The sequence below is a fragment of the Citrobacter sp. XT1-2-2 genome (assembly GCF_023516235.1).
Taxonomy (GTDB): domain Bacteria; phylum Pseudomonadota; class Gammaproteobacteria; order Enterobacterales; family Enterobacteriaceae; genus Citrobacter; species Citrobacter werkmanii.
In genome coordinates this window covers 457,538-515,208 of the sequence record NZ_CP097324.1, presented here as the reverse complement: position 1 = coordinate 515,208, position 57,671 = coordinate 457,538, and the positions used below count along the sequence as shown (strand labels likewise).

General features: G+C 51.7%; 51 protein-coding genes, 3 tRNA genes and 4 rRNA genes (2 of these 58 running past the window's edge). 31 read left to right on the top strand and 27 right to left on the bottom strand.

Translation table 11 applies throughout. The features are described 5' to 3' along the window. On the top strand, positions 1-1,029 hold the 3' portion of the coding sequence (gene degQ / locus M4I31_RS02515) for a serine endoprotease DegQ (RefSeq protein ID WP_038634331.1). Its footprint begins 339 nt before the window's first position; 1,029 of the gene's 1,368 nt are visible here — the last part of the coding sequence; the start codon falls outside the window, past its left edge; it ends in the stop codon at positions 1,027-1,029. An 89-nt stretch (positions 1,030-1,118) separates the two neighbouring features. Further along, positions 1,119-2,186 (top strand): outer membrane-stress sensor serine endopeptidase DegS, encoded by a 1,068-nt coding sequence (gene degS, locus M4I31_RS02510; RefSeq protein ID WP_038634334.1) that lies wholly within the window; start codon positions 1,119-1,121, stop codon positions 2,184-2,186. 146 nt (positions 2,187-2,332) lie between these two features. Here degS and mdh read toward each other — a convergent pair whose 3' ends face one another. Continuing rightward, positions 2,333-3,268 carry a malate dehydrogenase gene (gene mdh, locus M4I31_RS02505; protein ID WP_038634337.1) on the bottom strand — a complete coding sequence of 312 codons (936 nt, stop codon included), beginning with the start codon at positions 3,266-3,268 and terminating at the stop codon, positions 2,333-2,335. A 436-nt stretch (positions 3,269-3,704) separates the two neighbouring features. Here mdh and argR point away from each other — a divergent pair, with 436 nt between their 5' ends. Further along, positions 3,705-4,175 (top strand): transcriptional regulator ArgR, encoded by a 471-nt coding sequence (gene argR / locus M4I31_RS02500; protein ID WP_003025162.1) that lies wholly within the window; start codon positions 3,705-3,707, stop codon positions 4,173-4,175. Between the two features lie 375 nt (positions 4,176-4,550). Next, positions 4,551-4,817, top strand: a complete 267-nt coding sequence (yhcN, locus tag M4I31_RS02495) for a peroxide/acid stress response protein YhcN (protein ID WP_038634340.1) — start codon at positions 4,551-4,553, stop codon at positions 4,815-4,817. 56 nt (positions 4,818-4,873) lie between these two features. On the opposite strand, the gene M4I31_RS02490 is transcribed toward yhcN, so the two are convergent. The 4 genes from M4I31_RS02490 to aaeX all read right to left on the bottom strand — a co-directional run bounded on the left by M4I31_RS02490 (position 4,874) and on the right by aaeX (position 8,386). Continuing rightward, positions 4,874-5,152 carry a hypothetical protein gene (locus M4I31_RS02490; RefSeq protein ID WP_038634342.1) on the bottom strand — a complete coding sequence of 93 codons (279 nt, stop codon included), beginning with the start codon at positions 5,150-5,152 and terminating at the stop codon, positions 4,874-4,876. Positions 5,153-5,269: 117 nt separating this feature from the next. Next, positions 5,270-7,237, bottom strand: coding sequence for a p-hydroxybenzoic acid efflux pump subunit AaeB (gene aaeB / locus M4I31_RS02485; RefSeq protein WP_038634345.1), 1,968 nt, complete (start codon positions 7,235-7,237; stop codon positions 5,270-5,272). 5 nt (positions 7,238-7,242) lie between these two features. Beyond that, positions 7,243-8,175 carry a p-hydroxybenzoic acid efflux pump subunit AaeA gene (gene aaeA / locus M4I31_RS02480; protein WP_038634348.1) on the bottom strand — a complete coding sequence of 311 codons (933 nt, stop codon included), beginning with the start codon at positions 8,173-8,175 and terminating at the stop codon, positions 7,243-7,245. 7 nt (positions 8,176-8,182) lie between these two features. Then, a complete protein-coding gene (gene aaeX / locus M4I31_RS02475) occupies positions 8,183-8,386 on the bottom strand; it encodes a p-hydroxybenzoic acid efflux pump operon protein AaeX (protein WP_003025177.1) in 204 nt (67 codons plus the stop codon). A 184-nt stretch (positions 8,387-8,570) separates the two neighbouring features. Between aaeX and aaeR the strand changes: the two genes are divergently transcribed. Beyond that, positions 8,571-9,500: an HTH-type transcriptional activator AaeR gene (gene aaeR / locus M4I31_RS02470; RefSeq protein ID WP_038634351.1), complete on the top strand. Its 930-nt coding sequence runs from the start codon at positions 8,571-8,573 to the stop codon at positions 9,498-9,500. 85 nt (positions 9,501-9,585) lie between these two features. Here the strand turns inward: aaeR and tldD are convergent, their stop codons facing one another. The 7 genes from tldD to mreB form a co-directional block, all read right to left on the bottom strand. Further along, positions 9,586-11,031 (bottom strand): metalloprotease TldD, encoded by a 1,446-nt coding sequence (gene tldD / locus M4I31_RS02465; protein ID WP_038642897.1) that lies wholly within the window; start codon positions 11,029-11,031, stop codon positions 9,586-9,588. A gap of 146 nt (positions 11,032-11,177) precedes the next feature. Continuing rightward, on the bottom strand, positions 11,178-14,978 hold the full coding sequence (yhdP, locus tag M4I31_RS02460; RefSeq protein ID WP_085048630.1) for an AsmA2 domain-containing protein YhdP: 3,801 nt from the start codon (positions 14,976-14,978) through the stop codon (positions 11,178-11,180). A gap of 110 nt (positions 14,979-15,088) precedes the next feature. Beyond that, positions 15,089-16,558 carry a ribonuclease G gene (gene rng / locus M4I31_RS02455; RefSeq protein ID WP_038634356.1) on the bottom strand — a complete coding sequence of 490 codons (1,470 nt, stop codon included), beginning with the start codon at positions 16,556-16,558 and terminating at the stop codon, positions 15,089-15,091. After that, positions 16,548-17,141 carry a nucleoside triphosphate pyrophosphatase gene (locus M4I31_RS02450; protein ID WP_085048629.1) on the bottom strand — a complete coding sequence of 198 codons (594 nt, stop codon included), beginning with the start codon at positions 17,139-17,141 and terminating at the stop codon, positions 16,548-16,550. Before M4I31_RS02450 ends, rng begins: the two co-directional genes overlap by 11 nt. 8 nt (positions 17,142-17,149) lie before the next feature. Continuing rightward, a complete protein-coding gene (mreD, locus tag M4I31_RS02445) occupies positions 17,150-17,638 on the bottom strand; it encodes a rod shape-determining protein MreD (protein ID WP_085048628.1) in 489 nt (162 codons plus the stop codon). Beyond that, the gene (mreC, locus tag M4I31_RS02440) at positions 17,639-18,661 is read right to left on the bottom strand and encodes a rod shape-determining protein MreC (protein WP_042311343.1); all 1,023 of its coding nucleotides are present in this window, start codon (positions 18,659-18,661) and stop codon (positions 17,639-17,641) included. 64 nt (positions 18,662-18,725) lie between these two features. Beyond that, positions 18,726-19,769 (bottom strand): rod shape-determining protein MreB, encoded by a 1,044-nt coding sequence (mreB, locus tag M4I31_RS02435; RefSeq protein ID WP_000913396.1) that lies wholly within the window; start codon positions 19,767-19,769, stop codon positions 18,726-18,728. On the opposite strand from mreB, the gene M4I31_RS02430 reads away from it, so the two are divergent. Beyond that, entirely contained in the window at positions 19,747-20,067 is a 321-nt protein-coding gene (locus M4I31_RS02430) for a hypothetical protein (protein ID WP_154050627.1), read from the top strand. The genes mreB and M4I31_RS02430 overlap by 23 nt on opposite strands. Before the next feature lie 8 nt (positions 20,068-20,075). Here M4I31_RS02430 and csrD read toward each other — a convergent pair whose 3' ends face one another. Continuing rightward, positions 20,076-22,016 (bottom strand): RNase E specificity factor CsrD, encoded by a 1,941-nt coding sequence (gene csrD / locus M4I31_RS02425; RefSeq protein ID WP_085048627.1) that lies wholly within the window; start codon positions 22,014-22,016, stop codon positions 20,076-20,078. A 225-nt stretch (positions 22,017-22,241) separates the two neighbouring features. Between csrD and M4I31_RS02420 the strand changes: the two genes are divergently transcribed. From M4I31_RS02420 to M4I31_RS02360, 13 genes are all read left to right on the top strand, one after another. Further along, positions 22,242-23,216, top strand: coding sequence for an MDR family oxidoreductase (locus tag M4I31_RS02420; RefSeq protein ID WP_085048626.1), 975 nt, complete (start codon positions 22,242-22,244; stop codon positions 23,214-23,216). 119 nt (positions 23,217-23,335) lie between these two features. Next, entirely contained in the window at positions 23,336-24,340 is a 1,005-nt protein-coding gene (gene msrP / locus M4I31_RS02415; RefSeq protein ID WP_085048625.1) for a protein-methionine-sulfoxide reductase catalytic subunit MsrP, read from the top strand. After that, a complete protein-coding gene (msrQ, locus tag M4I31_RS02410; RefSeq protein ID WP_085048624.1) occupies positions 24,341-24,940 on the top strand; it encodes a protein-methionine-sulfoxide reductase heme-binding subunit MsrQ in 600 nt (199 codons plus the stop codon). A 392-nt stretch (positions 24,941-25,332) separates the two neighbouring features. Next, on the top strand, positions 25,333-25,803 hold the full coding sequence (gene accB, locus M4I31_RS02405) for an acetyl-CoA carboxylase biotin carboxyl carrier protein (RefSeq protein WP_003025210.1): 471 nt from the start codon (positions 25,333-25,335) through the stop codon (positions 25,801-25,803). Between the two features lie 10 nt (positions 25,804-25,813). Next, on the top strand, positions 25,814-27,163 hold the full coding sequence (gene accC, locus M4I31_RS02400; protein WP_003828838.1) for an acetyl-CoA carboxylase biotin carboxylase subunit: 1,350 nt from the start codon (positions 25,814-25,816) through the stop codon (positions 27,161-27,163). A 107-nt stretch (positions 27,164-27,270) separates the two neighbouring features. Further along, positions 27,271-27,513 (top strand): YhdT family protein, encoded by a 243-nt coding sequence (locus M4I31_RS02395; protein WP_085048623.1) that lies wholly within the window; start codon positions 27,271-27,273, stop codon positions 27,511-27,513. Then, complete coding sequence (panF, locus tag M4I31_RS02390; protein ID WP_038634386.1) at positions 27,503-28,954, top strand: sodium/pantothenate symporter; 1,452 nt, start codon at positions 27,503-27,505, stop codon at positions 28,952-28,954. The genes M4I31_RS02395 and panF overlap by 11 nt, the downstream gene beginning before the upstream one ends. Before the next feature lie 11 nt (positions 28,955-28,965). Then, positions 28,966-29,847 carry a 50S ribosomal protein L11 methyltransferase gene (gene prmA / locus M4I31_RS02385; RefSeq protein WP_085048622.1) on the top strand — a complete coding sequence of 294 codons (882 nt, stop codon included), beginning with the start codon at positions 28,966-28,968 and terminating at the stop codon, positions 29,845-29,847. 161 nt (positions 29,848-30,008) lie between these two features. Further along, entirely contained in the window at positions 30,009-30,740 is a 732-nt protein-coding gene (locus M4I31_RS02380) for a carbonic anhydrase (protein ID WP_233623706.1), read from the top strand. Between the two features lie 298 nt (positions 30,741-31,038). Beyond that, entirely contained in the window at positions 31,039-32,004 is a 966-nt protein-coding gene (gene dusB / locus M4I31_RS02375) for a tRNA dihydrouridine synthase DusB (RefSeq protein ID WP_085048620.1), read from the top strand. A gap of 25 nt (positions 32,005-32,029) precedes the next feature. After that, positions 32,030-32,326 (top strand): DNA-binding transcriptional regulator Fis, encoded by a 297-nt coding sequence (fis, locus tag M4I31_RS02370; protein WP_000462905.1) that lies wholly within the window; start codon positions 32,030-32,032, stop codon positions 32,324-32,326. A gap of 88 nt (positions 32,327-32,414) precedes the next feature. Next, complete coding sequence (gene yhdJ, locus M4I31_RS02365; protein ID WP_085048619.1) at positions 32,415-33,299, top strand: adenine-specific DNA-methyltransferase; 885 nt, start codon at positions 32,415-32,417, stop codon at positions 33,297-33,299. An 82-nt stretch (positions 33,300-33,381) separates the two neighbouring features. Beyond that, positions 33,382-33,546 (top strand): DUF2556 family protein, encoded by a 165-nt coding sequence (locus tag M4I31_RS02360; RefSeq protein ID WP_032940702.1) that lies wholly within the window; start codon positions 33,382-33,384, stop codon positions 33,544-33,546. Positions 33,547-33,580: 34 nt separating this feature from the next. Here the strand turns inward: M4I31_RS02360 and envR are convergent, their stop codons facing one another. Beyond that, positions 33,581-34,237: an acrEF/envCD operon transcriptional regulator gene (envR, locus tag M4I31_RS02355; RefSeq protein ID WP_038634405.1), complete on the bottom strand. Its 657-nt coding sequence runs from the start codon at positions 34,235-34,237 to the stop codon at positions 33,581-33,583. Between the two features lie 413 nt (positions 34,238-34,650). Between envR and M4I31_RS02350 the strand changes: the two genes are divergently transcribed. From M4I31_RS02350 to M4I31_RS02320, 7 genes are all read left to right on the top strand, one after another. Continuing rightward, on the top strand, positions 34,651-35,811 hold the full coding sequence (locus M4I31_RS02350; protein WP_085048618.1) for an efflux RND transporter periplasmic adaptor subunit: 1,161 nt from the start codon (positions 34,651-34,653) through the stop codon (positions 35,809-35,811). 11 nt (positions 35,812-35,822) lie between these two features. Continuing rightward, positions 35,823-38,936: an efflux RND transporter permease subunit gene (locus M4I31_RS02345; RefSeq protein ID WP_085048617.1), complete on the top strand. Its 3,114-nt coding sequence runs from the start codon at positions 35,823-35,825 to the stop codon at positions 38,934-38,936. Positions 38,937-39,207: 271 nt separating this feature from the next. Further along, complete coding sequence (locus M4I31_RS02340) at positions 39,208-39,429, top strand: lipoprotein (protein ID WP_003025292.1); 222 nt, start codon at positions 39,208-39,210, stop codon at positions 39,427-39,429. 467 nt (positions 39,430-39,896) lie between these two features. Further along, complete coding sequence (locus M4I31_RS02335) at positions 39,897-40,922, top strand: amino acid ABC transporter substrate-binding protein (protein WP_038634415.1); 1,026 nt, start codon at positions 39,897-39,899, stop codon at positions 40,920-40,922. A 69-nt stretch (positions 40,923-40,991) separates the two neighbouring features. After that, positions 40,992-42,173 (top strand): amino acid ABC transporter permease, encoded by a 1,182-nt coding sequence (locus M4I31_RS02330; protein ID WP_085048616.1) that lies wholly within the window; start codon positions 40,992-40,994, stop codon positions 42,171-42,173. Between the two features lie 9 nt (positions 42,174-42,182). Further along, positions 42,183-43,286, top strand: a complete 1,104-nt coding sequence (locus M4I31_RS02325; protein WP_038634420.1) for an amino acid ABC transporter permease — start codon at positions 42,183-42,185, stop codon at positions 43,284-43,286. Between the two features lie 7 nt (positions 43,287-43,293). Further along, entirely contained in the window at positions 43,294-44,052 is a 759-nt protein-coding gene (locus tag M4I31_RS02320) for an amino acid ABC transporter ATP-binding protein (protein ID WP_069325452.1), read from the top strand. A gap of 103 nt (positions 44,053-44,155) precedes the next feature. Here the strand turns inward: M4I31_RS02320 and rrf (M4I31_RS02315) are convergent. The 7 genes from rrf (M4I31_RS02315) to M4I31_RS02285 form a co-directional block, all read right to left on the bottom strand. Beyond that, a 5S ribosomal RNA gene (gene rrf, locus M4I31_RS02315) occupies positions 44,156-44,271 on the bottom strand. A gap of 38 nt (positions 44,272-44,309) precedes the next feature. Continuing rightward, positions 44,310-44,385: transfer RNA gene (locus M4I31_RS02310), tRNA-Thr, on the bottom strand. A 14-nt stretch (positions 44,386-44,399) separates the two neighbouring features. Continuing rightward, positions 44,400-44,515: ribosomal RNA gene (gene rrf / locus M4I31_RS02305) — 5S ribosomal RNA — on the bottom strand. Between the two features lie 97 nt (positions 44,516-44,612). Continuing rightward, a 23S ribosomal RNA gene (locus M4I31_RS02300) occupies positions 44,613-47,517 on the bottom strand. Between the two features lie 199 nt (positions 47,518-47,716). Then, positions 47,717-47,792 (bottom strand) — tRNA-Ala (locus tag M4I31_RS02295). 39 nt (positions 47,793-47,831) lie between these two features. Further along, a tRNA-Ile gene (locus M4I31_RS02290) sits at positions 47,832-47,908 on the bottom strand. A 71-nt stretch (positions 47,909-47,979) separates the two neighbouring features. After that, positions 47,980-49,519 (bottom strand): 16S ribosomal RNA (locus M4I31_RS02285). The 16S, 23S and 5S rRNA genes sit together here with 3 tRNA genes alongside, the layout of an rRNA operon. Before the next feature lie 469 nt (positions 49,520-49,988). On the opposite strand from M4I31_RS02285, the gene M4I31_RS02280 reads away from it, so the two are divergent. After that, positions 49,989-50,543 (top strand): gamma carbonic anhydrase family protein, encoded by a 555-nt coding sequence (locus tag M4I31_RS02280; protein WP_085049663.1) that lies wholly within the window; start codon positions 49,989-49,991, stop codon positions 50,541-50,543. Here the strand turns inward: M4I31_RS02280 and M4I31_RS02275 are convergent. The 6 genes from M4I31_RS02275 to dprA are packed head-to-tail and all read right to left on the bottom strand — an operon-like array spanning position 50,519 to position 54,311. Next, a complete protein-coding gene (locus M4I31_RS02275) occupies positions 50,519-50,776 on the bottom strand; it encodes a DUF1488 domain-containing protein (protein WP_038634625.1) in 258 nt (85 codons plus the stop codon). The two genes, M4I31_RS02280 and M4I31_RS02275, sit on opposite strands and share 25 nt — an antisense overlap. Continuing rightward, positions 50,773-51,594, bottom strand: coding sequence for a shikimate dehydrogenase (gene aroE, locus M4I31_RS02270; protein ID WP_085049664.1), 822 nt, complete (start codon positions 51,592-51,594; stop codon positions 50,773-50,775). Before aroE ends, M4I31_RS02275 begins: the two co-directional genes overlap by 4 nt. A gap of 1 nt (position 51,595) precedes the next feature. Next, entirely contained in the window at positions 51,596-52,168 is a 573-nt protein-coding gene (gene tsaC, locus M4I31_RS02265) for an L-threonylcarbamoyladenylate synthase type 1 TsaC (protein WP_085049665.1), read from the bottom strand. Positions 52,169-52,172: 4 nt separating this feature from the next. Then, on the bottom strand, positions 52,173-52,715 hold the full coding sequence (locus M4I31_RS02260; protein ID WP_069325294.1) for a type I DNA topoisomerase: 543 nt from the start codon (positions 52,713-52,715) through the stop codon (positions 52,173-52,175). A 26-nt stretch (positions 52,716-52,741) separates the two neighbouring features. Continuing rightward, positions 52,742-53,215 carry a DUF494 family protein Smg gene (smg, locus tag M4I31_RS02255; protein ID WP_038634635.1) on the bottom strand — a complete coding sequence of 158 codons (474 nt, stop codon included), beginning with the start codon at positions 53,213-53,215 and terminating at the stop codon, positions 52,742-52,744. Continuing rightward, positions 53,187-54,311 (bottom strand): DNA-protecting protein DprA, encoded by a 1,125-nt coding sequence (gene dprA / locus M4I31_RS02250; RefSeq protein ID WP_085049666.1) that lies wholly within the window; start codon positions 54,309-54,311, stop codon positions 53,187-53,189. Before dprA ends, smg begins: the two co-directional genes overlap by 29 nt. Positions 54,312-54,440: 129 nt before the next feature. Here dprA and def point away from each other — a divergent pair, with 129 nt between their 5' ends. The 4 genes in view from def to trkA are tightly spaced (at most 51 nt apart) and all read left to right on the top strand, a layout consistent with a single transcriptional unit that may run on beyond the window. Further along, on the top strand, positions 54,441-54,950 hold the full coding sequence (def, locus tag M4I31_RS02245) for a peptide deformylase (protein ID WP_038634641.1): 510 nt from the start codon (positions 54,441-54,443) through the stop codon (positions 54,948-54,950). Between the two features lie 14 nt (positions 54,951-54,964). Then, positions 54,965-55,912, top strand: coding sequence for a methionyl-tRNA formyltransferase (fmt, locus tag M4I31_RS02240; RefSeq protein WP_085049667.1), 948 nt, complete (start codon positions 54,965-54,967; stop codon positions 55,910-55,912). A gap of 51 nt (positions 55,913-55,963) precedes the next feature. Then, complete coding sequence (gene rsmB, locus M4I31_RS02235) at positions 55,964-57,253, top strand: 16S rRNA (cytosine(967)-C(5))-methyltransferase RsmB (protein ID WP_038634647.1); 1,290 nt, start codon at positions 55,964-55,966, stop codon at positions 57,251-57,253. Positions 57,254-57,274: 21 nt separating this feature from the next. Continuing rightward, on the top strand, positions 57,275-57,671 hold the 5' end (the start) of the coding sequence (trkA, locus tag M4I31_RS02230; RefSeq protein WP_006687350.1) for a Trk system potassium transporter TrkA. It continues 980 nt past the right edge of the window; only the first 397 of its 1,377 coding nucleotides appear in the window; the start codon lies at positions 57,275-57,277; its stop codon lies beyond the right edge, outside the window.

Sequence of the window (57,671 nt, the reverse complement as noted above, 5' to 3'; positions counted from 1 at the left end):
GCGCAAAAAATCAGCGTTCAGCTTAACGATGGCCGAGAGTTCGAGGCGAAGCTGATCGGCAGTGACGATCAGAGCGATATCGCCCTGCTGCAAATTCAACACCCCAGTAACCTGACGCAAATCGCCATTGCCGACTCCGACAAACTCCGCGTGGGTGATTTCGCGGTAGCCGTGGGTAACCCGTTCGGTCTCGGGCAAACCGCCACTTCCGGCATTGTATCGGCGTTGGGTCGCAGCGGTCTGAACCTGGAGGGTCTGGAAAACTTTATTCAGACCGACGCCTCTATCAACCGGGGAAACTCCGGCGGCGCGTTACTTAATCTCAACGGTGAGTTGATTGGCATTAACACCGCGATTCTGGCGCCCGGCGGCGGCAGCATCGGCATTGGTTTTGCGATTCCGAGCAACATGGCGCGCACGCTGGCGCAACAGTTGATGCAGTTTGGCGAAATCAAACGCGGTCTGTTAGGGATTAAAGGTACCGAAATGACCGCCGACATCGCCAAAGCGTTCAATCTGAATGTGCAACGCGGCGCGTTTGTCAGCGAGGTTCTGCCTAACTCAGGTTCTGCCAAGGCGGGGGTGAAATCCGGTGACGTCATTACCAGTCTCAACGATAAACCACTCAGCAGCTTTGCCGAACTGCGTTCACGCATTGCGACAACTGAACCAGGAACCAAGGTCAAACTGGGGCTACTGCGTAACGGTAAACCGCTGGAGGTTGAAGTCACCCTTGATACCAGCACGTCATCGTCCGCCAGCGCAGAAATGATCGCCCCTGCGTTGCAAGGCGCTACGCTCAGCGATGGTCAGTTAAAAGATGGCACCAAAGGCATCAAAATTGATAACGTTGAAAAAAGTAGCCCAGCCGCGCAGGCCGGTCTGCATAAAGATGACGTTATCATTGGCGTTAACCGCGATCGCGTAAACTCGATTGCCGAAATGCGTAAGGTGCTGGAAACGAAGCCGTCGATCATTGCTCTGCAAGTGGTTCGCGGTAACGAGAGTATTTACCTGCTCCTGCGTTAACGCATTAAACCGGACATCCCCTCCCCGTGTGATGTCCGGTAAACTCGTGATATGCTGCTGCCGTTCCCTTTTTTAATGACGCCGCCATCATGTTTGTGAAGCTTTTACGTTCGGTCGCGATTGGTTTAATCGTCGGCGCCATTCTGCTGGCGGCGATGCCCTCTCTGCGCAAAATTAATACTCTTACCACACCGCAGTTCGACAGTGCAGATGAAACGCCCGCCAGCTATAACCCAGCGGTTCGCCGTGCTGCACCTGCCGTCGTTAACGTTTATAACCGCAGTATGAACAGCACTGCGCATAACCAGCTTGAGATCCGTACGCTCGGCTCAGGCGTTATCATGGATCAGCGCGGCTATATCATTACCAATAAGCACGTCATTAATGATGCTGACCAAATCATCGTCGCATTACAGGATGGACGTGTATTTGAAGCGCTGCTCGTGGGCTCTGATACGTTAACCGACCTTGCGGTGCTGAAAATCAATGCGACTGGTGGACTGCCGACCATCCCCATTAATAACAAGCGTGTGCCGCACATTGGCGATGTGGTGCTCGCCATCGGTAACCCGTACAACCTTGGGCAAACCATTACCCAGGGGATCATTAGCGCCACCGGCCGTATTGGGCTGAACCCGACAGGACGCCAAAACTTCCTGCAAACGGATGCCTCCATCAACCACGGTAACTCCGGCGGTGCGCTGGTCAACTCATTGGGTGAACTGATGGGCATTAATACGCTGTCATTTGATAAGAGTAACGACGGCGAAACCCCGGAAGGTATTGGCTTTGCCATTCCGTTTCAGTTGGCAACCAAAATTATGGATAAGCTGATTCGTGACGGGCGCGTGATTCGCGGCTATATCGGCATCAGCGGTCGTGAAATTGCGCCACTGCACGCGCAAGGCAGCGGGATGGATCAAATTCAGGGGATAGTGGTTAACGAAGTGGCTCCGGACGGTCCGGCAGCCCAGGCAGGTATTCAGGTCAACGATCTGATCATTTCGGTCAATAATAAACCGGCAGTATCCGCTCTTGAGACCATGGATCAGGTGGCTGAAATTCGCCCAGGTTCGGTCATCTCCGTGGTCGTGATGCGCGATGACAAACAGCTGACGCTGCAGGTGACGATTCAGGAATACCCGGCCACCAACTAACGTCACGTCCTGGCTGCCTACTTACCATGAAAAACCGGAGCACATTGGCTCCGGTTTTTATTAGGCGATATCGTAGAGAGTTAGCACGTAATGCCTGATAGCGCGCAGCTTTCAGGCCTACAAATACACGCTGGCCTCTCTTCGCGTTACTTAACGAATTCTTCGCCCAGAGTAATATCTTTCTTCAGCGTGTCCAGCATGCCTTCCAGCGCGCTTTGCTCAAACGCGCTCAGCTTACCGATGGACTGACGCTCTTCTACGCCGTTTTTGCCCAGCAGCAACGGCTGAGAGAAGAAGCGAGCATACTGGCCGTCGCCTTCAACGTAAGCACATTCAACCACGCCTTTTTCGCCGCTCAGTGCGCGAACCAGTGACAGGCCGAAACGTGCTGCGGCCTGACCCATAGACAGGGTAGCAGATCCGCCACCGGCTTTAGCTTCCACAACTTCAGTACCCGCGTTCTGGATACGTTTGGTCAGGTCAGCCGCTTCTTGCTCGGTGAAGCTCACGCCAGGAATTTGTGACAGCAATGGCAGAATGGTCACGCCAGAGTGGCCGCCAATAACCGGGACTTCAACGTCGCCAGGCTGTTTGCCTTTCAGTTCCGCAACAAAGGTATTGGAGCGGATAATGTCCAGCGTGGTCACGCCAAACAGTTTGTTCTTATCGTATACGCCTGCTTTTTTCAGCACTTCTGCAGCGATAGCAACGGTCGTGTTTACCGGGTTGGTGATGATACCGATACATGCTTTCGGACAGGTTTTAGCAACCTGCTGCACCAGGTTCTTCACGATACCGGCGTTGACGTTGAACAGGTCGGAACGATCCATACCCGGTTTACGCGCGACGCCCGCAGAGATCAGTACCACATCAGCACCTTCCAGTGCAGGGGTAGCGTCTTCGCCGCTGAAGCCTTTGATTTTCACAGCAGTAGGGATATGGCTCAAATCAACGGCCACACCAGGCGTTACTGGAGCGATGTCATACAGGGAGAGTTCTGAACCTGAAGGCAGTTGGGTTTTTAACAGTAATGCTAGCGCCTGACCGATACCACCAGCAGCGCCGAGGACTGCAACTTTCATCCTAAACTCCTTATTATATTGATAAGCAAAGTGTCTATTGCTCCGCGGCGGCGACCTTAATTCACAAATCCAACGAATACAACAACCACGCGTCAAGAATGCGTAGTCACGCAAATTTGGCTTTTATGCATTTAACTTACGTAAAATAAAACCTAAGTTACGTAATTCAAAACCACCCGCCCAGTAGAGCAACTTTCCAACAGGTGCTGACAATATACCCTACCCACCTCTCAAAACAACATCAATTTGATAACAATTAATTTACTTTTAACCTTATTTGCGAGCCGTGACACAGGCATGTTTCTTGATAACGAAATTTGATAAAATTCCGCTCTTTCATAACATTATTTCAGCCTTTACCAGGGCAGACCGTTTGCATAAAAATTCATCTGTATGCACAATAATGTTGATTCTACCGCCATATTACGGGTGACTTATGCGAAGCTCGGCAAAACAAGAAGAATTAGTGAAGGCGTTTAAAGCGCTACTTAAAGAAGAAAAGTTCAGCTCTCAGGGCGAAATCGTCCTCGCCTTGCAGGATCAGGGCTTTGATAATATCAATCAGTCCAAGGTTTCACGCATGCTGACCAAGTTTGGCGCCGTGCGTACACGCAATGCGAAAATGGAAATGGTGTACTGCCTGCCGGCTGAGTTGGGGGTGCCGACAACCTCCAGCCCGCTGAAAAATTTGGTACTGGATATCGACTACAACGATGCGGTCGTGGTTATTCACACCAGCCCCGGCGCCGCTCAGTTGATTGCCCGTCTGTTGGATTCGTTGGGTAAAGCGGAAGGTATTTTGGGAACGATTGCCGGTGACGATACCATCTTCACCACGCCAGCTAAGGGTTTTACGGTAAAAGATCTGTACGAAGCCATTCTGGAGCTGTTCGAACAAGAACTGTAATACCTCCTTCCCCGTCGTCTCCCGGCGGGGAAAAACCTCTGCTTCCCCCTCTTGGTTCTATTTTCCACTGCCATTCGTTTAACAAATGGTGCGTTTAACCGCTAAAATTCGTTCACATAGTGAATATGAAGGCTGAAAAACGCACATTTTGCAAAATACAGTATCTCATTGATTTTAATTAATTTAATTCTATATGAATGTTAAAAACGCCAGTTTTAATTCCTTTAAGTTATAAAAAATAATCCCCTTAAAACCTAATAACCACAGAAACAATTAGCGTGGTATTAATTTATCGCGTTATTAGTGTATACTTGATTTTGTGATGAGGGTCACGAAACAAGACCCACAATAAAAGAATTCGACGAGGTAAATATCATGAAAATCAAAACTACTGTTGCAACTTTAAGTCTTCTTTCTGTTCTCTCTTTCGGTGCAAGCGCCGCGGTTACTCAGGTGAACTCACAAGAAGCACAGAACCTGCAATCCATGGGTAGCATCTCTGTATCTCAGATCGGTAGTTCACCAATGGATATGCGTCAGGCTATCGCCGCTAAAGCTGAAAAAGCGGGTGCCAGCAGCTATCGCGTCACTGAACTCCGTGAAGGTGCTCACTGGCACGCGACTGCAGAACTGTACAAATAAACCCTCGTCGTCTAAACCGACGACTTGCCCCCGCCTGCCGGGGGCTTTTTTATACCTTACATTGAGTGACGAACATTAAAACGCAACTGCCCTTCCAGCTCTTCTTCCGCTTCATCGAACAGTAATATTAATGCGCCATATCGCCTGCGTAGTTTGTCCGGCAAATGGACAAATTCAATCTCCACCGGCAGCGGCAAGACATCTCCGGTAACGACCTCCCACAGAGAATCTAAATCGACCACTTTTTCCCGGGTCAGACCAAATGCGCGCGTAAATTCGCGGTAGAAATCCCCCTGGTCTTCTATCTCGTCAAAATCAAACGTATAGATGTTCATCTATAGCCACCATCCCGACGCCAGTCACTCTACGGACCACCAATATGCAGGGCCTCCCGCATTTCAGGTAAGTATAGCCATAAAAAAACCGACGCTTCTGGCATCGGTTTTTTGTGCTTAATTGCTGGTCAGCGCGTGCTGGTATTTGTGTAGCATTCCACTGAGTCGTTTTACCGGCTCGGTCACCTGTGGAGGGGCTTGCCAGATGATTAACTTCTCCTGATAGATCTCAAGCTCTTCCAGCAACTGGCTAAAGTAGCGGCGGCGTTTATCGTCATTTCCTGCTGAAATCACATGATCGGCGGTGCGACGCAGCTGGCGATGGAAGGCAGATAAATCCTCATTTACCGGTACCGGCGCATCGCGCAAACGCTGATGCGCGATAATCATCGTCAGCGCCAGGCGAAACTTCGCCAGGTCGCCGGGGAATTTGTTCATCAGTAAAAACAACTGCTGATAAAGCGCCGGAAGGTGGTTTTCTTTACGACGAACCACGTTGGTAGTCATTGCAGAAACCGCCGCGGAGACAAACTGGTTGAGTAACACGCGACCAGTTCTGTCCCGCGAGTTATCGCGCACCAGCAGAATGACGATAAACGCCAGCACACAACCAACAATCTGCCCCAGCGCACTGTCAAGAAACTGGCTAAAGTGGAAGGTCATCGGGTTATCCAGCACGATGATATTAATGGTGCTGGCCAGCGCGCCCATCGATCCCAGCCGTCGTTTCTGCACCTCGATTCCCAGAAAGAAACCCAGCACGGCCAGGCTCAGACACAACAACAGCATACTTTGCTGCGTATTGGGGATAATCACCAGAAAATAGAGCGCCCCAAGTGGTAATGCCGCCAACGTACCGTAGATAAAATCTATCGCCACCATCCGAGGGTTAGGCAGGCGCATTGCCAGCGAGGTGACAACCGCAATCATAACCATCGCGCCGCTGCCGGATGTCCAGCCAGTCCACAGCCAGAATAAGGTGCCCAGCACACAGGAGAGCGTGGTACGCCAGAAGTTGACCATCGCATGGTGACGCTCGGCGGACTCCACTTTCACTACCGGCTCGCCTTGCAGGATCTCTTCTTCCGTCGCGCTAATTTTTGTATTACTCACCACACCGCGTTTCAGTAGCAAGTAGCGCGTCGCCGCACCTGCCCAGCTATAAATCGTTACCGGTGTTTCACGTTCGCCAGTCCAGACAATAACCCGACGCATCCGCTTCAACTGTTTATGGACATCCTGCACCGTTTCAACCGGCGTATCGAACAACTCGCGGAAGGTGTCGGTGATAAGTTCCGGGCGGGTATTTTGAATAAGGTAAGTTTCACAGGACTGAGTAATGAGCGTGAGCGACAGCGTGTTTAATGCTTTGAGTCTGCGATTAGCACGCACCCAACGTGAAGACTCCATATTGAGGTTGCTGCGCATGCCCTCCAGCGCCGCCGTTCGACGGACTAAATCGCCCCAGGCTTTGTCCACTTCTTCACTGTCGCCATGCTTTATACACAACTGCATAAGCTGATACTGCGCCACCAGCAGGCTGTCCAGTTCGACATCAATTTCCTGTTTCACCGAGCGGGGCGAAAAGAGCAGATCGGCAACAATGGCGCAGACAATCCCCATCACAATCTCGCTGCAACGCTCAAGTGCAAATTGCGGCGTCAACAACGGTTCAGCCTGGATAGTAATGACGATGATCAGCGCCGTATAACCCGAAAGTCCCCAGGCATAGGAATTCTCGATCTTCACCAGCGACGAGATCCAGGTACAAAAACCGGCCCAGATACAACACACCAGGATCATCAACAACGGAGCGCGGATCATGCTGATAATAATGATCAGGGCGGCAATACAGCCAATAAATGTGCCGACGATACGCAGCATCCCGCGGTAGCGGATGGCGCCTGAATAGGGTTCCCCACCGGCGGCAAAAGCCGGGCCTGCTGCCACAATTGCTGCGGTTAACACCGCCCAACGCGGAGTCTCAAGCTGAAAGTGAAAACCAACGAACAGCGCCAGGACAATTGCGCACGCCAGTTTTACCGCGAAGCGGATATGCTGGTTAGCAATGGAAAAAATACCCATCGCAATTAACCGAACTCGCGCAGGCGGTGCGCCATTTTACGGAAGAAGGATTCCTGACTGGCATCGCGATCCTGCTTACCGGTGATAACAACGGTAGCCGTCGTCCCGGCTGGCCACAGGGTTCCCTGCTGCTCATCAAGACGAATGCGCACCGGTACACGCTGTGCCAGACGGACCCATTCAAGATTGGAATCAATGGTCGCCATACCTTTTGCGTCTCGCGTGCTGCTGGCATTCGTTACGCCAGCCGCCACGCTATCAACGGTACCCTTCAACACATTATTGCTACCAAGCGGGGTAATTTCAGCGCGATATCCAGGGCGTACGCCTTCCAGCTTGGTTTCTTCCATATACGCCAGGACATAGAACGAGTGCTGTTTTACCAGCGCTACCGCCGTGGAGCCTCGGGTAATAAATTCGCCGCTGTAAACATTCAGGTTAGTCACCCAACCATCCGCTGGCGCACGAATAACGGTACGTTCAAGATCCAATTTTGCCAAATCGCGGGTCGCTTGCGCCTTCGCCAACTGGTGTAATACGGTTTGCAGTACGTTGTTAGACTGATCAATCTCTTCACGAGACATGGCCTGCACGCCCAGACGGTTACGACGACCGGCTTCCTGACGTTTTTCCTGCGCCAGAACCTGGTAATAAGAGACGTCGGCTTCAGCCTGTTCGAGGGCTTTTTTATAGCGCGGCTGGTCGATGGTAAACAGCACCTGATCCTTTTTCACCAGTTGGTTATCATGGACGTTAACGTTGGAAATAAGACCCGCAACGTCCGGCGCAATGGCGACGACATCAGCGCTGAAACGCGCATCACGCGTCCACGGCGACTCGGTGTAGAACACCCATGCGCGAAAAATAGCAATGAAGGCCAGAATGACCAGTACGAGAGTCATGGCCGTACGGGAGAGTTTTTTTGTTAGTGTTTTCACTTCAACCTCAAACGAACAGGCGCGTTATTAAATAGAACAGGCAGCAATACAGCGCGGTGTTAAACAGAGCCGGATGCCAGACAAAATCATAGATGCCAGTTGGAACCAGCACCCGGCGCACCAGCCAGAAAATCGCCAGTGACAAAAGCAATTCGAAAAAAATCGGTGGGAAGGACAGACCAAACACCACGATAACGGGAAACAGACTCATGTTGACCTTGGTAGCTTAAGAGAGTGCAGGTGATAGATTTTCTAGCGTATGTCACCGCAGAAAAGGGCAAGGAAGAGCCAGGCGAGAGCGACATAGCCGTTATTTGAATAATAATATATTAACGTAACTGTTATGCTGTTATCTATATTATGTGATCTAAATCACTTTTAAGCCAGAGTGAATAATGGAACGATTAAAACGTATGTCGGTGTTCGCCAAAGTTGTCGAACTGGGCTCCTTCACCGCCGCCGCAAGACAGCTGCAAATGAGCGTTTCATCGATAAGCCAGACGGTCTCTAAACTGGAAGATGAACTACAGGTCAAGCTGCTAAACCGCAGTACGCGCAGCATTGGGCTAACCGAAGCCGGTAAAATTTATTATCAGGGCTGCCGTCGAATGCTGCACGAAGCGCAGGATGTGCATGAGCAGCTGTATGCCTTTAATAACACTCCTATCGGCACATTGCGTATTGGCTGTTCTTCAACCATGGCACAAAATGTCCTCGCCGGGCTGACGGCGAAAATGCTGAAAGAGTACCCCGGCCTGACGGTAAATCTGGTCACCGGCATCCCGGCACCGGATTTAATTGCTGATGGCCTGGACGTGGTCATCCGCGTCGGCGCGTTACAAGACTCCAGCCTGTTTTCACGTCGTCTGGGAGCCATGCCGATGGTGGTCTGCGCCGCTAAAAGTTATCTCGCCCAGTTTGGCGTTCCGGAAAAACCTGCCGATCTCAGCAATCACTCATGGCTGGAATATAGCGTGCGCCCGGATAACGAATTCGAGCTTATCGCCCCGGAGGGGATCTCTACCCGCCTGATTCCAGAAGGGCGCTTCGTCACTAACGATCCGATGACGCTGGTGCGCTGGCTGGCCGCAGGCGCGGGTATTGCCTATGTACCATTGATGTGGGTGATCAATGAGATCAATCGCGGCGAAGTGGAGATCCTGCTTCCCCGCTACCAGTCGGATCCGCGTCCGGTCTATGCGCTGTACACCGAAAAAGACAAACTGCCGCTTAAGGTTCAGGTAGTGATTAACTATCTGACGGATTATTTTGTCGATGTGGCGCAGCTGTTTCAGGGAATGTATGGTCGAGGGAAAGAGAAATAAAAGAGTCCAGGCCGGATAAGGCGTTGACGCCGCATCCGGCAAGATGCCCGATGGCACTGACGCTTATCGGGCCTGGATCATGATGCTATGCGGTGCCGCCGACCGTCAAATTATCGACCTTCAGCGTCGGCTGGCCCACGCCCACCGGCAGGCTTTGCCCTTCTTTACCGCAAACGCCTACGCCGTTATCCAGTTTCAGATCATTACCCACCATCGAAATTTGCTGCATCGCTTCGATACCGGAGCCAATCAGCGTCGCGCCTTTCACGGGTTTGGTCACTTTACCGTTTTCAATCAGATACGCTTCGGACGTTGAGAACACAAATTTCCCGGAGGTGATATCCACCTGACCACCGCCGAAGTTCGGCGCATAAATGCCGTATTCGACGGATTCAATGATTTCCTGCGGCGTGGATTTGCCCGGCAGCATATAGGTGTTGGTCATCCGCGGCATCGGCAGGTGCGCGTAAGATTCACGGCGTCCGTTACCCGTTGGCGCCACACCCATCAGGCGCGCATTCAGTTTGTCCTGCATGTAGCCTTTCAGAATACCGTTTTCGATCAGCACGTTGTACTGGCCCGGTGTACCTTCGTCATCAATAGCCACGGATCCACGACGGTCCGCCATTGTGCCATCATCCACTACGGTACACAGTTCTGACGCGACCAGTTCACCCATATGACCGCTAAATACCGAGGTACCACGGCGGTTAAAGTCGCCTTCCAGACCATGACCGACCGCTTCGTGCAGCAGAACGCCAGGCCAGCCAGCGCCGAGTACCACCGGTAACGTACCTGCCGGCGCGGCTACTGCGGACAGATTGACCAGCGCCATGCGCACAGCCTCTTTCGCCCACGCGTCGGCACGAACGTCACCATCGAGATCGCCAAGGAAATAGTCATAGCCAAAGCGACCGCCGCCACCGCTCGCGCCGCGCTCACGTTTACCGTCTTCTTCGACCTGTACGCTGACGGACAAACGCACCAGTGGACGGACATCCGCGGCCAGCGTACCGTCGGTCGCCGCCACCAGAATCAGCTCATAAACACCGGTCAAGCTGGCGGTCACTTCCTGAACGCGCTTGTCAGCAGCACGCGCAACGCGGTCAACGCGACGCAGAATATCCAGTTTCTCTTCGCGGCTCATGCTTTGTAACGGATCGACCGAAGTGTAAAGCGCCTGATGCTCTACCGCACCCAGCGTTTTTACTTTGCCGTCACCACTGTCGCGCACAATAGTCCGGGCAGCATGCGCACTTTGCTCCAGCGCCAACAGGCTAATCTGGTCTGCATAAGCAAACCCCGTTTTTTCGCCGCTGATGGCGCGTACGCCAACACCCTGATCGATATTGTAAGAACCATCTTTAATGATGCGATCTTCTAAAACCCAGGATTCGTGATAGCTCGACTGAAAATAGAGATCGCCGTAATCGAGACGGCGTTCGGCCAGTTGGCCCAGAATGGCAAACAGATCCTGATGTTTCAGGCCATTCGCCGCTAGCAATTGTTCACTTACCAGGTTCAGACTCATCGTTTTGTTACTCATTTAATTCTGCCGGATGGCGGCAAAAACGCCTTATCCGGCCTACGTTGTTAGGCTACTGTAGGCCGGATAAGCGCTGCTCCATCCGGCAATACTATGTACTGAGATTGGGGCAATTACTTGCCCCCGTCAAATCATTGCTGGCTTTCTTTGCGCGGCTGACGCAGAACTTCGTTAATCTGCGGCTTATCAACCGGACCGGTGATACGGTAACGCAGAATCGAAACTTTACTCCACAGCGGCCCCAGAACCTTACTGGCGGCAAACACCGCCGCGCCGACAATCGGGTTGACGGCGAACGCGGCGGCAACCCCAACGGTGGCAGAAATTTCAGGCGCGACAACCGCTTCCATATCCAGTTCGCGGCGTACCAGATTCACCGAGCCTTTCATCGCGATGTCAGCTTCCAGACCGTCCACCAGCGTGTCGTCGGTATGCATCACACCATCCTTAATCCACGCCGTGCTGCGAATGGAGTCGAAATAGAAGCCTTCACTGAAGGTATCGCTAAAATCAAAGCGCAGTTTACGTAGCAACGCGTCAAAGCTTAACAGGCGTAACAGTTGCCCCGCATGTCCGGTACTAAGTTCGGTAAGCTCACCTTTGCCCAACCGGGTGCGCAAAATCCCATTCAGCGACGCTTCATCCGGATCCCACGGTGGATTACGCCAGTGCAGGTCGTACTCCACATTGAACGAAGAGTTACGAATCGGCGTCGATACGCCAAAGAAACCGGCGGCAGAGTCAATTTTTTTGCCGTTCAGTTTTCCCTTCAGTGACGTACGCTCTTTACCCGGCACATTCACCCATTCACCATCGGCAGTCAGTCTGGCAAAGCCGGTATCCAACAGACCGTTGCTCAACGAGAGCGTATCGCCTTTGATCGCCACATCGGCATCAATACGTCCATATTTCTGTCCCCACAGCCAACACTCTGCACAGCGGAGTTGAACATCCGGCCAGCCACGGAAGCTGACGTTATTGATGGTAGAGAAAGGCGACGCTGGCGCTGTGCCGGGAGAAGGCTTTGCGGCGCTCGGGTTGTAATAGAGGTATTTAATGTTCGCCAGCCACGGGGCGTTATTGCGCATAGCCAGCGTGGCGTTGATCTCACGCCCCTGCGCCTGCACGCTGGAACCGTTGCCCGAAGGCTCAGACACAATACTTAAATTGTTCCACTGCTGCCCCCCCAGGGATAACGATGGCGTACGTACCGTGATGCGTTGCGGGAAGTTGGCGTTCGAGCCAACGTTATCCGCAGCGCCTTTCTGGAACAAGGCCAGCCATTGCGCGCCGTCCATAGGGGGAAGATTGAGCTCAATGCCTTGCTGATCGGGTAACGCGGGCACGGTGCGGCTTTCCGACGTCCAGATAGCGCGGTCAAGGGTCAGCTTCTGATTCAGCAGCCAGTGGCTGTTGAAGTGATTCTTGCTCCCTGCGTTGCCGGTGAGATCAAAGCTGCGCAGATTGCCGTTGGCCTTCACGTTTACCGGCAGCGCCTCACCGGCCGCCTTATTCAGTGGAGCAGGTAAGTGACTACTTACATTCTTCAGGTCACTCTTTAACGCAATGTCGTAGGTCGCCCCGGCATGATACGGAAGATTGATATCCACCTTGCCATTCCACGCCATACTGCCGCTTAACGCATCGTTCACCTGCGTCGGCAAAATCCCCATACGGTTTGGCTGCCAGTCGCCTTGCAGATTCACCGCCACCTGATAGGCTTTGGCCCCTTCGGTAGTGGAAAAATCGACGTTCAGCGGCTGATTAAACCAGTTTGCCGTCATCGGCTCACTCTGCAGATCGCCGTTCACAAAGCTGAATTTACCGGTCAAATTCTTCAACGTGCTGTCGAGCGGTTTAATAAACAGACTGTTATTACGCAGATTGACATCACCTTTGGCCGTAACCAGCGAGCCATCCAACGGGATATCGAGATGTAAGCGAGCATTCACATCGCCATCAATCTGCAACTGCTCAAGCGTGGCGCCAAGAGAATCTTTTAGCGGCGTATCATCAAAATAAGGTCCAACCGCTTTGCCCGGCCCGTTGATGTCGGCATCAATCAGCAGTTTTTCTTTTGCATAGTCGGGAATATTGGCCGTCAGATTGCTGGCTTTTACGCCGCCTAAATTAACGCCATCCGTTTTCATCCACAGACCGTCGTTAATGAAGTTCAGTTCAATATTGAGGTCAGTCAACGCAGGCCAGTCGGGCTGAAAGGCGAATTTAGCATTGCGTAACGGCACCAGGACCTGAAACTGCCCTTCATTATGCAGATATGGGAACAAATGCGGGTTACCGCCATACACCAACGTGGCATTATCCGCTTCGCCGCCCTGAATCGCGCCGCTGAGGTAGTCAACCAGCTCTTTGCCCATCAGATTTTCCGGGAAGTAGCGCCAGGCCTGAGAGCCGTCATCAGTACTGATCCCCGCCAGAATGCCTAACCATGGCTCGTCACCGGTCGGTTGCAGATAGCGAAAACCACCGCGCGCATGTACCGCTTTCGCTTTGACATCAATGTTGCGCCCATCTAACTGAAAACCTTTATCATTCTTCAGCCAGCTTAGCGTCGCCACGCCGTTTTCTATTTCCAATGGTGCGCGGAAGACGCTCTCATACGGCATGCGGGCTTGCTTGATGGAGGCGGTAAGCGCACCATTTTCCACGCTGCCCGAAAGCGTACCGGAGAAATGCTCCGCCCCCGGTAACAACTTCCACTGTTTCCAGGCCAGATTGGTCCACGAGGACTGGAAACGGGTCTTTTCTGTTGCCTGTAATGGGATATCCAGCGCCAGCACATCAATTTTGCCGCTTGGCTGCGTGGCGCGCCAAATATCCCCCAGCGCTGGCGATAACTTAGCCGCCATCGGGCGCAGCCCTTCTAATCCAGCCAGCTCCAGATTGCTGGCGCGAATGCGTAGCTCGTCACTGCGCTTGTTATTCTCACCACCGACTTCCTGCTCAGGGATCCAGGCCAGCGTTAACGCCCCGCTTGGCCAGGGTTTATCATCCATGGTGATACGGGTATCGGGAATAGAGAATTGCCAGCCCGGCTGTTCGCGGCTAATGTGCGCCGTCAGGTTATCCACGGAGAGCGTATGCGTGCGGTTGTTACCCAGCCAGCTGGCGCCGCCTTTCTTCAGCCAGACATCGCCTCCGGAAACGACGCCTTTATTGATCGTCATCCATGCTTCCAGGCTAAAACGCGCGGTTTGCAACGCGACATTATCCTGCATCCATTTGCCCAGCCACGGTTTGACGTCAATGTCGTCTGCCTGCAGCCAGACCCGACCATTATTCAACAGCCCATTGTCGTCGCGCAGATCCATGCGCACCTGCATAACGCCATGTTGACCGGTCAGACTGGAGAGACTGACCTGCCCCTCAGCGCGATGCCGGTTTTTACCGTTCAGCCAGGTAAGCTGTGGGATCGCCAGTTCAGCGCGCTGGCCTGAGAGGGTTAAAAAGCTGATTTGACTGTCGCGGAGATCGAAATGATCGAACTGACGCAGGAAGAGATCGCTGAGGTGACCCGCTTCAATTCCATCACCGCTTTCACTACTCTGGATAGGGGTATTGGTGCGCAACTGCAATTGCCAGAAGGTGAGATCGCGAAACTGCCAGCGCATGTGCAGTAAACTTTGCCAGACATCCAGCGCTAACGTGACGCGTTTTACCGAAAACTCACCGCCGTCTTTGAGCTGAGCGTGGATATCACGCGCTTCAAGCGTAGGGCCGAAATTTTGCCAGTTGGCGGATAGCTGGCTGGCGGTAACGGGCAGGCCAGTCGCGGATTCAATCTTACCGAGAATGGCCGGACGCCAGCTATCAAGATGAGGTAGCGCAAGGCGCAGTCCACTGACCATCAGCGCTGCAATGACAACGAATGCGGCTCCAGTGAGCAGTAATATCCCCGGCAATCGCCTCACGCGCCTCTCCTTGTCTGCAAAAAAATGTGACTCACACCCCTTGAGTGTATATTGCCGGATGGCGGCGCTTGCGCCTTATCCGGCCTACATGCGCTGGTGCTACTACTCAATTACATCATTACGACGTCGAACTGCTCCTGGTTATAGAGCGGTTCAACCTGGACTTTGACCTGTTTACCCACAAAGATTTCGACTTCCGCCAGCGCATGCGACTCTTCGCCTTTCAGGGTTTCTGCCACTGCCGGAGATGCATAAACCAGGAAGCGATCGGAGTCGTATGCATGGTGTACGCGGACAATTTCGCGCATGATTTCATAGCATACGGTTTCCACCGTTTTCACGGTACCGCGTCCATGACAGGTAGGGCACTCATTGCACAGCACATGCTCCACGCTTTCACGCGTGCGCTTACGCGTCATCTCCACCAGGCCCAGCTGTGAAAAACCGTTAATGCTGGTTTTTACGCGGTCCTTGCTCAGAGCCTGCTCCAGAGAGTGCAACACCCGGCGCCGATGATCTTCATTATTCATGTCGATAAAATCGATAATGATAATGCCGCCCAGGTTACGCAGACGCAGCTGACGCGCAATGGCCTGCGTTGCTTCAATATTAGTATTAAAAATAGTGTCGTCGAGATTACGATGTCCAACAAACGCGCCGGTATTGATATCCACGGTGGTCATCGCTTCGGTTTGATCGATGATCAAATAGCCGCCGGATTTCAGCTCAACCTTGCGTTCCAGCGCGCGCTGGATTTCATTCTCAACGTCAAAGAGATCGAAAATAGGCTGACGTCCGCTGTAATGCTCCAGCTTGCTGGTCATCTCGGGAATGTACTCCGCCGTAAATTCCAGCAACGCCTCATAGGTCAGGCGAGAGTCGACGCGGATCCGATCAAGCTGGGCATCGGCAAAATCACGCAAAACGCGCTGCGCCAGCGCAAGTTCGCCATACATCTGGTAGCGCGTTTGCGGACGTTTTTTGCGCTCCATGACTTTCGTCCAGACGCGCTTCAGGTAGGCAGCATCCGAGGCCAGATCCTCTTCGCATACGCCTTCCGCCGCTGTACGAATAATAAATCCGCCCTGCTCATCACAGTAATCGGCTACCACTTTTTTCAGACGTTCGCGTTCGCTTTCGCTTTCGATACGTTGGGAAACGCCAACGTGCGACGCGCCCGGCATAAAAACAAGATAACGGGAAGGCAGCGTAATGTCCGTCGTCAGGCGAGCGCCCTTAGTACCCAGCGGATCTTTTACCACCTGTACCATCAAATCCTGGCCCTGGCGAACCAGTTCAGAAATGTCGCGCACGGTGAACTGTTTTTGTTCTTCACCGGCCACGCATTCGGTGTGTGGCATGATGTCTGAAGCGTGAAGAAATGCGGCTTTATCCAGTCCAATATCTACAAAAGCCGCCTGCATACCCGGAAGTACACGACTTACACGACCTTTGTAGATATTGCCTACGATTCCACGTCGCGCCTCACGTTCAATATGAATTTCCTGCAGAATACCGCCATCAATGTAAGCCACCCGTGTTTCCGATGGCGTTACGTTTACCAACAATTCAGCCGTCATGTTTATCCCTTTGCTCACGCAGTGCGTTAAAATTGGTCAGCAACTCATACGTTTCTACCAGCGGTAAGCCGACTACGGCGTGATAGCTGCCATTTATCTTCCTGACAAAACAGCCACCCAACCCTTGAATACCGTATGCACCTGCTTTATCCATTGGTTCACCGCTGGCAACATAACCCGCGATGTCCTCATCGGTGAGTGCTCTGAATGTCACTTCCGTCACCACCAGACAGTCCAGACTGTGCTGGCGATCGGCCAATGCCACGGCGGTCATGACCTGATGCGTGTTGCCCGACAGCTTACGCAGCATTGCGGCGGCATGGGCGGCGTCGTGCGGTTTTTCCAGCACTTCGCCGTTAAGAATAACAATGGTATCCGCACCCAATACCGGCAAATCGCGCTGCGCCAACGCAACGCCAGCCTGCGCTTTTTCGCGCGCCAGACGAGAAACGTACTGCTGCGCGCTTTCCTGCGGGTGCCGCTGTTCTTCAATCCCAGGAACCAGCCGTTCAAACGTGATACCAAGTTGAGCGAGCAGTTCCTGACGACGTGGAGAACCTGAAGCAAGATACAGAGTATTCATATCAACCTTTATTGCACCGCAAACTGCTGACGGATTTTACGCATCAGTAAGAATAGCCATGGCCAGAGCACACCATTCACTACACTACTCCAGAACACTTCAGGTCTGAAAGAGACATTGATCACTAAAAACTCGGCCCAGAAAACAATAATATCCACGACCAGTGATAACAACACGACCACCAGCGCCTGTTGCCAGAGCGCGAGGTTGCGGAATAGCTGGAATTTCAGCGCGACCAGATAGGCAATGATACTCATCGACAAGGCCCGCACGCCAAGCGTGGAACCGCTAATGAGATCCAGTATGGCACCCACCACGAACCCTGTGCCCACATTTACGCGATGCGGTAGCGCCAGAATCCAATACAACAAGATGAGCAGCACCCAGTTTGGCCGGAAAACAATAATGTCATCCGGCCAGGGCATAACTTGCAGCAACAGTGCAATAAGGAACGAAAGCCAAATAACCCAACGCCCCTGGCTACGATAGCTTGCCACTTACTGTCCTCCCGGCTTACGCGGAGCAGGTTGTGGCGGCGTGGTGTCCGTAGGCGCGGTAGTGACGCCTGTAGCAGGTGCCGGTACTGGCGCAGGCGGCCCCATGGCATCTGGCGCAGGCAGAACTTGCGGCATCATTTGCATCAAACGTTCATTGGCAACACGGTGTACTTCTTCCGGCGTCATCGGATTGGCGCCATTACGATCGGCTCCCCACAACAGCAGCAGATAGCGCAAACGCTGCAAACCCGCGGTCGGACGAGCCTGAATGACGGTATAAGCACGCTGAGTGTCCAGCTTAACGGAAGAAACAACAGCAACCGGATAACCTTCCGGGAAGCGTCCACCCAAACCGGAAGTCACCAGCACATCGCCAACGCGAATGTCGGTGTTCGCCGGCAGATGTTCGAGCTGAAGATCGTCCGTACAACCGTTGCCCGCAGCAATGACGCGAATATCGTTACGCAGAACCTGGATTGGCAGAGCATGCGTCGCATCGCAAATCAGCAGTACGCGGCTGGTCAGTTTTGCTACAGCAACGACCTGACCCACTACACCTTTGTCGCTGATAACTGGCTGACCTTCGTAGACGCCGTTAACGCTCCCTTTGTCGATCACGACCTGATCGCTGTATGGGTCATTAACCGTTGAGATGACCTGCGTCACCATCTTTTGTTCGTCCTGACGCAATGGCGATCCCAGCAGCTCGCGCAAACGCGCGTTCTCCTGTTTATATTGCCCCAGCATCAGCAGCTCGCTATTTTTCAGCAGCAGTTCCTGACGCAGCGCCCGGTTTTCAAGTTCGAGTTGGTCACGCGAAGCCAGCGTTTGCGACACGCCGTCGAGTAATTCACGAGGACCATTAGAGATAAAGTAGAAAGGACTGACGGCGGTATCCATGTACGTTCGGATTTGACTAAACGTACCCAGGCGGCTGTCGGCAATAATAACGCCGAGCGCCACCAGCACCGCCAGAATAAGGCGAATCTGTAGCGACGGGCCACGGCTAAAAATTGGCTTCATAGTCTATGCGTATTCTCGTATCAGAGCGGAAGGGCAACCCGCGGGCCACCCTACCTGCGTCCGATTACTCTTCGCTGAACAGGTCGCCGCCGTGCATATCGATCATTTCCAGTGCTTTGCCGCCACCGCGCGCCACGCAGGTCAGCGGATCTTCAGCAACAACAACTGGAATACCGGTTTCTTCCATTAACAGACGATCAAGGTTACGCAGCAGCGCACCGCCACCGGTCAGCACCATACCGCGCTCGGAGATGTCTGACGCCAGCTCTGGCGGACACTGTTCCAGAGCAACCATTACCGCGCTCACGATACCGGTCAGCGGTTCCTGCAGCGCTTCCAGAATCTCGTTGGAGTTCAGGGTAAAGCCGCGTGGAACACCTTCTGCCAGGTTACGGCCGCGTACTTCGATCTCGCGGACTTCATCGCCCGGATAAGCGGAACCGATTTCGTGTTTAATACGTTCTGCGGTGGCTTCACCGATCAGAGAACCGTAGTTACGACGAACGTAATTAATGATGGCTTCGTCGAAGCGGTCACCACCAATACGTACGGAAGAAGAGTAAACCACGCCGTTCAGGGAGATAACGGCAACTTCAGTGGTACCACCACCGATATCCACAACCATTGAGCCGGTTGCTTCAGAAACTGGCAGACCCGCACCAATCGCGGCCGCCATCGGCTCTTCGATCAGAAAGACTTCACGGGCGCCTGCGCCCTGAGCGGATTCACGGATCGCACGGCGTTCAACCTGGGTTGCGCCAACCGGTACACACACCAGTACGCGCGGGCTTGGGCGCATGAAGCTATTGCTGTGCACTTGTTTGATAAAGTGCTGGAGCATTTTTTCAGTCACGAAGAAGTCAGCGATAACGCCGTCTTTCATTGGGCGAATTGCAGCGATATTGCCCGGCGTACGACCCAGCATCTGCTTCGCATCATGACCTACTGCAGCCACGCTTTTCGGCGAACCGGCACGATCCTGACGAATGGCCACAACAGAAGGCTCATTCAATACGATGCCTTGTCCTTTTACATAAATAAGGGTATTCGCGGTACCCAGGTCAATGGACAGGTCATTGGAAAACATGCCACGAAATTTTTTCAACATACTAAGGGATAATCCTGAAAGCTGGGGCGGAAAACAAAATCCGCTTACTTTACCAACCACACGCAGCAGCGACAAGGCGCAAAAATCATCTGCTACGGTGAAAATTAGTGCAGTTCGTTTCCTTTGTTACAAAACCGGCCTGAGTCCATCAGGGCTGAAAAAATCAGCAGCATTCCTCGCTTTTGTTTGCAACCTGTCAAAGGTCATTCACCTGCATGTTTGCTGTTACAACCTGGCGAGCAGACAAGCACACCCCCAGAAGGCACAGCGCGCGTTATTCTACGTGAAAACGAATTAAACGGCAGGTTAAACCGAATATCTTTGCGAATATTTTTTCACGTTAGTGTCAAGTGGCTGTGATGCGGCAAAAAAATCCCCTTGCCCACCAGCAACTCCGCGTTCCGTCAGCGTATGCCACTCGCTACGCGAACGAACTCCCGTGGCATAAACCTGCGTTGGCGTGCCTGAACAGGCCTCCGCCAGGCTTTGAACCAACAGTTGGTTTTCGGTTCGCTTATCAATATTCCTCACCAGGCTTGGATGCAGCTTCAATAACTCAACGTTAAGCTCTTTAATCCAACTGGTGCTCACCAGCGTTAAACCGGCCTGCGTAACGGCGATCCGTACCCCTAGCGCATCCATCAATCGGATGACGGGCTGTAATCGGCTGATATGTTGACAAACATCTGCCTCAGCAAGTTCAATAATTATGCGTTTGCGTAGTGATTTTTCGCACTGCATCAACGTATCACGCAGCCAGCGCTGAAAACGTGGGCGAATTAGCGATTCAACCGTTATCTGCATCGCCAGGCTTTCCTGCGGCCAGTAGCCCAAAAGCAGGATCAGACGACTTAACTGTAAACGGTCATACTCTTCAGCCAGGCCAAACTGCAGCACCATCGGCATATATTCCGCCGAAATAACCTCTTCGCTGCCATCAAAAATACGGCACATCAGTTCCCGGTGGTGTACCCGTCCTTCACGCGTTACCGCAGGTTTTTGATATATTCTCGGCCCGCCCCGGCTGAGCATCTGTTCAATCAGCGTCCGCCAGCGCACGTTGCCCCGGCCTTTTTCCGGCAGGGAGTCATCATAGACCGACCAGCTGTTCCCACCCTGCAGGACCGAATTCCGGGTGGCGGCCTCAGCATGATCCATCACCTGTTCCGTCGACTGACCACTGCGGCAAACGCAAATGCCAATATGAACCATATCGGCACGATCGATCATTTTATTAGTCGGAAGCGCATCGACCGCTTTTAATAATTGCCCGGCGATGCTTTCGGCTTCTTTCAGCGTGCGATGTGGCAACAGGATGGCAAAATCGCTACGGTGGTAGCGCGCCAGCAATGCCCCCGGATAACGCGTCATAAACGTCGACAACAAATTGATTAGCGTTGAAATTTGTTCTTCCGCCAGGGTGATTCCCCAGCTATCTCGCAGCAGAGTAAAGTCCGGCAGACGCACCATCATCACGACGCCATGCGCTCCCACCTTTTCTTGATCTTCCAACAGCGTGGCCAACTGGTTATCAAAAAACAGACGGTTACTCAGCCCGGTTTTTGTATCCTGCGCAACATAGGAACGAATCAGGGTGTCCAGTCGGCTGCGTTGCTCGCGGGCATTTTGAATTTCAGTCAGCAACATATCGAGCGCACTGCTGGTGCGCGCTGGCCATTCATAGACCGTTCCTCGTACATTCGACCCGCGTTCACCGTTCAGAATACGCGTGGAACGAATCTCCAGTAACTCCTGGCCTGAAAGCTGACGCTGAAGCCAGCGTACCGACAAAAAGAGCATCAGAATAATAAACGCAATGGCCAGTGTGAGCGGCGCGGTAGTCAGTAGCGAATGGAAATAGTTGCCCATCGGATCCTGATAAACCAGGCGAACTGACATGCCCGGATGCTTGACCAACGGTACGGTGATGTCGCGGTAGAGGTTGTTCGTTCCTGCCGGACGGTAGCTGCTGGTTCGGGAGTGGTCATACACTATATGCTCCCCTTGCAGCAACTCGATACGCACGATATCAACAGAAACCATCAGTTCATCGATTTGCGGCGTCAGCGAAACGAAATCGCGGGAGACAAGATGTGTATCAATCGCCGTCGCCACCGCCTGCACTCGCGTAGTAAACTTATATTGAATAGCGTTGTAGAAACTCAGCGAGCAGCCAATCAGAGTCACAAAGATCGTTAACCCAGTAAGCAGCGTGACAAAAGCTGAGAATTTCGTCGTTAATCGCATCCTTGTGTTAACTCCGACAGTTATGAAACAGGTGTGAAAGAGATAAAGCGACTCGAAAATGCAAAACTGAACGCAAAATCCGCCAATTTATGCAAACTGTGGGGGCATACTACCAAATCAGGTATATCTGGCAATTTATTGCGCAGAATCGGCATCATGTTTTGATTAGCGAGTATAGTCTTCATTAACAATTTTCCAATCCACTATACGAATTGAGGACAGGTTATGCAGGCTTTGATCTTAGAACAGCAGGACGGAAAAACCCTCGCATCCGTTCAACCCCTCGACGAAAACCAGCTCCCGGAAGGCGATGTAACGGTGGATGTCCACTGGTCGAGCCTGAACTATAAAGACGCCCTGGCTATCACTGGCAAGGGTAAAATCATCCGCAACTTTCCGATGATTCCTGGCATTGATTTCGCCGGTACCGTGCGTGCAAGCGAAGATCCCCGTTTTCATGCGGGTCAGGAAGTCTTACTGACCGGCTGGGGTGTGGGTGAAAACCATTGGGGCGGGCTGGCTGAACGTGCGCGCGTCAAAGGCGACTGGCTGGTAGCGCTGCCGCAAGGGCTGGACGGGCGCAAAGCGATGGTCATCGGCACCGCCGGTTTTACCGCCATGCTGTGCGTCATGGCGCTTGAGGATGCAGGTATTCGCCCGCAAGACGGTGAGATTGTCGTCACCGGCGCCAGCGGCGGCGTGGGCAGCACTGCCGTGGCATTACTGCATAAGCTGGGCTATCAGGTTGTGGCAGTATCAGGACGCGAAAGCACCCACGACTATCTGAAGAGCCTGGGCGCGAATCGTATTCTCAGCCGCGATGAGTTTGCTGAATCTCGCCCGTTGGAAAAACAACTGTGGGCCGGTGCAATTGATACCGTTGGCGATAAAGTGCTGGCGAAAGTCCTGGCACAGATGAACTACGGTGGCTGCGTGGCCGCCTGCGGCCTGGCGGGCGGCTTCGCGCTGCCGACCACCGTCATGCCATTCATTCTGCGTAATGTACGTTTGCAAGGGGTGGACTCGGTGATGACCCCACCGGCACGTCGCGCAGAAGCCTGGGCGCGTTTGGTTAAGGATCTGCCGGAATCGTTCTATGCTCAGGCCGCCACGGAGATTACGCTAGCGGATGCGCCGAAGTTCGCCGATGCCATCATCAATAACCAGGTGCAAGGTCGTACCCTGGTGAAGGTGAAATAACAGGCATCGGCGCAGAAATTTACACTTAACTAACAAAATTTCGCGGCATATATAGAGACTCCCTGCCATATTAACTACGCATCCCCTGTCTGTCATGACGCGTAAGCCGGGAGTCTGTTATGAAGAAATTACGTCCATTTACAGAAGCCGACGTCACCGCCGAGTCGGCTTTTTTTATGCAGCGCCGCCAGGTACTGAAAGCATTAGGGATCAGCGCTGCCGCGTTGTCTTTGCCTCACGCTGCGCAGGCCGACCTTCTGAGCTGGTTTAAGGGTAATGACCGCCCTCCGGCGCCTGCGGGTAAGCCGCTTAATTTCAGCAAGCCCACCGCCTGGCAAAATTCGCTTCCTTTAACGCCAGCAGATAAAGTTTCTGGCTACAACAACTTCTATGAATTTGGTCTCGACAAAGCGGATCCAGCGGCCAACGCAGGCAGCCTGAAAACCGATCCGTGGACCTTGAAAATCACTGGCGAAGTCGCAAAACCCCTCACTCTCGATCATGATGCGCTGACCACCCGTTTCCCATTGGAAGAGCGGATTTATCGGATGCGCTGTGTGGAAGCCTGGTCAATGGTGGTGCCGTGGATTGGCTTTCCATTACATAAACTGCTGGCGCAGGTTGAACCCACCAGCAACGCAAAATATGTCGCTTTCGAAACGCGCTACGCCCCGGATGAAATGCCTGGTCAGAAAGATCGCTTTATTGGCGGCGGGCTGAAATATCCGTATGTTGAAGGGTTACGCCTGGATGAAGCAATGCATCCACTAACCCTGCTTACCGTAGGGGTTTATGGTAAGGCCCTTCCGCCGCAAAATGGTGCCCCCATCCGCTTAATTGTGCCGTGGAAATACGGATTTAAGGGCATAAAGTCGATCGTGAGTATCAAACTAACCCGCGAACGCCCCCCAACAACCTGGAACCTGGCCGCGCCTAATGAATATGGGTTTTATGCCAACGTGAATCCGCATGTCGATCACCCCCGCTGGTCCCAGGCCACCGAACGTTTTATTGGCGCTGGCGGTATTCTGGACGTACAGCGTCAATCCACGCTGTTGTTTAACGGTTATGCCGAAGAGGTTGCTTCCCTGTATCGTGGTCTTAATCTACAGGAGAATTTTTAAGTGCGTCTGACTGCAAAGCACATTACCGGACTGAAAGTTTGCCTGCATCTTGGCGGATTTTTGCCGTTCATCTGGCTCTTTTGGGCGGTAAATCATGGCAGTTTGAGCGCCGATCCGGTCAAAGATATCCAGCACTTTACCGGTAGGACAGCTCTGAAATTCTTACTGGCGACCTTGCTGGTCTCTCCACTCGCGCGCTACGCTAAACAGCCATTATTGATACGCACTCGTCGCCTGTTAGGGCTATGGTGTTTCGCCTGGGCGACGCTGCATTTAACCAGCTACGCGTTACTGGAACTGGGTATTCATAATCTGGCGCTGTTGGGGCGGGAATTCATTTCGCGACCGTATTTGATGTTGGGTATTGTCTGTTGGGTCATATTATTTGCTCTCACCTTAACGTCCACGCAATCTGCACAGCGAAAGCTGGGTAAGTATTGGCAATTTTTGCACAACTTCGTCTATCTTGTGGCGATCCTGGCACCCATACATTATCTGTGGTCGGTTAAAATCATCTCCCCTCAACCGATTATTTATGCCGCACTTGCTGCGGTGCTGTTAGCCTGCCGCTACAGGAAGTTTCGCCAGTGGTGGCGGTAGTTTCACGATATGTGCAGTACGTTGCAAAACACGGACGATCCGATTTTCTTTACATGTTAACGGTTGATTATCTTCCCTGATAAGACCAGTATTTAGCTGCCAATTGCTACGAAATAGTTATAATGTGCGCCTTTGCTATCCCCGGTAGCGTTTTTACGGCGCGGAAAGGGTGACAATCGCATATTGAAGGTATATTTTGTCTTTTACCCGAAAATGACAGAAGATAGCCGCACAATGACTAACAAGTCTGGCAATCTCATGTAATGGCATCAGCACCCAGTGCAAAGCCTGAGATGCGTGGCATCTTGTCACTCACTGTTATAAAAATGCTATACAGACGGCGGTAAAACGCCTGTCACAATCTCACTAAACAAAGAGTACGGAACCCACTCATGGATATTCGTAAGATTAAAAAACTGATCGAGCTGGTTGAAGAATCAGGCATCTCCGAACTGGAAATTTCTGAAGGCGAAGAGTCTGTACGCATCAGCCGTGCGGCGCCAGCTGCAAGTTTTCCAATGATGCAACAGGCTTATGCTGCACCAGTGATGCAGCAGCCAGCTCTGTCTAACGCTGTCGCACAAACTGCCTCTCCAAGTATGGAAGCTCCGGCAGCAGCGGAAATCAGTGGTCACATCGTACGCTCCCCAATGGTTGGTACGTTCTACCGCACCCCGAGCCCGGATGCGAAAGCGTTCATCGAAATCGGCCAGAAAGTGAATGCGGGCGATACCCTGTGCATCGTTGAAGCCATGAAAATGATGAACCAGATCGAAGCCGACAAATCCGGCGTCGTTAAAGCGATTCTGGTAGAAAGCGGTCAACCGGTAGAATTTGACGAGCCGCTGGTCGTCATCGAATAACGAGGCGAACATGTTGGATAAAATTGTCATCGCTAACCGCGGCGAGATTGCCTTGCGTATTCTTCGTGCCTGTAAAGAACTGGGTATCAAGACTGTCGCAGTGCATTCAAGCGCGGATCGCGATTTAAAACACGTATTGCTGGCGGATGAGACGGTCTGTATTGGCCCGGCTCCGTCCGTAAAAAGCTATCTGAACATCCCGGCTATCATTAGCGCCGCTGAAATCACCGGCGCGGTGGCAATTCACCCGGGTTATGGCTTCCTCTCTGAGAACGCCAACTTTGCTGAGCAGGTAGAACGTTCCGGCTTTATCTTCATCGGCCCGAAAGCCGACACCATCCGCCTGATGGGCGACAAAGTGTCCGCGATTACCGCGATGAAAAAAGCTGGCGTACCGACTGTCCCAGGCTCTGACGGCCCGTTGGGCGATGACATGGACGCTAACCGCGCTCATGCTAAACGCATCGGTTATCCGGTTATCATCAAAGCCTCCGGCGGCGGCGGCGGTCGCGGTATGCGCGTCGTGCGCAGCGATGCCGAACTGGCGCAATCCATCTCCATGACCAAAGCGGAAGCGAAAGCGGCTTTCAATAACGACATGGTCTACATGGAGAAATACCTGGAAAACCCACGCCACATCGAAATTCAGGTGCTGGCAGACGGTCAGGGTAACGCGATTTATCTGGCAGAGCGTGACTGCTCCATGCAGCGTCGTCACCAGAAAGTTGTCGAAGAAGCACCAGCGCCGGGCATTACTCCGGAACTGCGTCGCTACATCGGCGAGCGTTGCGCCAAAGCGTGCGTTGATATCGGCTATCGCGGCGCGGGTACATTCGAGTTCTTGTTCGAAAACGGTGAGTTCTACTTCATTGAAATGAACACCCGTATTCAGGTTGAACACCCGGTAACCGAAATGATCACCGGTGTTGACCTGATCAAAGAACAACTGCGCATCGCAGCGGGTCAGCCGCTGTCTATCAAGCAGGACGAAGTTGTGGTTAAAGGCCATGCGGTAGAGTGCCGTATCAACGCCGAAGACCCGAACACCTTCCTGCCGAGCCCGGGTAAAATCACGCGTTTCCACGCGCCGGGTGGTTTTGGTGTGCGCTGGGAGTCTCATATTTACGCAGGTTACACAGTACCTCCGTACTATGACTCAATGATCGGTAAGCTGATTTGCTATGGCGAAAACCGCGACGTCGCTATCGCTCGCATGAAAAACGCCTTGCAGGAACTGATCATCGACGGCATCAAAACCAACGTTGATCTGCAGATCCGTATCATGAATGACGAGCACTTCCAGCATGGTGGAACCAATATCCACTACCTGGAGAAAAAACTCGGACTTCAGGAAAAGTAAGCAAGCGTTAACCGAAAAGGCCGGAAATTCCGGCCTTTTGTTTTTCTCCCCTCCCACAGGTGCCATAAGGTACAATCCCCGCTTTCTTTATTCACAAGGGACAAAAAATGGACGCTCGTTTTGTTCAGGCCCATAAAGAGGCGCGCTGGGCGCTGTGGCTGACCCTTTTATATCTTGCCGCATGGTTAGTGGCCGCTTACTTACCAGACACCTCTCTGGGTTTTACCGGTCTCCCGCACTGGTTCGAAATGGCCTGTCTGCTGACGCCATTGGTTTTCATCGTACTGTGCTGGGCGATGGTGAAGTTTATCTATCGCGACATTCCACTGGAGGATGATGATGCAGCTTGAAGTTATTTTGCCGCTGGTCGCCTATCTTCTGGTGGTTTTCGGTCTCTCTGTTTACGCCATGCGCAAAAGGTCGACCGGCACCTTCCTGAATGAATATTTCCTCGGCAGCCGCTCTATGGGCGGGGTCGTGTTAGCCATGACGTTAACGGCAACCTACATTAGCGCCAGTTCGTTTATCGGCGGCCCGGGTGCTGCTTATAAATACGGGCTGGGGTGGGTTTTGTTAGCGATGATCCAACTGCCCGCCGTCTGGCTGTCGTTGGGTATTCTCGGCAAAAAATTCGCCATTCTGGCACGCCGTTATAATGCGGTTACCCTCAACGATATGCTGTTTGCCCGCTACCAAAGCCGCCTGCTGGTGTGGCTGGCGAGCCTCAGCCTGCTGGTCGCGTTTGTCGGTGCAATGACCGTACAGTTTATTGGCGGCGCGCGTTTGCTGGAAACGGCAGCGGGTATCCCTTATGAAACCGGCCTGCTGATTTTTGGCGTCAGTATCGCGTTATACACGGCGTTCGGCGGATTTCGCGCCAGCGTGTTGAACGACACGATGCAGGGCATGGTGATGCTGATTGGGACTATCGTACTGCTGGTCGGTGTCGTCCATGCCGCTGGTGGTCTCAGCAATGCGGTAGTCACTCTGCAAACCATCGATCCTAAACTGGTCTCGCCGCAGGGCGCTGATGACATTCTGTCCCCCACGTTTATGACTTCATTCTGGGTACTGGTGTGCTTTGGCGTGATTGGCCTGCCGCATACGGCGGTGCGCTGCATCTCCTATAAGGACAGCAAAGCGGTACACCGTGGAATTATCATTGGCACCATCGTGGTGGCTGTCCTGATGTTTGGTATGCATCTGGCCGGCGCGTTGGGCCGGGCGGTGATCCCTGACCTGACGGTACCGGATCTGGTTATTCCCACGCTAATGGTAAAAGTCTTGCCGCCGGTAGCAGCCGGGATCTTCCTCGCCGCGCCCATGGCCGCGATCATGTCGACGATCAATGCCCAATTGCTGCAAAGTTCCGCTACGATCATTAAAGATCTTTATCTGAACCTTCGCCCGGAACAACTGCAAAATGAAACACGGCTGAAACGCATGTCGGCAGTGATCACTCTGCTGCTGGGCGCGTTACTGCTGCTGGCCGCCTGGAAGCCGCCAGAGATGATTATCTGGCTTAACCTGCTGGCGTTTGGCGGGTTGGAAGCCGTCTTCCTATGGCCGCTGGTGCTGGGCCTTTACTGGGAGCGGGCAAACGCGGCAGGCGCACTGAGCGCAATGATTGTCGGCGGCGTACTTTATGCCGTACTCGCTACTTTTAACATTCAGTACCTGGGCTTTCATCCGATTGTGCCCTCGTTACTGATAAGTTTGCTGGCTTTCCTGATCGGCAACCGTTTCGGTTCCGCCGTTCCGCAAGTCGCCATATTGACTACTGATAAATAAAGAGTTTTGCCATGCCATGGATTCAACTGAAACTGAACACGACCGGTGCAAACGCTGAAGAGTTGAGCGATGCGCTGATGGAAGCGGGCTCCGTTTCCATTACTTTCCAGGATACGCATGATACGCCGGTATTTGAACCTCTGCCGGGCGAGACTCGCCTGTGGGGCGATACCGACGTTATCGGCTTGTTCGATGCAGAAACCGACATGAAAGAAGTCGTTGCGATTCTGGAGCAGCACCCACTACTGGGTACAGGCTTCGCGCATAAAATCGAACAGCTTGAAGACAAAGACTGGGAACGCGAATGGATGGATAACTTCCACCCGATGCGCTTTGGCGAACGTCTGTGGATTTGCCCAAGCTGGCGCGATGTCCCGGATGAGAACGCCGTCAACGTGATGCTCGACCCGGGTCTGGCGTTTGGTACCGGTACTCACCCAACCACCTCTCTGTGCCTGCAATGGCTGGACGGTCTCGATCTTAACGGTAAAACGGTTATCGACTTTGGCTGCGGATCCGGCATCCTTGCCATTGCGGCACTGAAGCTGGGTGCAGCGAAAGCGATTGGTATAGATATCGATCCGCAAGCGATTCAGGCCAGCCGTGATAACGCCCAACGTAATGGCGTTTCTGAGCGTCTGGAACTTTATCTGCCTAAAGACCAGCCAGAGTCGATGAAAGCCGATGTGGTGGTCGCCAACATCCTTGCTGGCCCATTACGTGAACTCGCACCTTTAATCAGCGTGCTGCCCGTTGAGGGCGGTTTGCTGGGGCTTTCTGGTATTCTTGCCAGCCAGGCGGAAAGCGTCTGTGAAGCCTATGCCGACCTCTTTACGCTCGATCCGGTTATCGAGAAAGAAGAGTGGTGTCGCATTACCGGACAGAAAAAATAATCCCTTCCGGCGTGGTTATCCGACCACGCCATTTTCAGACAACAGACCAGCATACTGATACTTTACCCAACGATCAAATAACTAATTGATTTTTATATTTTTTGTTAAGTAAACGTATGCACTTCAATCGTTTTACAACAATTTTACTGGCAGCATGCTTAATGCCCCTGAAGACGCTGGCCGTGCCATGGGGCTATACCGGAGAAACCAGCCCTGCGCAGTGGGGCAAAATAAGCAAAGAGTATGCAACGTGTCAGACGGGTATCAACCAGTCACCCGTTGATATCCAGACCACGACAACCAGCAAACTCGGCCTGCCCGCGCTCAATTTACAATACATTGATGGCCCGACAAGATTTCGCAGCATTAACCATACGCTGCAGGCAACAATGAGCTCCTACCCCCCTAATTTCATTGAAATTGAAGAAAAGCTCTATTATTTAAAACATTTTGATTTTCACGCTCCAGGCGAACATACCCTCAACGGTAAAATCTATCCACTGGAGCTGCAGTTGACCCACGAAAACCAACATGGTGATATCGCCATTGTGGCGGTCATGTTTGACATTGGTGAGCCTAACCAGGCGATTCAAAACCTGTGGGAGTCCTTTCCCACCATGGAGGGCAACAGCATGCCCATTTTTTCGCCCGTCGATATCAACCAGCTTCTACCCGACAACAAGACCTACTGGCTCTACAGTGGCTCGATAACAACGCCTCCCTGTACTGAAGGCGTCACCTGGGTTGTCCTGAAAAAGCCTGTGGCCCTTTCCGCCGAACAGTTAGATAAATTTCACTACATTGTTGGGCCAGCGAACAATCGTCCACCGCAGCCGCTGAATGAACGCACGATTACGGACAGCAATTCAGGTGGCACCGAGATCCTGTACTAAAATGAGGTCACGATCACACAATAGCGAGGTAATTTGCTGATTAATTCAGCAGAATATCTTGTCAGTACCTTCTGTAACTGAAGAAAAAATGAGAAGTTACGCAAAATTATATGCGTATATAAAATCGACACATTTTTGTAATGCCATGATTTATATGATTAAATATTTTCATGAGTTCATATTTACGGCAATTCATTGATCCACCTCAGTGGATTGGTCAAAGTTTGGCCTTTCATCTCGTGCGAAAAATGCGTAATATACGCCGCCTTGCAGTCACAGTATGGTCATTTCTTAACTCATGCGCATCGGACAACACCAGCTCAGAAATCGCCTGATCGCAGCACCTATGGCTGGCATCACTGACAGACCATTCAGGACGCTGTGCTATGAGATGGGAGCCGGATTGACGGTATCCGAGATGATGTCTTCTAACCCGCAGGTTTGGGAAAGCGACAAGTCTCGTTTACGGATGGTGCACGTTGACGAGCCAGGAATTCGCACGGTGCAAATTGCCGGTAGCGATCCTGTTGAGATGGCCGATGCCGCACGTATTAACGTGGAAAGCGGCGCCCAGATTATTGATATCAATATGGGGTGTCCGGCTAAAAAAGTGAATCGCAAGCTCGCAGGTTCAGCCCTCTTGCAGTACCCGGATTTAGTGAAATCAATACTAACCGAGGTCGCCAATGCAGTGGACGTTCCTGTCACACTCAAGATTCGCACCGGCTGGGCTCCGGAACACCGTAACTGCGTAGAGATTGCCCAACTGGCTGAAGACTGTGGCATTCAGGCTCTGACCATTCATGGACGCACCCGCGCCTGTTTGTTCAATGGAGATGCTGAGTACGACAGTATTCGGGCAGTTAAGCAGAAAGTTTCCATTCCGATTATCGCGAATGGCGACATTACTGACCCGCTTAAAGCCAGAGCGGTACTCGACTATACGGGGGCGGATGCCCTGATGATAGGCCGTGCTGCTCAGGGAAGACCCTGGATCTTTCGGGAAATCCAGCATTATCTGGACACTGGGGAGCTGCTGCCCCCGCTGCCACTGGCAGAGGTGAAGCGCTTGCTTTGTGCGCATGTTCGGGAACTGCACGACTTTTATGGTCATGCAAAAGGGTACCGAATTGCGCGTAAACACGTATCCTGGTATCTCCAGGAACACGCTCCGGATGACCAGTTTCGGCGCACATTCAACGCCATTGAAGATTCCAGCGAACAGCTGGCGGCGTTGGAGGCATACTTCGAAAATTTTGCGTAAACAGAAATAAAGAGCTGACAGAACTATGTTCGAACAACGCGTAAATTCTGACGTACTGACCGTTTCTACCGTTAACTCTCAGGACCAGGTAACTCAAAAGCCCCTGCGTGACTCGGTTAAACAGGCACTGAAGAACTATTTTGCTCAATTGAACGGTCAAGACGTTAATGATCTCTATGAGCTGGTACTGGCTGAAGTAGAACAGCCCCTGTTGGACATGGTGATGCAATACACCCGCGGCAACCAGACCCGTGCTGCCCTGATGATGGGCATCAACCGTGGTACGCTGCGTAAAAAACTGAAAAAATACGGCATGAACTGATACTAATCAGTTAAATGTTTGTTTTAAAAGGCGCTACTCGGCATGGGGAAGCGCCTTTTTTATTAATGTCACACGGGAGGCTTTGGCGATGAACGCAAGAGGTGAACCTGTCTATTTTGGCGATGAATCTAAAAAGATAATCCTGGGTGATGCGCTGACCGAGCTAAAAAAGCTACCCGCTGAAAGCATCGATCTCATTTTTGCCGACCCACCTTATAACATCGGCAAAGACTTTGACGGGATGGTGGAATCCTGGGACGAAGAGACCTTTCTGGCGTGGCTGTTTGAGTGTATCGACGAGTGCCATCGTATTCTCAAACCACACGGTAGCATGTACATCATGAACAGTACGGAGAACATGCCGTACATCGACCTCAAATGTCGCCAGCTTTTTACCATCAAAAGCCGTATCGTGTGGTCATATGATAGCTCAGGGGTACAGGCTAAAAACTACTTTGGTTCGATGTATGAACCTATCCTGATGATGGTAAAAGATCAGAAAAACTACACATTTAACCGTGATGATATTCTGGTTGAAGCCAAAACGGGCGCTAAACGTGCGCTAATAGACTACAGAAAGAATCCGCCCCAGCCTTACAATCAGAAAAAAGTACCTGGCAATGTCTGGGATTTTCCCCGCGTTCGCTATCTGATGGATGAATACGAAAATCACCCCACTCAAAAACCCAAAGCCCTCCTGGAACGCATCATTCTGGCTTCCTCCAACCCGGATGACAAAGTGCTCGATCCGTTCGCCGGCAGCTTTACAACCGGCGCCACCGCAGTCGAATTAGGTCGCAAATTTGTCGGTATTGAAATCAATGCTGAATACGTAAAAATGGGGCTCAGAAGACTGAGTATCGGGTCTCATTTTTCAGAAACTGAACTTGCAAAAGTGAAAAAACGTAAGACAAAAAACCTGTCCAAAAAGAGCCGATTAACGGCAAACAGTGGCGCTCTTTCGGTAAAGTAAAGGCATTGTAAGTCTGCTTTTCAGCTTACTGATTTCGTGTATATTCCCTGCACGCTTGGGCATGAATACACAGGATTTAGCAATGATTCGCAAGTATTGGTGGCTGGTTGTTTTTGCGGTCTTCGTTTTTCTTTTTGATGCGCTGCTCATCCAGTGGATAGAACTGATGACGACAGAGCACGACAAGTGCCGGAATATGAACTCAGTGAATCCCCTAAAGCTGGTCAACTGCGCCGATCTCGACTAGCACCGTCGACAGCCGTCAGGCCCTGGCGGCTAAACTACCCAACCTGGTTTTCACTCTGTATTAATTGCATTACACAGCCGTCCGGGCTTAACATTTTTAATACATTGTCAACTAATGCTGGCGCTTGCCCATAAAGATCATAACTCTCTGGATTCATTAGCCAGTTTTTTATTATTCCGCTAAAGCTACCGTGCAAAATAATTATGATGACGTCTAAATCCAGACTGGTGGCAATCAAATTTTCATCTACGCACCGTTGGAGAGAATCGCGAATGCTTTGGTGGCTGAGACCTATTTTATCACGAATGGCCTGCTCTGATATCATATCTTTATGGAATTCGCATTTATGATATAAAATCTGCATTAATGCCTGCTGGCGAGGGTTCTCCGCAATATATTGTAATCCCACCACAAATTTTTCACGCAACCGCTGTAAAGGGTTATCCCCCCAACGACCAATAAGCTTGTCCTGAATAAGATCGCGTAAGGGAGGTTGTTGTAACCATAGCTCATTAAACAATTGAGTTTTATTTTCGAAATGCCAATAAAGTGCACCCCGCGTCACATTGGCGGCATCCGCTATGTCGTTTAGCGTCGTATTACTTACGCCACGTGCGGCAAACTGTACAATCGCCGTTTCCATCAGGTGCTGTCGCGTTTTGAGGGCATCCGCTTTCGTTTTTCTGGCCATGATTCCGACTATCTGGATTGGAGTAGAGAATGATTAACTTTCTTATCTAATATTTTCTATCTGGAACAAATGTATCACTTAGCGTTTATTTAGACGAGGGCTAAAGTATTTAATTACGGACATTCCACACGAATAGATAAAACAAATAACAGAAACCAATATATTCACCAATCAGATGATCATTTCAAGATGTATTTATAAGCATCATAGTGTTGCTATAAATATCACAATGAAACGGTAGCTGATTAATCTTTTTTTGCTTTTATGTGCCGTGAACCCCGCCCATAAATAAGTATTGCTTACATCGCAAGCTAATAATTTGTAGGATAGCCAACTATTATTTTTCTTGTGCGCGTTATCACCTCCGCTGTTACCCGGTTAATAACGAGCATTCGGTTTTTTAAGGAATAGAAATGACGAAAAATGCCAGGTTTTCACTCCTGCCCTCATTCATCATCATCTCCGCTGCATTACTCGCCGGTTGTAACGATCAGGGAGAAACACAAGCACATCCCGCAGAGCCGCAGGTGACTGTCCATGTCGTCGAAAAGGCCCCTTTAGCCGTGACGACCGAATTACCCGGGCGCACCACAGCATTCCGTATTGCAGAAGTCCGTCCTCAGGTTAGCGGAATTGTACTTAAACGGAATTTCACCGAGGGGAGCGATGTTGAAGCCGGTCAATCGCTTTATCAGATCGATCCAGCGACTTACCAGGCTGACTATGACAGCGCCAAAGGCGAACTGGCAAAGAGCGAAGCGGCCGCCGCTATCGCGCATTTAACGGTAAAACGTTATGTGCCGCTGGTTGGCACTAAGTACATCAGCCAGCAAGAGTACGATCAGGCAATTGCTGATGCCCGCCAGGCTGATGCCTCCGTAATCGCGGCAAAAGCGGCGGTCGAAAGCGCACGTATCAACCTGGCCTACACCAAAGTGACATCGCCCATTAGCGGACGTATCGGTAAATCTAACGTCACCGAAGGCGCATTGGTCACGAATGGTCAGGCAACTGAGCTTGCTACCGTGCAACAGCTCGATCCTATCTATGTCGACGTCACGCAGTCCAGTAACGACTTTATGCGCCTCAAGCAGTCTATTGAACAAGGTAGTCTGCATAAAGACAGCGCCAGCAGTACCGTCGAACTGGTGATGGAAAATGGTCAGGCATATCCGCTGAAAGGCTCATTGCAATTTTCTGATGTGACGGTTGATGAAAGCACCGGATCAATCACTCTCAGAGCCGTATTCCCTAACCCACAGCACACGCTGCTGCCAGGCATGTTTGTGCGCGCGCGCATTGATGAAGGCGTCCAACCGAATGCCATTCTTGTTCCGCAGCAGGGTGTAACGCGCACGCCACGCGGCGATGCCACCGTGATGGTCGTTAACGACAAGAGCCAGGTTGAAGCGCGGACAGTTGTCGCCGCTCAAGCCATTGGCGACAAATGGCTCATCAGCGAAGGTCTGCAACCCGGTGACAAAGTTATCGTGAGCGGCTTACAGAAAGCACGCCCTGGCGTTCAGGTTAAAGCAACCGCCGATACCGAAACCCCTGCGACGAAAGCCCAATAAGGTAACCGGATATGGCTAACTTTTTTATCAGGCGTCCTATCTTTGCTTGGGTACTGGCCATCATTCTGATGATGGCGGGCGCTCTGGCAATCATGCAACTGCCCGTGGCGCAGTACCCGACCATCGCGCCCCCTGCCGTATCGATTTCCGCCACCTATCCAGGTGCGGATGCGCAGACGGTGCAGGATACCGTCACGCAGGTTATCGAACAGAATATGAACGGTATCGATAACCTGATGTATATGTCCTCCACCAGCGATTCTGCCGGGAGTGTGACCATCACGCTGACCTTCCAGTCCGGTACCGACCCCGATATCGCGCAAGTTCAGGTGCAAAACAAGCTACAGCTCGCCACCCCCTTACTGCCGCAAGAAGTTCAGCAGCAGGGGATCAGCGTCGAGAAATCAAGTAGCAGCTTTTTGATGGTCGCGGGTTTCGTTTCTGACAACCCACAAACCACGCAGGATGACATTTCCGACTACGTCGCCTCGAACGTTAAAGATTCAATCAGCCGTCTGAATGGTGTGGGTGACGTGCAGCTGTTTGGTGCGCAGTACGCTATGCGCATCTGGCTGGATGCAAACTTGTTGAATAAGTACCAGCTCACACCGGTTGATGTGATCAATCAGTTGCAGGTGCAGAACGATCAGATTGCCGCCGGTCAGTTGGGCGGTACGCCTGCGTTGCCTAATCAGCAGCTTAACGCCTCAATCATCGCGCAGACGCGCCTGAAAGATCCTGAAGAATTCGGGAAGGTCACGTTACGCGTCAACAGCGATGGTTCGGTTGTTCACCTGAAGGATGTCGCGCGTATTGAGTTGGGTGGTGAGAACTACAACGTGGTCGCGCGTATTAACGGTAAACCAGCCTCCGGTCTCGGGATCAAACTGGCAACCGGCGCAAACGCGCTGGATACCGCTAACGCTATCAAAGCCAAGCTGGTTGAACTGCAACCGTTCTTCCCACAGGGAATGAAGGTGGTCTACCCGTATGACACCACGCCGTTCGTCACTATCTCCATTCATGAGGTCGTGAAAACGCTGTTTGAAGCAATCATACTGGTATTCCTCGTGATGTATTTGTTCCTGCAAAACATCCGGGCTACGCTCATTCCAACCATTGCCGTGCCTGTTGTATTGTTGGGCACATTTGCCGTGCTTGCCGCGTTTGGCTACTCCATAAACACCCTGACGATGTTCGGCATGGTACTCGCCATCGGCCTATTGGTTGATGATGCGATAGTGGTGGTGGAAAACGTGGAACGTGTGATGATGGAAGATAATCTGCCGCCCAAAGAGGCGACAGAAAAATCCATGTCACAAATTCAGGGCGCGCTGGTCGGTATCGCCATGGTGCTGTCTGCGGTATTTATCCCGATGGCCTTCTTTGGCGGCTCAACCGGGGCTATCTATCGGCAGTTCTCTATCACCATCGTTTCTGCCATGGCGCTTTCAGTGCTGGTAGCGCTGATCCTGACTCCCGCGCTTTGTGCAACGCTGTTGAAGCCGGTATCGGCTGAACATCACGAGAATAAAAGCGGTTTCTTTGGTTGGTTTAATGCCAAATTCGATCACAGCGTCAACCATTACACCAATAGCGTCAGCGGTATTGTGCGTAAAACCGGGCGTTACCTGGTCGTCTACCTGGTTATCGTGATTGGGATGGCGGTGTTGTTTATGCGCCTTCCAACCTCCTTCTTGCCAGAAGAAGATCAGGGCGTATTCCTGACGATGATTCAGCTTCCGGCCGGCGCAACGCAAGAGCGAACCCAGAAAGTGCTGGATCAGGTTACCCACTACTACCTGAATAACGAGAAAGCCAACGTCGAAAGCGTCTTTACGGTTAACGGCTTTAGCTTCAGCGGACAGGGGCAAAACTCAGGGATGGCGTTTGTCAGCCTCAAGCCCTGGGAAGAACGCAGTGGCGACGAGAATAACGTTGAATCGATTATCGCCAGAGCAACCCGCGCGTTTAGCCAGATTCGTGATGGCTTAGTATTCCCTTTCAACATGCCAGCCATTGTTGAACTGGGTACCGCAACCGGCTTCGACTTCGAACTGATTGACCAGGGCGGGCTGGGACATACCGCGTTAACGCAAGCACGTAACCAACTTTTGGGCATGGTTGCTAAACATCCTGACCTGTTGGTTCGCGTGCGTCCAAATGGTCTCGAGGATACCGCGCAGTTCAAACTGGATGTTGATCAGGAAAAAGCCCAGGCCCTTGGCGTCTCGCTGTCCGATATTAATGAAACCATCTCCGCTGCGCTGGGTGGCTATTACGTCAATGACTTCATAGACCGTGGCCGCGTGAAAAAAGTGTACGTACAGGCCGATGCCAAATTCCGTATGTTGCCGGAAGACATCAATAATCTGTATGTTCGTAGCGCCAATGGCGAAATGGTACCGTTCTCCACGTTCAGTTCCGCACATTGGATCTACGGGTCACCACGTCTGGAACGTTACAACGGCATGCCTTCAATGGAACTGTTAGGGGAAGCGGCCCCAGGCCGAAGCACCGGTGAAGCGATGGCGCTGATGGAAAGTCTGGCTGAGAAACTGCCTAACGGTATCGGCCATGACTGGACGGGTATGTCCTACCAGGAACGACTCTCGGGGAACCAGGCGCCTGCGCTGTATGCCATCTCGCTCATCGTTGTCTTCCTTTGCCTTGCCGCATTGTATGAGAGTTGGTCAATTCCATTCTCGGTGATGCTGGTTGTACCGCTTGGCGTGGTTGGCGCACTGTTAGCAGCATCGCTACGTGGGATGAATAACGACGTGTATTTCCAGGTTGGGTTGCTAACCACTATCGGTCTCTCGGCTAAAAACGCCATCTTGATCGTCGAGTTTGCCAAAGACCTGATGGATAAAGAGGGCAAAGGACTGATCGAAGCGACGTTGGAGGCATCCCGCATGCGTCTTCGCCCTATCCTGATGACCTCTCTGGCCTTCATTTTGGGGGTTATGCCTCTGGTTATCAGCCACGGTGCGGGTAGCGGTGCGCAGAATGCGGTCGGTACAGGTGTAATGGGGGGAATGCTAACCGCAACATTGTTGGCGATCTTCTTTGTTCCCGTCTTCTTTGTTGTCGTCAGACGGCGTTTTAGTCGGCACACTGATTAATTTGTAAAATAAAGGCGTCTACGGACGCCTTTTTCATCAGTACACTCTCTCTTTGTTTATTAATAAGATAGCCATTTATTTCATTTAAGTCGTTCCTTCAAACCCACCCGCAACCTTTCTTTTTATCCATTATTTTTACAATCCACATGAATTGAGATTATTCCTCCTGTCAGTCTTTTTTTAAGAAGTGGTAAAATAATGACCGAGTTCGCAGATGGCTTAGCGTTTGTCTTTGCTCAATTAGCGAAACGCTTATTTTTGAGGTAACATCATGAAAAGATTAATATCCGTTGCATTGCTTACCGCGTTTCTTGCCGGTTGTGCACACGATTCTCCCTGCGTACCTGTATACGACGATCAGGGACGCCTGGTTCATACCAATACCTGTATGAAAGGCACCACGCAGGATAACTGGGAAACAGCCGGTGCCATCGCCGGTGGCGCAGCCGCCGTTGCCGGATTGACGCTTGGGATAGTTGCCCTGACCAAATAACTCTTCTTCAAGGTTTTAAAGGCGCGGTGGTTACCGCGCTTTTAGCAATAAAATAAAATTCACATATAAGACAAAACGTTGGTTTACAGCTCTTCCTGAATAATAAAATTATTATAGATATCCCTCACATATCCACGATTTGAAATTAGCATTTTTCCTGTTCTTTGTTACACCGCGTTTTCTTTTCATTATTCTCACGCGATCAATATTAACGTCCGAAATCGTTATCACGCGTCCTGTCTGATTTTAAAATTTTTGCGCTGAAATGTGGCTTACGTTTCAATTTTGCACCACTTCAGGGCGCTGCATTTATTTTTTCCTGTCTACACTCTGCATATTGCGCCGAATAATCGTGCGCAAAAACCTGGCACTACCTTTGCTTAAAAGAGTATGGCCAAAGCCACAGACCGGTAAAAGACGTTTTCAGAACGTTTTCATAACAATAATTCCTCCACACAGGATGCTCTATGAAAAAGATGATAATAGCCAGCCTGGCTGCGGCCGGCGTGCTCCTTGCGATCGCAAATCAGGCGCATGCCGGCGCAACACTTGATGCCGTAAAGAAAAAAGGGTTTGTGCAATGCGGGATCAGTGACGGGTTGCCTGGCTTCTCTTACGCCGATGCGAGCGGTAAGTTTTCAGGTATTGATGTCGACGTATGCCGAGGCGTTGCCTCCGCCGTATTTGGTGATGATACCAAAGTAAAATATACCCCACTTACCGCCAAGGAACGTTTTACCGCGTTACAGTCTGGCGAAGTCGACATGCTCTCGCGTAATACCACATGGACCTCCTCTCGTGATGCAGGTATGGGCATGTCTTTCACTGGCGTAACCTATTACGATGGCATTGGTTTTCTTACCCACAATAAAGCCGGCCTGAAGAGCGCCAAAGAACTGGATGGCGCAACGGTGTGTATTCAGGCAGGAACCGATACCGAACTGAACGTGGCTGACTACTTTAAAGCCAACAATATGAAGTACACCCCTGTCACTTTTGACCGCTCGGATGAATCGGCTAAGGCACTGGAATCAGGACGTTGCGATACGCTGGCCTCCGACCAGTCGCAGTTGTACGCCCTGCGAATCAAGCTGAGCAATCCTGCAGAATGGATTGTCCTGCCAGAAGTTATTTCTAAAGAACCCTTAGGTCCGGTTGTACGTCGTGGCGACGATGAATGGTTCTCCATTGTTCGCTGGACGCTGTTCGCCATGCTGAATGCGGAAGAGATGGGTGTTAACTCGAAAAACGTTGACGAAAAAGCGGCTAATCCTGCAACGCCGGATATGGCGCATCTGTTAGGTAAAGAAGGGGATTATGGTAAGGATCTGAAGCTTGATAACAAATGGGCTTATAACATTATTAAGCAAGTAGGTAACTACTCGGAGATCTTTGAACGTAACGTTGGATCGGAAAGTCCATTGAAGATCAAACGTGGACAGAACAACCTCTGGAACAACGGTGGCATTCAATATGCGCCACCGGTGCGCTAATACAAAGTGATGTAACGGGCGCCGCAGCTGCGGCGCTCAGCCCAGAGTCATTGTTACCGAGGTTTTCTTATGCTTCATCGCCGCTCAACCGTAAAAGGATCGCTATCCTTTTCTAACCCTGCGGTCCGCGCCTGGTTATTCCAAATACTCGCCGTCATTGCGGTCATTAGCATTGCGGTCTATCTCATTCATAACACGATTAATAACCTGAGCAGTCGCGGTATTACCTCGGGATTTTCTTTTCTCGATCGCAGCGCCGGATTTGGTATCGTCCAGCATCTGATTGATTACGAGCAAGGCGATACCTATGGCCGCGTGTTCCTGGTCGGTCTGCTTAATACGCTGTTAGTTTCCGCACTATGTATCGTCTTCGCTTCATTTCTCGGTTTCTTTCTCGGGCTGGCACGCCTGTCAGATAACTGGTTATTGCGAAAGCTCTCCACGGTCTATATCGAAACGTTCCGCAATATCCCACCGCTATTGCAGATCTTCTTTTGGTATTTTGCCGTATTACGTAACCTGCCCGGCCCACGTCAGGCGGTTAACGCGCTGGATTTAATGTTTCTGAGCAACCGGGGGCTGTATATTCCGGCGCCGCAAATGGGAGAAGGTCTTTTTGCCTTTTGTACCGCGGTCCTTATTGCCGTCGTTGTCACCTTCGGACTATTCCGTTTCAACAGAATGCACCAGATCAAAACCGGTCAGTTACGCCGTACCTGGCCCACAGCTCTGGCGTTGATCGTGCTCTTACCAATGATTTCACAATGGTTTTTTGGCGCGGCACTTCACTGGGATATCCCTGAACTACGCGGTTTTAACTTTCGTGGCGGCATGGTGCTTATACCTGAACTGGCGGCTCTGACGCTGGCGCTTTCAGTGTATACCTCAGCGTTTATTGCAGAAATTATTCGGGCAGGAATTCAGGCTGTTCCTTATGGCCAACATGAGGCAGCACGCTCTCTGGGTTTGCCAAATCCGGTGACGCTCCGCCAGGTCATCATCCCGCAGGCGCTGCGCGTCATCATTCCTCCACTAACCAGTCAGTACCTGAATATCGTTAAAAATTCATCGCTCGCTGCCGCCATTGGCTACCCGGATATGGTTTCCCTGTTTGCCGGCACGGTACTCAATCAAACGGGACAAGCCATTGAAACTATTGCCATCACGATGTCGGTGTACCTGATCATCAGCCTGAGCATTTCTCTACTGATGAATATTTATAACCGTCGTATCGCACTGATCGAGCGCTAAGGAGCCATGATGACAAAAGCACTACTGTCTCACCCCTCGCGCCAGAGCAGTAACCCGGCAAGCCGCTGTCTGTTCTGGGTTCGCAAAAACCTGTTCTCCAGTTGGTCAAATAGCCTGCTCACGCTGCTATGCGTGTGGCTAATTTGGTCCTTCCTTCCACCGCTGTTGAACTGGGTATTTTTTCAGGCCAACTGGGTAGGCTCTACCCGAGCTGACTGTACCAAAGCGGGGGCCTGCTGGGTGTTCATTCATGAACGCTTCGGACAATTCATGTATGGACTTTACCCACACGATCAGCGCTGGCGCATTAATCTGGCCCTGCTGATTGGCCTGGTCTCAATCGTTCCCATGTTCTGGAAAACCATTCCCCACCGTGGTCGTTATATCGCCGTTTGGGCAGTCGTTTATCCTTTGGTGGTCTGGTGGTTGATGTACGGTGGTTTTTTCGGGCTTGAGCGAGTAGAAACCCGGCAGTGGGGCGGGTTAACGCTGACGCTTATCATCGCATCCGTCGGTATTGCGGGTGCGCTCCCGTGGGGGATTCTACTGGCATTGGGGCGTCGTTCTCATATGCCCGTCGTGCGGATTTTATCCGTGATTTTTATTGAGTTCTGGCGCGGCGTACCGTTGATCACCGTCCTGTTTATGTCCTCTGTCATGCTGCCTCTGTTTATGTCTGAGGGGACCAGTATCGACAAGCTTATCCGGGCACTGGTCGGTGTCATTCTTTTCCAGTCAGCCTATGTTGCAGAGGTGGTTCGTGGGGGATTACAGGCCTTGCCAAAAGGTCAGTATGAAGCGGCTGAATCACTGGCGCTAGGGTACTGGAAAACCCAAGGGTTGGTCATTCTTCCCCAAGCCCTCAAGCTGGTTATTCCTGGTTTGGTTAATACGATTATTGCCCTGTTCAAGGATACCAGTCTGGTCATCATCATCGGCCTGTTTGATCTCTTCAGCAGCGTGCAGCAAGCAACCGTGGATCCTGCATGGCTGGGTATGTCGACGGAAGGATATGTTTTTGCCGCACTGATTTACTGGATCTTTTGTTTCAGTATGTCGCGTTACAGCCAACATCTGGAAAAACGTTTTAATACCGGGCGTACACCGCACTGAGGAATTTATGAACCAATTATTAAGGCAGTCTACCGACGCGATGATTACGCTGGAAAACGTCAACAAATGGTACGGACAGTTCCACGTTTTGAAAAACATCAATCTGCAGGTAAAACAAGGAGAGCGTATCGTCTTATGCGGTCCTTCCGGCTCGGGTAAATCGACAACTATCCGTTGTATTAACCATCTGGAAGAGCATCAGCAAGGACGTATTGTGGTGGATGGGATTGAACTCAATGAGGACATTCGCAATATTGAGCGCGTCAGGCAAGAAGTTGGCATGGTCTTTCAACACTTCAATCTCTTTCCTCATTTGACGGTCCTGCAAAACTGTACACTGGCGCCAGTCTGGGTGCAAAAGATGCCGAAAAAAGAGGCTGAAGTGTTGGCAATGCACTACCTTGAGCGAGTTCGCATTGCTGAACATGCGCATAAATATCCAGGGCAAATCTCTGGCGGGCAACAGCAGCGTGTGGCCATTGCACGTTCGTTATGTATGAAACCTAAAATTATGTTGTTTGATGAACCCACATCAGCACTGGATCCTGAAATGGTGAAAGAGGTGCTTGATACCATGATCGGTCTGGCGCAATCGGGGATGACTATGCTGTGCGTTACCCATGAAATGGGATTTGCCCGCACAGTGGCCGACCGGGTGATCTTTATGGATCTTGGCGAGATTGTGGAGCAGGCACCACCGGATGAGTTTTTTGCCAATCCCAGGTCAGAACGTACGCGGGCATTCCTGTCGCAGGTGATTCATTAATCTTCTGTTTTGCCCGGTGGCCTGCGCTTACCGGGCCTACGGGTTAGCAAGAAACATAACGCAAAAAGGCCATCCTTTCGGATGGCCTTTTCACTTATTTGATGTCTGGCAGTTCCCTACTCTCGCATGGGGAGACCCCACACTACCATCGGCGCTACGGCGTTTCACTTCTGAGTTCGGCATGGGGTCAGGTGGGACCACCGCGCTACAGCCGCCAGACAAATTCTTTTCTAAGTGCCGAACTTTAACCGAAAAACTGGTGCTGATACCCAGAGTCGAACTGGGGACCTCACCCTTACCAAGGGTGCGCTCTACCAACTGAGCCATATCAGCACACTAAATTTGATGCCTGGCAGTTCCCTACTCTCGCATGGGGAGACCCCACACTACCATCGGCGCTACGGCGTTTCACTTCTGAGTTCGGCATGGGGTCAGGTGGGACCACCGCGCTACAGCCGCCAGGCAAATTCTGTTTATTAACCCGCTTTTCGCCGGTTAATGTCATCTGTAATCAAGCTGAAACTGATGTCTGTCTTTCGCCAAAACATCTTCGGCGTTGTAAGGTTAAGCCTCACGGTTCATTAGTATCGGTTAGCTCAATGTATCGCTACACTTACACACCCGACCTATCAACGTCGTCGTCTTCAACGTTCCTTCAGGAGACTCTAAGTCTCAGGGAGAACTCATCTCGGGGCAAGTTTCGTGCTTAGATGCTTTCAGCACTTATCTCTTCCGCATTTAGCTACCGGGCAGTGCCATTGGCATGACAACCCGAACACCAGTGATGCGTCCACTCCGGTCCTCTCGTACTAGGAGCAGCCCCCCTCAATTCTCCAGCGCCCACGGCAGATAGGGACCGAACTGTCTCACGACGTTCTAAACCCAGCTCGCGTACCACTTTAAATGGCGAACAGCCATACCCTTGGGACCTACTTCAGCCCCAGGATGTGATGAGCCGACATCGAGGTGCCAAACACCGCCGTCGATATGAACTCTTGGGCGGTATCAGCCTGTTATCCCCGGAGTACCTTTTATCCGTTGAGCGATGGCCCTTCCATTCAGAACCACCGGATCACTAAGACCTGCTTTCGCACCTGCTCGAGCCGTCACTCTCGCAGTCAAGCTAGCTTATGCCTTTGCACTAACCTCCTGATGTCCGACCAGGATTAGCTAACCTTCGTGCTCCTCCGTTACTCTTTGGGAGGAGACCGCCCCAGTCAAACTACCCACCAGACACTGTCCGCAACCCGGATTACGGGCCCACGTTAGAACACCAGCCATTAAAGGGTGGTATTTCAAGGATGGCTCCATGCAGACTGGCGTCCACACTTCAAAGCCTCCCACCTATCCTACACATCAAGGACCAGTGTTCAGTGTCAAGCTATAGTAAAGGTTCACGGGGTCTTTCCGTCTTGCCGCGGGTACACTGCATCTTCACAGCGAGTTCAATTTCACTGAGTCTCGGGTGGAGACAGCCTGGCCATCATTACGCCATTCGTGCAGGTCGGAACTTACCCGACAAGGAATTTCGCTACCTTAGGACCGTTATAGTTACGGCCGCCGTTTACCGGGGCTTCGATCAAGAGCTTCTCCTTACGGATAACCCCATCAATTAACCTTCCGGCACCGGGCAGGCGTCACACCGTATACGTCCACTTTCGTGTTTGCACAGTGCTGTGTTTTTAATAAACAGTTGCAGCCAGCTGGTATCTTCGACTGATTTCAGCTCCATGAGTAAATCACTTCACCTACATATCAGCGTGCCTTCTCCCGAAGTTACGGCACCATTTTGCCTAGTTCCTTCACCCGAGTTCTCTCAAGCGCCTTGGTATTCTCTACCTGACCACCTGTGTCGGTTTGGGGTACGATTTCGTGTTACCTGATGCTTAGAGGCTTTTCCTGGAAGCAGGGCATTTGTCACTTCAGCACCGTAGTGCCTCGTCATCACACCTCAGCGTTAAAAGGTACCGGATTTACCTGGAACCTCCGCCTACATGCTTAAACCGGGACAACCGTCGCCCGGCCAACATAGCCTTCTCCGTCCCCCCTTCGCAGTAACACCAAGTACAGGAATATTAACCTGTTTCCCATCGACTACGCCTTTCGGCCTCGCCTTAGGGGTCGACTCACCCTGCCCCGATTAACGTTGGACAGGAACCCTTGGTCTTCCGGCGTGCGGGTTTTTCACCCGCATTATCGTTACTTATGTCAGCATTCGCACTTCTGATACCTCCAGCAACCCTCACAGGCCACCTTCAACGGCTTACAGAACGCTCCCCTACCCAACAACACATAGTGTCGCTGCCGCAGCTTCGGTGCATGGTTTAGCCCCGTTACATCTTCCGCGCAGGCCGACTCGACCAGTGAGCTATTACGCTTTCTTTAAATGATGGCTGCTTCTAAGCCAACATCCTGGCTGTCTGTGCCTTCCCACATCGTTTCCCACTTAACCATGACTTTGGGACCTTAGCTGGCGGTCTGGGTTGTTTCCCTCTTCACGACGGACGTTAGCACCCGCCGTGTGTCTCCCGTGATAACATTCTTCGGTATTCGCAGTTTGCATCGGGTTGGTAAGTCGGGATGACCCCCTAGCCGAAACAGTGCTCTACCCCCGAAGATGAATTCACGAGGCGCTACCTAAATAGCTTTCGGGGAGAACCAGCTATCTCCCGGTTTGATTGGCCTTTCACCCCCAGCCACAAGTCATCCGCTAATTTTTCAACATTAGTCGGTTCGGTCCTCCAGTTAGTGTTACCCAACCTTCAACCTGCCCATGGCTAGATCACCGGGTTTCGGGTCTATACCCTGCAACTTAACGCCCAGTTAAGACTCGGTTTCCCTTCGGCTCCCCTATACGGTTAACCTTGCTACAGAATATAAGTCGCTGACCCATTATACAAAAGGTACGCAGTCACACCCGAAGGTGCTCCCACTGCTTGTACGTACACGGTTTCAGGTTCTTTTTCACTCCCCTCGCCGGGGTTCTTTTCGCCTTTCCCTCACGGTACTGGTTCACTATCGGTCAGTCAGGAGTATTTAGCCTTGGAGGATGGTCCCCCCATATTCAGACAGGATACCACGTGTCCCGCCCTACTCTTCGAGTTCACAACCTGTGCATTTTTGTGTACGGGACTATCACCCTGTACCGTCGGACTTTCCAGACCGTTCCACTAACACACATGCTGATTCAGACTCTGGGCTGCTCCCCGTTCGCTCGCCGCTACTGGGGGAATCTCGGTTGATTTCTTTTCCTCGGGGTACTTAGATGTTTCAGTTCCCCCGGTTCGCTTCGTTAACCTATGTATTCAGTTAACGATAGTGTGACGAATCACACTGGGTTTCCCCATTCGGAAATCGCCGGTTATAACGGTTCATATCACCTTGCCGGCGCTTATCGCAGATTAGCACGTCCTTCATCGCCTCTGACTGCCAGGGCATCCACCGTGTACGCTTAGTCGCTTAACCTCACAACCCGAAGATGTTTCACTTCTGATTGCGAAAATTTGAGAGACTCGAACACACCGCTTTTCATTTCTTGTTTACGGAGAAATGAAACAGTGTGTCGTTTCAATTTTCAGCTTGATCCAGATTTTTAAAGAGCAAAACTTCGCAGTGAACCTTTTCAGGTACACTCTGAAGTTTTCTTGGGTTGTTGCAGTAAAGATGGTGGAGCTATGCGGGATCGAACCGCAGACCTCCTGCGTGCAAAGCAGGCGCTCTCCCAGCTGAGCTATAGCCCCATCGTAGTTAAAACCTCTTCAAATTCACCAGGATGAATTTGGTAGGCCTGAGTGGACTTGAACCACCGACCTCACCCTTATCAGGGGTGCGCTCTAACCACCTGAGCTACAAGCCTGCAGAGATTTTCTTACTGCTAATTTTCATCAGACAATCTGTGTGAGCACTGCAAAGGTCGGTTCTTTAAGGTAAGGAGGTGATCCAACCGCAGGTTCCCCTACGGTTACCTTGTTACGACTTCACCCCAGTCATGAATCACAAAGTGGTAAGCGCCCTCCCGAAGGTTAAGCTACCTACTTCTTTTGCAACCCACTCCCATGGTGTGACGGGCGGTGTGTACAAGGCCCGGGAACGTATTCACCGTGGCATTCTGATCCACGATTACTAGCGATTCCGACTTCATGGAGTCGAGTTGCAGACTCCAATCCGGACTACGACATACTTTATGAGGTCCGCTTGCTCTCGCGAGGTCGCTTCTCTTTGTATATGCCATTGTAGCACGTGTGTAGCCCTACTCGTAAGGGCCATGATGACTTGACGTCATCCCCACCTTCCTCCAGTTTATCACTGGCAGTCTCCTTTGAGTTCCCGGCCGGACCGCTGGCAACAAAGGATAAGGGTTGCGCTCGTTGCGGGACTTAACCCAACATTTCACAACACGAGCTGACGACAGCCATGCAGCACCTGTCTCAGAGTTCCCGAAGGCACCAAAGCATCTCTGCTAAGTTCTCTGGATGTCAAGAGTAGGTAAGGTTCTTCGCGTTGCATCGAATTAAACCACATGCTCCACCGCTTGTGCGGGCCCCCGTCAATTCATTTGAGTTTTAACCTTGCGGCCGTACTCCCCAGGCGGTCGACTTAACGCGTTAGCTCCGGAAGCCACGCCTCAAGGGCACAACCTCCAAGTCGACATCGTTTACGGCGTGGACTACCAGGGTATCTAATCCTGTTTGCTCCCCACGCTTTCGCACCTGAGCGTCAGTCTTTGTCCAGGGGGCCGCCTTCGCCACCGGTATTCCTCCAGATCTCTACGCATTTCACCGCTACACCTGGAATTCTACCCCCCTCTACAAGACTCTAGCCTGCCAGTTTCGGATGCAGTTCCCAGGTTGAGCCCGGGGATTTCACATCCGACTTGACAGACCGCCTGCGTGCGCTTTACGCCCAGTAATTCCGATTAACGCTTGCACCCTCCGTATTACCGCGGCTGCTGGCACGGAGTTAGCCGGTGCTTCTTCTGCGAGTAACGTCAATCGCTGTGGTTATTAACCACAACGCCTTCCTCCTCGCTGAAAGTACTTTACAACCCGAAGGCCTTCTTCATACACGCGGCATGGCTGCATCAGGCTTGCGCCCATTGTGCAATATTCCCCACTGCTGCCTCCCGTAGGAGTCTGGACCGTGTCTCAGTTCCAGTGTGGCTGGTCATCCTCTCAGACCAGCTAGGGATCGTCGCCTAGGTGAGCCGTTACCCCACCTACTAGCTAATCCCATCTGGGCACATCCGATGGCAAGAGGCCCGAAGGTCCCCCTCTTTGGTCTTGCGACATTATGCGGTATTAGCTACCGTTTCCAGTAGTTATCCCCCTCCATCGGGCAGTTTCCCAGACATTACTCACCCGTCCGCCACTCGTCACCCGAGAGCAAGCTCTCTGTGCTACCGTTCGACTTGCATGTGTTAGGCCTGCCGCCAGCGTTCAATCTGAGCCATGATCAAACTCTTCAATTTAAGTTTGATGCTCGTGAATTAAACTTCGTAATGAATTACGTGTTCACTCAGAGACTTGGTATTCATTTTTCGTCTTGCGACGTTAAGAATCCGTATCTTCGAGTGCCCACACAGATTGTCTGATAAGTTGTTAAAGAGCAGTTGCGACGCGCCTTAGCGCTCTGTCGCGAGGTGGCGTATATTACGCTTTCCTCTTTCAGAGTCAACCCTCATTTTCAGGTTTTTCTCTTCAACCGACCGGGCTGTTTGCGTGAAGTGATTCACATCCGCCGTGTCGATGGAGGCGCATTATAGGGATCCCATTTTTTAGCACAAGTGTTTTTTGGATCTTTTTTGCTGAATGCTTGTTTTTCACCCCTTTCGCTATATTCCTGCGCAATTTGGCTGATTTTTGATAGATAAATCACTTGCACAGTCTCGATAATCCAACCAAAGTCTTCATTACCGCTCTATTTTCGCTGAGGTAAACATGTCTAATGTACTGCGCCCTTATAAGGATCTTTTCCCACAGATCGGAAAACGCGTGATGATCGACACCAGTAGTGTCGTCATTGGCGATGCTCGTTTGGCTGATGATGTCGGAATTTGGCCACTGGTCGCGATCCGTGGCGACGTGAACTACGTGCAAATCGGTGCGCGTACAAACATTCAGGACGGCAGCGTTCTACATGTCACACATAAATCTACATCCAATCCGCAGGGTAATCCGCTGATCGTAGGTGAAGATGTCACAGTTGGTCATAAAGTCATGCTGCACGGTTGTACCATTGGTAACCGCGTATTAGTCGGCATGGGATCGATTCTGTTGGACGGTGTCGTTGTTGAAGACGACGTTATGATTGGAGCGGGAAGCCTGGTTCCGCAAAACAAACGCCTGGAGAGTGGATATCTGTACCTGGGAAGCCCGGTTAAGCAGATTCGTCCATTAAGCGATGAAGAGAAAGCAGGCTTGCAATACTCAGCTAACAACTATGTTAAGTGGAAAGATGAGTATTTAAGTCAGAGTAACCACACCCAACCCTGAGCGTCTTCCTGCTGGTCCTGGATCAATGCTTCGGCCTCTTCTTCCAGGTCCCAGCGATGTAATCGAAAGGTTTCCAGCCACTGTTCAGGCGTGTCGCCGCCAAAGCGGGACGCCAACATCTTTCCCGATATGGCACATGTTAACTGCATACCATGAACCATTGCAGGGAAAACAATGGCATTTACATCCGTCCGCCATTCTTCTCGATCGGGAAACTGGATCGCCTGATTCATGCCGACAATTCCTGTTGCATGCTTTTAATGACCGGCTCAATCTGGGGTAAAACACCATGCCAGAGTAAAACAGCATGTGCAGCTTGCCCCACCAGCATCCCCAGACCATCGGCGTACTGTTTCGCCCCATGCTTTTCACACCAGGAAAGGAACGGCGTATTCCCTTTCTGATAAAACATGTCGTAGCAGTAGACGGAGGGATGGATAAGTGATGCCGGAATAGACGGGACCTCACCGCTAATACCGCTGGACGTCGCGTTAATAATCAGATCAAAGCTGTGATTATCAAGTTCGTCCATTCCCACCGCCTGCACGCTACCGGTATGAGAGAAGAGCTGTGCCAGTTCTTCAGCGCGGTAGGCCGTACGATTAACAATGGTTACCGCACAATCCATAGAAAGAAGAGGTAGCAATACCCCACGGGATGCACCGCCCGCACCAATCAGCAGAATTCGCGATCCGGGACGAATGAAAGATAAACGCTCAAGATCGCTTAATAAACCGATACCATCCGTGTTATCTCCCAGCAAACGTCCATCCTCCAGCCGTTTAAGGGTGTTAGCTGCTCCAGCTAGTGATGCCCGCTCTGTTAATTCATCGGCACGCGCAAACGCCTCTTCTTTAAAAGGAACGGTGACATTTGCCCCCTTACCACCCTCAGCAAAAAAGGCGTTCAGCGAATTCACAAAGTCATTGATCGGCGCCAGTACACGTCCATAGGAGTAATCAATCTTCAGCTGCTCTGCAAATTGCTGATGGATAAAAGGCGATTTACTGTGCGCTATCGGATTACCAAAAACAGCATAGGCTTCTTTCATATTACCCCTGTCGAAACTGTTCACCTGTCAGTGCATCTCGGATCTCCGAAGGATTCAATCGCCCTCCGGTCTCTCCTTCAACAACGGGAAAGTCTGTACCGAACTGCGCGCGGACTTCCTCTACCGTTCGGCAAGGCGGTAAGCCACTCAAATTAGCACTGGTGGAAACTATAGGTTTGCCATAAGCCTGGCACAGTGCAACCACCAGCGGATGATCGGTGACACGCACGGCCAGCGAATCAAAACGACCGGTCAACCAACGAGGTGTAGTCGCAGGCGCCGGGAAAACAAAGGTGACGGGACCAGGCCAGCGAGCGAAGATAGCCTCACGTTGAGTATCAGTAAGCGAGCTATCGTCAATATAGGGCTTAAGTTGCTCAAAGTTGGCCGCAATCAAAATTAAGCCTTTCTCGACCGGACGTTGTTTTAATTCCAACAAACGACTTACTGCCGTTTCGCTGTCGGGATCGCAGCCGACACCAAATACAGCTTCTGTTGGATAGGCGATGACTTTCTCTTGGTTCAGTACCTCTATTGCAGCAGCGATAGGGCCTGTGGGCAGGTTATTATTCACTTTTTTATTCCGCCGAAATCGGCTTTCCACATTGTTTACTGGCACAGAAATGCTTCACACCCTGCGCGGTTTTCTTTTCGATGAGTAGCGGATAATGGCACTCTGGACATTCTCCAGCTAACGGTTTGAAGTTAATAACAAACTGGCACTCCGGATAGCGATCGCAGGAGTAAAAAGTTTTGCCATAACGGGAACGCCGCTGGACCAGGTGACCGGTCTGGCATTGAGGACAGACGATTGCTGTTTCATCAGGCTTGTCGATAAGCTCGGTGTGCTCGCATGCAGGATAGTCACTGCATCCGATAAACATACCGAATCGCCCCTGTCGCAATACCAACTCAGCGCCACATGCAGGGCAAAACTTACCCTCCAGAACTTTGACAATATGTCCGTCTGCAGATGATTTCAGCGGACGGATATAATCGCATTCTGGATAGTGTGAACAACCGAGAAACGGACCGTGTTTCCCGGAGCGAATAACCAGTTCAGCCCCGCATTGTGGGCAGGGCTCGTTTTTACGCACCGTAAACAGTGCTGATTTAGCCATAACAACTCATACTGAATGAAGATTGATTAATGCAGCATACCTTCATTCACTTCAAAGAGTAATTCTTCCATTTGCTGATAGGCATTTTCACAACCTGGAATGTTGAATAGCACCATCAGGATCACCCACTTCAGGTCTTCCAGATCAAACTCTGCCGTATCCAGCGCGAGTACGCGCTCAATTACCATTTCTCGCGTTTCGAGGTTTAGCACCTGAATCTGCTCCAGGAATAGCAAGAATCCGCGACAACTCGCATCCAGCCGTTCACATTCTTCTGCCGTATAAATACGCAGAGAAAGAGGATCAGATGCTAGCTGCATAGGTTCGGCAAGGCCATCCTGATAATCAGCAAGCTTTTCCAGCCACAGTAACGCGTTGTAGATGTCTTCACGATCAAAACCAGCGTCGGTAAGATCCCGTTCCAGTTTGTCCTGATCCACTCGCAGCTCAGCTTCGTTATGGATATATGTCTCAAACAAATACATTAGTACGTCGAACATGGCATGCCCTCCTCAATCGGACATAGCCGCCGGGTACAGCTGCGATCCATCCTGCTAACTCCAGTTCGAGTAGTTGAGCCACTACCTCTGGCACAGGTTGGCCGGCACGTTCAGCGACGACGTCAACAGGTGTTACCTCATCTCCTACGTTAGCCAGGAGCTCAGGAAATGGCAATGCCACCTCTTCGTGATCTGGCGAATAAATTGATTTTTCAGGTTCATCTGGCAACCATTGCAGCCCATATTGCAAATTTTCCAGAATTTCCTCTGGTGCGGTCACAAGCGTGGCTCCCTGCTGAATAAGCCAATGTGGGCCTTCACTTCCCGGACTCCCAATCGGCCCAGGCAAAGCAAAAACCTCCCGCCCCTGCTCCAGCGCACAGCGTGCCGTGACCAATGAACCGCTACGTTGCGCGGCCTCAACGACCAGGACACCTTTACTTAGACCACTGATAATGCGATTTCGTCGGGGAAAATTGCGCGGCAGCGGGAGCGTATCTAATGGGAACTCAGACACCAATGCGCCTCCGGAATCGATCAGACGTTCGGCGAGACGGACATGCTGTCGTGGATGAATGGTCTCAAGCCCATTTCCCAGCACCGCAATACTCGTGCCTTGTCGGTTTATCGCCGCATGATGCGCCACGCCATCAATTCCCCGGGCCAGCCCACTGGTTATCGTCACCCCAAACGCGGCAAGCTTTTCGCAAAATAATCGCCCCCAACGTTCGCCATACCATGAATGCTGGCGACTACCGACGACGGCCACCTGAAATGAATGCAGGCATGCGGGAGTACCGGCAACGAAAAGTACCCCAGGATAATCTTCAATCGCGCGCAGCTGGGACGGATAATGCTCGCTGTCGGCAACCACTAAATGGTGATTCGGCTGCTCCAACCAGCGCAGCGTTTTTTCCAGTGACTGCTCTGAAAAGGTTAAAAAGCGCATTGCCTGGCGGGAAGATAATCCTGCGTGCTGGAGGATCGTGTTGTTAATACAGGGTTGGGCATTGAGCCAGTGGGCAAGGCGCACCATCTCATCACCATACAGTTCATTCACTTGCGCTAAACGTAGCCAAATTTCAATTTGGGTCATCCCTGCTCCCCTGCCACAAGCAGTCCTGGCAATCTTTGCGATTGGTCACTGATGCTGTCAATCAGAGGGGGTTTTGTCTAGAATAGAGGTAATAATCTTTTCAACTCCTGAACACAACTCTGGATAACTATGTCAGTTTTGCAAGTGTTACATATTCCGGACGAGCGCCTTCGCAAAGTCGCAAAACCGGTTGAAGAAGTGAATGCAGAAATTCAGCGTATCGTTGATGATATGTTCGAAACGATGTACGCAGAAGAGGGTATCGGTCTGGCGGCAACACAGGTCGATATCCATCAGCGCATCATTGTTATTGATGTCTCTGAAAATCGCGACGAGCAGTTGGTTTTAATCAACCCAGAGCTGCTGGAGAAAGATGGCGAAACCGGCATTGAAGAAGGTTGCCTGTCTATCCCCGAACAGCGTGCGTTAGTCCCACGCGCTGAGAAAGTAAAAATTCGTGCGCTCAATCGCGACGGTAAATCTTTTGAACTGGAAGCCGATGGCCTGCTCGCTATCTGCATTCAACATGAAATGGATCACCTGGTCGGTAAACTGTTTATCGATTATCTGTCTCCGTTGAAGCAACAACGTATTCGTCAGAAAGTTGAAAAACTCGACCGCCTGAACGCCCGAGCTTAAGGACAAGAATCAACGTGTCAGACTCACTACGTATTATTTTTGCGGGTACACCTGACTTTGCAGCGCGTCACCTTGACGCGCTGTTGTCTTCTGGACATAACGTCGTTGGCGTGTTTACCCAACCGGACCGCCCTGCGGGACGCGGTAAAAAGCTGATGCCCAGCCCGGTAAAAGTGTTGGCAGAAGAAAAAGGGATACCGGTTTTCCAGCCTGTCTCTCTTCGCCCTCAGGAAAACCAACAGTTGGTTGCTGATTTACACGCAGACGTGATGGTGGTAGTGGCATATGGACTGATTCTGCCAAAAGCCGTGCTGGAAATGCCGCGCCTGGGTTGTATCAACGTTCACGGTTCCCTGCTTCCACGCTGGCGTGGCGCAGCACCGATTCAACGTTCACTGTGGGCTGGCGATAGCGAAACGGGCGTTACCATCATGCAAATGGATGTTGGTCTCGACACCGGTGATATGTTGCTTAAGCTCTCCTGCCCGATTACGGCAGAAGATACCAGCGGTTCTTTATACGACAAGCTGGCGGACCTGGGGCCTCAGGGGCTGATTGAAACGCTAAAACAGTTGGCTGCTGGCACGATAAAACCCGTTGTACAAGATGAATCACTGGTTACGCATGCAGAGAAACTCAGTAAAGAAGAGGCCCGTATCGACTGGTCACTTTCGGCCGCTCAGTTGGAGCGCTGCATCCGCGCCTTTAACCCGTGGCCAATGAGCTATATCGTCATCGACGAGCAACCAATAAAAATTTGGCAGGCGACGGTGATCGATACGCCCGCTAACGCTGAACCAGGCACAATTCTGGAAGCGACCCGTCAGGGTATCCAGGTTGCAACAGGCGACGGCATCCTGAATCTCGTCTCTTTGCAGCCTGCAGGCAAAAAAGCCATGAGTGCGCAGGATCTGCTTAATTCGCGCCGGGAGTGGTTTGTGCCCGGAAACCGTCTGGCCTGACGGTTCATCTCTTTAAGCCCGGTGTGACCGGGCATTTTTATTTTTGCACTTATGAAAAAACATCTTAATTTACGCAGTATGGCAGCCCAGGCCGTCGAGCAGGTTGTCGAAAAGGGGCAATCATTAAGCAACGTGCTGCCCGCCATGCAGCAAAAAGTTGCCGATAAAGATAAAGCGCTGTTGCAAGAGCTTTGCTTCGGCGTATTGCGCACACTTTCGCAACTGGAGTGGATGATCCAGCAACTGATGGAACGTCCGATGACGGGCAAACAGCGTACCGTTCACTACCTGATCATGGTGGGCTTCTACCAACTGCTGCATACCCGTATCCCACCCCATGCTGCGCTGGCCGAAACCGTAGAAGGCGCGGTGGTGATTAAGCGTCCGCAGTTGAAAGGGCTGATCAATGGTGTATTACGCCAGTTCCAGCGCCGTCAGGAAGAACTACTGACCGAGTTCGCACAAAGCGATCTACGTTTCTTACACCCCTCATGGCTGGTAAAACGTATTAAAGCCGCTTATCCACAGCAATGGGAAGCCATCCTTGAGGCTAATAACCAACGCCCGCCAATGTGGCTCCGTGTTAATCGCAACCACCATACGCGCGACGCCTGGCTGGAACTACTCGCCGAAGCAGGATTGACCGGTTTTCCTCATCCGGATTACCCGGATGCGGTCCGTCTGGAAACACCAGCCCCCGTGCTCGCCCTGCCAGGTTTTGAGCAAGGTTGGGTCACCGTTCAGGATGCCTCTGCCCAGGGTTGCGTCAGCTATCTGCAGCCACAAAACGGAGAGCAGATCCTTGATTTATGTTGCGCTCCCGGCGGCAAGACCACTCACATTCTGGAGGTCGCGCCAGATGCGAACGTGATGGCAGTCGATGTCGACGATAAACGCCTGTCTCGCGTGTATGACAACCTGAAACGCCTGGGTATGAAAGCAACCGTGAAGCAGGGTGATGGTCGCTATCCGCAGCAGTGGTGCGGTGAGCAACAGTTTGACCGTATTTTGCTGGACGCTCCATGTTCTGCCACTGGTGTGATCCGTCGCCATCCGGATATCAAATGGTTGCGTCGCGATCGTGATATTGCCGAACTCGCTCAGTTGCAGGCCGAGATTCTCAACGCGACCTGGACACACCTTAAGCCGGGCGGCACGCTGGTCTATGCAACCTGTTCTATTCTGCCAGAAGAAAACCAACAGCAGATCGCCGCGTTCCTTGCACGCACACCGGATGCGGTGTTAAGCGAAACCGGTACGCCAGAGCAGCCGGGACGTCAGAATTTACCGGGTGCAGAAGATGGCGATGGCTTCTTTTACGCTAAGCTAATCAAAAAGTGATGAGATAACGGGTCGCGACTGATGAAAATTATCATTCTTGGCGCAGGGCAAGTTGGCGGTACGCTGGCTGAAAACCTGGTCGGAGAGAACAACGATATCACGGTAGTCGATACCAATGGTGAGCGCCTGCGCAGCTTGCAGGACAAGTTTGATCTCCGCGTCGTGCAAGGACATGGTTCACATCCCCGTGTATTGCGTGAAGCTGGTGCCGACGATGCCGATATGCTGGTTGCCGTAACCAGCTCAGATGAAACAAATATGGTTGCCTGCCAGGTAGCTTATTCCCTGTTTAATACGCCTAACCGTATCGCCCGTATTCGTTCACCGGATTACGTTCGCGATGCAGACAAGCTATTTCAATCCGATGCCGTCCCTATCGATCATCTGATTGCGCCTGAGCAACTGGTTATCGATAGCA

Bases quoted from the DNA above. Each gene is read 5' to 3' on its own strand.
- degS (WP_038634334.1), top strand. From the start codon at position 1,119: ATGTTTGTGAAGCTTTTACGTTCGGTCGCGATTGGTTTAATCGTCGGC.
- mdh (WP_038634337.1), bottom strand. From the start codon at position 3,268: ATGAAAGTTGCAGTCCTCGGCGCTGCTGGTGGTATCGGTCAGGCGCTA.
- argR (WP_003025162.1), top strand. From the start codon at position 3,705: ATGCGAAGCTCGGCAAAACAAGAAGAATTAGTGAAGGCGTTTAAAGCG.
- yhcN (WP_038634340.1), top strand. From the start codon at position 4,551: ATGAAAATCAAAACTACTGTTGCAACTTTAAGTCTTCTTTCTGTTCTC.
- M4I31_RS02490 (WP_038634342.1), bottom strand. From the start codon at position 5,152: ATGAACATCTATACGTTTGATTTTGACGAGATAGAAGACCAGGGGGAT.
- aaeB (WP_038634345.1), bottom strand. From the start codon at position 7,237: ATGGGTATTTTTTCCATTGCTAACCAGCATATCCGCTTCGCGGTAAAA.
- aaeX (WP_003025177.1), bottom strand. From the start codon at position 8,386: ATGAGTCTGTTTCCCGTTATCGTGGTGTTTGGTCTGTCCTTCCCACCG.
- aaeR (WP_038634351.1), top strand. From the start codon at position 8,571: ATGGAACGATTAAAACGTATGTCGGTGTTCGCCAAAGTTGTCGAACTG.
- tldD (WP_038642897.1), bottom strand. From the start codon at position 11,031: ATGAGTCTGAACCTGGTAAGTGAACAATTGCTAGCGGCGAATGGCCTG.
- rng (WP_038634356.1), bottom strand. From the start codon at position 16,558: ATGACGGCTGAATTGTTGGTAAACGTAACGCCATCGGAAACACGGGTG.
- M4I31_RS02450 (WP_085048629.1), bottom strand. From the start codon at position 17,141: ATGAATACTCTGTATCTTGCTTCAGGTTCTCCACGTCGTCAGGAACTG.
- mreC (WP_042311343.1), bottom strand. From the start codon at position 18,661: ATGAAGCCAATTTTTAGCCGTGGCCCGTCGCTACAGATTCGCCTTATT.
- M4I31_RS02430 (WP_154050627.1), top strand. From the start codon at position 19,747: ATGCCACGAAATTTTTTCAACATACTAAGGGATAATCCTGAAAGCTGG.
- mreB (WP_000913396.1), bottom strand. From the start codon at position 19,769: ATGTTGAAAAAATTTCGTGGCATGTTTTCCAATGACCTGTCCATTGAC.
- csrD (WP_085048627.1), bottom strand. From the start codon at position 22,016: ATGCGATTAACGACGAAATTCTCAGCTTTTGTCACGCTGCTTACTGGG.
- M4I31_RS02420 (WP_085048626.1), top strand. From the start codon at position 22,242: ATGCAGGCTTTGATCTTAGAACAGCAGGACGGAAAAACCCTCGCATCC.
- msrP (WP_085048625.1), top strand. From the start codon at position 23,336: ATGAAGAAATTACGTCCATTTACAGAAGCCGACGTCACCGCCGAGTCG.
- accB (WP_003025210.1), top strand. From the start codon at position 25,333: ATGGATATTCGTAAGATTAAAAAACTGATCGAGCTGGTTGAAGAATCA.
- accC (WP_003828838.1), top strand. From the start codon at position 25,814: ATGTTGGATAAAATTGTCATCGCTAACCGCGGCGAGATTGCCTTGCGT.
- M4I31_RS02395 (WP_085048623.1), top strand. From the start codon at position 27,271: ATGGACGCTCGTTTTGTTCAGGCCCATAAAGAGGCGCGCTGGGCGCTG.
- panF (WP_038634386.1), top strand. From the start codon at position 27,503: ATGCAGCTTGAAGTTATTTTGCCGCTGGTCGCCTATCTTCTGGTGGTT.
- prmA (WP_085048622.1), top strand. From the start codon at position 28,966: ATGCCATGGATTCAACTGAAACTGAACACGACCGGTGCAAACGCTGAA.
- M4I31_RS02380 (WP_233623706.1), top strand. From the start codon at position 30,009: ATGCCCCTGAAGACGCTGGCCGTGCCATGGGGCTATACCGGAGAAACC.
- dusB (WP_085048620.1), top strand. From the start codon at position 31,039: ATGCGCATCGGACAACACCAGCTCAGAAATCGCCTGATCGCAGCACCT.
- fis (WP_000462905.1), top strand. From the start codon at position 32,030: ATGTTCGAACAACGCGTAAATTCTGACGTACTGACCGTTTCTACCGTT.
- yhdJ (WP_085048619.1), top strand. From the start codon at position 32,415: ATGAACGCAAGAGGTGAACCTGTCTATTTTGGCGATGAATCTAAAAAG.
- M4I31_RS02360 (WP_032940702.1), top strand. From the start codon at position 33,382: ATGATTCGCAAGTATTGGTGGCTGGTTGTTTTTGCGGTCTTCGTTTTT.
- envR (WP_038634405.1), bottom strand. From the start codon at position 34,237: ATGGCCAGAAAAACGAAAGCGGATGCCCTCAAAACGCGACAGCACCTG.
- M4I31_RS02350 (WP_085048618.1), top strand. From the start codon at position 34,651: ATGACGAAAAATGCCAGGTTTTCACTCCTGCCCTCATTCATCATCATC.
- M4I31_RS02345 (WP_085048617.1), top strand. From the start codon at position 35,823: ATGGCTAACTTTTTTATCAGGCGTCCTATCTTTGCTTGGGTACTGGCC.
- M4I31_RS02340 (WP_003025292.1), top strand. From the start codon at position 39,208: ATGAAAAGATTAATATCCGTTGCATTGCTTACCGCGTTTCTTGCCGGT.
- M4I31_RS02335 (WP_038634415.1), top strand. From the start codon at position 39,897: ATGAAAAAGATGATAATAGCCAGCCTGGCTGCGGCCGGCGTGCTCCTT.
- M4I31_RS02330 (WP_085048616.1), top strand. From the start codon at position 40,992: ATGCTTCATCGCCGCTCAACCGTAAAAGGATCGCTATCCTTTTCTAAC.
- M4I31_RS02325 (WP_038634420.1), top strand. From the start codon at position 42,183: ATGACAAAAGCACTACTGTCTCACCCCTCGCGCCAGAGCAGTAACCCG.
- M4I31_RS02320 (WP_069325452.1), top strand. From the start codon at position 43,294: ATGAACCAATTATTAAGGCAGTCTACCGACGCGATGATTACGCTGGAA.
- M4I31_RS02280 (WP_085049663.1), top strand. From the start codon at position 49,989: ATGTCTAATGTACTGCGCCCTTATAAGGATCTTTTCCCACAGATCGGA.
- M4I31_RS02275 (WP_038634625.1), bottom strand. From the start codon at position 50,776: ATGAATCAGGCGATCCAGTTTCCCGATCGAGAAGAATGGCGGACGGAT.
- aroE (WP_085049664.1), bottom strand. From the start codon at position 51,594: ATGAAAGAAGCCTATGCTGTTTTTGGTAATCCGATAGCGCACAGTAAA.
- M4I31_RS02260 (WP_069325294.1), bottom strand. From the start codon at position 52,715: ATGGCTAAATCAGCACTGTTTACGGTGCGTAAAAACGAGCCCTGCCCA.
- smg (WP_038634635.1), bottom strand. From the start codon at position 53,215: ATGTTCGACGTACTAATGTATTTGTTTGAGACATATATCCATAACGAA.
- dprA (WP_085049666.1), bottom strand. From the start codon at position 54,311: ATGACCCAAATTGAAATTTGGCTACGTTTAGCGCAAGTGAATGAACTG.
- def (WP_038634641.1), top strand. From the start codon at position 54,441: ATGTCAGTTTTGCAAGTGTTACATATTCCGGACGAGCGCCTTCGCAAA.
- rsmB (WP_038634647.1), top strand. From the start codon at position 55,964: ATGAAAAAACATCTTAATTTACGCAGTATGGCAGCCCAGGCCGTCGAG.